The 55521-nt window shown below is 71.8% G+C and carries 54 protein-coding genes and 1 pseudogene (1 of these 55 running past the window's edge); 26 read left to right on the forward strand and 29 right to left on the reverse strand.

Annotation, left to right across the window (positions count from 1 at the left end):
* The first annotated feature begins 31 nt into the window (after positions 1-31).
* From AB0N82_RS02010 to AB0N82_RS02055, 10 genes are all read left to right on the forward strand, one after another.
* Positions 32-343, forward strand: coding sequence for a WXG100 family type VII secretion target (locus AB0N82_RS02010; protein WP_055831852.1), 312 nt, complete (start codon positions 32-34; stop codon positions 341-343).
* Positions 344-371: 28 nt separating this feature from the next.
* Entirely contained in the window at positions 372-659 is a 288-nt protein-coding gene (locus AB0N82_RS02015) for a WXG100 family type VII secretion target (protein WP_315993786.1), read from the forward strand.
* Between the two features lie 112 nt (positions 660-771).
* On the forward strand, positions 772-1170 hold the full coding sequence (locus AB0N82_RS02020; RefSeq protein WP_315993787.1) for a hypothetical protein: 399 nt from the start codon (positions 772-774) through the stop codon (positions 1168-1170).
* Positions 1167-2468, forward strand: a complete 1302-nt coding sequence (locus AB0N82_RS02025) for a S8 family serine peptidase (RefSeq protein WP_363387496.1) — start codon at positions 1167-1169, stop codon at positions 2466-2468. Before AB0N82_RS02020 ends, AB0N82_RS02025 begins: the two co-directional genes overlap by 4 nt.
* Entirely contained in the window at positions 2465-4000 is a 1536-nt protein-coding gene (locus tag AB0N82_RS02030) for a hypothetical protein (RefSeq protein ID WP_363387499.1), read from the forward strand. Before AB0N82_RS02025 ends, AB0N82_RS02030 begins: the two co-directional genes overlap by 4 nt.
* Positions 4001-4041: 41 nt before the next feature.
* Complete coding sequence (locus AB0N82_RS02035) at positions 4042-4359, forward strand: WXG100 family type VII secretion target (protein WP_076673392.1); 318 nt, start codon at positions 4042-4044, stop codon at positions 4357-4359.
* Between the two features lies 1 nt (position 4360).
* On the forward strand, positions 4361-4648 hold the full coding sequence (locus AB0N82_RS02040) for a WXG100 family type VII secretion target (protein ID WP_315993790.1): 288 nt from the start codon (positions 4361-4363) through the stop codon (positions 4646-4648).
* A 120-nt stretch (positions 4649-4768) separates the two neighbouring features.
* Positions 4769-6103, forward strand: a complete 1335-nt coding sequence (eccD, locus tag AB0N82_RS02045) for a type VII secretion integral membrane protein EccD (RefSeq protein WP_363387504.1) — start codon at positions 4769-4771, stop codon at positions 6101-6103.
* Positions 6104-6107: 4 nt separating this feature from the next.
* Entirely contained in the window at positions 6108-7445 is a 1338-nt protein-coding gene (eccB, locus tag AB0N82_RS02050; RefSeq protein WP_363387507.1) for a type VII secretion protein EccB, read from the forward strand.
* Positions 7442-8773 (forward strand): S8 family serine peptidase, encoded by a 1332-nt coding sequence (locus AB0N82_RS02055; protein ID WP_315993793.1) that lies wholly within the window; start codon positions 7442-7444, stop codon positions 8771-8773. Before eccB ends, AB0N82_RS02055 begins: the two co-directional genes overlap by 4 nt.
* A gap of 207 nt (positions 8774-8980) precedes the next feature.
* On the opposite strand, the gene AB0N82_RS02060 is transcribed toward AB0N82_RS02055, so the two are convergent.
* Together AB0N82_RS02060 and AB0N82_RS02065 are read right to left on the reverse strand one after the other, a co-directional pair.
* A complete protein-coding gene (locus AB0N82_RS02060) occupies positions 8981-10216 on the reverse strand; it encodes an FHA domain-containing protein (protein ID WP_363387511.1) in 1236 nt (411 codons plus the stop codon).
* 116 nt (positions 10217-10332) lie between these two features.
* Positions 10333-10527 (reverse strand): hypothetical protein, encoded by a 195-nt coding sequence (locus tag AB0N82_RS02065; protein WP_363387514.1) that lies wholly within the window; start codon positions 10525-10527, stop codon positions 10333-10335.
* 25 nt (positions 10528-10552) lie between these two features.
* Between AB0N82_RS02065 and AB0N82_RS02070 the strand changes: the two genes are divergently transcribed.
* The gene (locus AB0N82_RS02070) at positions 10553-11068 is read left to right on the forward strand and encodes a CGNR zinc finger domain-containing protein (protein ID WP_363387517.1); all 516 of its coding nucleotides are present in this window, start codon (positions 10553-10555) and stop codon (positions 11066-11068) included.
* A gap of 40 nt (positions 11069-11108) precedes the next feature.
* On the opposite strand, the gene AB0N82_RS02075 is transcribed toward AB0N82_RS02070, so the two are convergent.
* The 6 genes from AB0N82_RS02075 to AB0N82_RS02100 are packed head-to-tail and all read right to left on the reverse strand — an operon-like array spanning position 11109 to position 17395.
* On the reverse strand, positions 11109-12563 hold the full coding sequence (locus AB0N82_RS02075; RefSeq protein WP_363387520.1) for a cation acetate symporter: 1455 nt from the start codon (positions 12561-12563) through the stop codon (positions 11109-11111).
* Positions 12560-12952 carry a heavy metal transporter gene (locus AB0N82_RS02080; protein ID WP_363387523.1) on the reverse strand — a complete coding sequence of 131 codons (393 nt, stop codon included), beginning with the start codon at positions 12950-12952 and terminating at the stop codon, positions 12560-12562. The genes AB0N82_RS02075 and AB0N82_RS02080 overlap by 4 nt, the downstream gene beginning before the upstream one ends.
* A gap of 43 nt (positions 12953-12995) precedes the next feature.
* Positions 12996-13700 (reverse strand): LytTR family DNA-binding domain-containing protein, encoded by a 705-nt coding sequence (locus AB0N82_RS02085; RefSeq protein WP_363387526.1) that lies wholly within the window; start codon positions 13698-13700, stop codon positions 12996-12998.
* Entirely contained in the window at positions 13697-14869 is a 1173-nt protein-coding gene (locus AB0N82_RS02090) for a histidine kinase (RefSeq protein WP_315993800.1), read from the reverse strand. The genes AB0N82_RS02085 and AB0N82_RS02090 overlap by 4 nt, the downstream gene beginning before the upstream one ends.
* 13 nt (positions 14870-14882) lie before the next feature.
* Positions 14883-15119 carry a YbdD/YjiX family protein gene (locus tag AB0N82_RS02095; protein ID WP_315993801.1) on the reverse strand — a complete coding sequence of 79 codons (237 nt, stop codon included), beginning with the start codon at positions 15117-15119 and terminating at the stop codon, positions 14883-14885.
* An 11-nt stretch (positions 15120-15130) separates the two neighbouring features.
* Positions 15131-17395: a carbon starvation CstA family protein gene (locus tag AB0N82_RS02100; RefSeq protein ID WP_363387531.1), complete on the reverse strand. Its 2265-nt coding sequence runs from the start codon at positions 17393-17395 to the stop codon at positions 15131-15133.
* 189 nt (positions 17396-17584) lie between these two features.
* Here AB0N82_RS02100 and AB0N82_RS02105 point away from each other — a divergent pair, with 189 nt between their 5' ends.
* Both AB0N82_RS02105 and AB0N82_RS02110 read left to right on the forward strand, forming a co-directional pair.
* A complete protein-coding gene (locus AB0N82_RS02105) occupies positions 17585-17896 on the forward strand; it encodes a GNAT family N-acetyltransferase (protein ID WP_363387534.1) in 312 nt (103 codons plus the stop codon).
* Positions 17893-18915 (forward strand): pirin family protein, encoded by a 1023-nt coding sequence (locus AB0N82_RS02110; protein ID WP_363387537.1) that lies wholly within the window; start codon positions 17893-17895, stop codon positions 18913-18915. Before AB0N82_RS02105 ends, AB0N82_RS02110 begins: the two co-directional genes overlap by 4 nt.
* An 88-nt stretch (positions 18916-19003) precedes the next feature.
* On the opposite strand, the gene AB0N82_RS02115 is transcribed toward AB0N82_RS02110, so the two are convergent.
* The gene (locus AB0N82_RS02115) at positions 19004-20161 is read right to left on the reverse strand and encodes a M15 family metallopeptidase (protein ID WP_363387540.1); all 1158 of its coding nucleotides are present in this window, start codon (positions 20159-20161) and stop codon (positions 19004-19006) included.
* A 115-nt stretch (positions 20162-20276) separates the two neighbouring features.
* Between AB0N82_RS02115 and AB0N82_RS02120 the strand changes: the two genes are divergently transcribed.
* Complete coding sequence (locus AB0N82_RS02120; protein ID WP_363387543.1) at positions 20277-22250, forward strand: AAA family ATPase; 1974 nt, start codon at positions 20277-20279, stop codon at positions 22248-22250.
* 46 nt (positions 22251-22296) lie between these two features.
* Here the strand turns inward: AB0N82_RS02120 and AB0N82_RS02125 are convergent, their stop codons facing one another.
* Entirely contained in the window at positions 22297-22989 is a 693-nt protein-coding gene (locus tag AB0N82_RS02125) for a hypothetical protein (protein WP_315993807.1), read from the reverse strand.
* Between the two features lie 127 nt (positions 22990-23116).
* On the opposite strand from AB0N82_RS02125, the gene AB0N82_RS02130 reads away from it, so the two are divergent.
* Entirely contained in the window at positions 23117-24220 is a 1104-nt protein-coding gene (locus AB0N82_RS02130) for an Rv2578c family radical SAM protein (RefSeq protein ID WP_363387546.1), read from the forward strand.
* Between the two features lie 88 nt (positions 24221-24308).
* On the opposite strand, the gene AB0N82_RS02135 is transcribed toward AB0N82_RS02130, so the two are convergent.
* Complete coding sequence (locus AB0N82_RS02135) at positions 24309-26561, reverse strand: DEAD/DEAH box helicase (protein ID WP_363387549.1); 2253 nt, start codon at positions 26559-26561, stop codon at positions 24309-24311.
* 364 nt (positions 26562-26925) lie between these two features.
* Here AB0N82_RS02135 and AB0N82_RS02140 point away from each other — a divergent pair, with 364 nt between their 5' ends.
* From AB0N82_RS02140 to AB0N82_RS02150, 3 genes and pseudogenes are all read left to right on the forward strand, one after another.
* On the forward strand, positions 26926-27549 hold the full coding sequence (locus tag AB0N82_RS02140) for an antibiotic biosynthesis monooxygenase (RefSeq protein WP_315993810.1): 624 nt from the start codon (positions 26926-26928) through the stop codon (positions 27547-27549).
* Entirely contained in the window at positions 27546-28451 is a 906-nt protein-coding gene (locus AB0N82_RS02145; RefSeq protein ID WP_315993811.1) for an aldose 1-epimerase family protein, read from the forward strand. The genes AB0N82_RS02140 and AB0N82_RS02145 overlap by 4 nt, the downstream gene beginning before the upstream one ends.
* A 241-nt stretch (positions 28452-28692) precedes the next feature.
* Positions 28693-29316, forward strand: a pseudogene (locus tag AB0N82_RS02150) (DUF998 domain-containing protein); the annotation flags it as partial.
* Between the two features lie 592 nt (positions 29317-29908).
* Here the strand turns inward: AB0N82_RS02150 and AB0N82_RS02155 are convergent.
* From AB0N82_RS02155 to AB0N82_RS02175, 5 genes are all read right to left on the reverse strand, one after another.
* Complete coding sequence (locus AB0N82_RS02155) at positions 29909-33085, reverse strand: efflux RND transporter permease subunit (protein ID WP_315993812.1); 3177 nt, start codon at positions 33083-33085, stop codon at positions 29909-29911.
* 82 nt (positions 33086-33167) lie between these two features.
* A complete protein-coding gene (crcB, locus tag AB0N82_RS02160; protein WP_363387554.1) occupies positions 33168-33533 on the reverse strand; it encodes a fluoride efflux transporter CrcB in 366 nt (121 codons plus the stop codon).
* The gene (locus AB0N82_RS02165; protein ID WP_363389413.1) at positions 33530-33892 is read right to left on the reverse strand and encodes a CrcB family protein; all 363 of its coding nucleotides are present in this window, start codon (positions 33890-33892) and stop codon (positions 33530-33532) included. The genes crcB and AB0N82_RS02165 overlap by 4 nt, the downstream gene beginning before the upstream one ends.
* Before the next feature lie 169 nt (positions 33893-34061).
* Positions 34062-35027: a DNA topoisomerase IB gene (locus AB0N82_RS02170; protein ID WP_363387557.1), complete on the reverse strand. Its 966-nt coding sequence runs from the start codon at positions 35025-35027 to the stop codon at positions 34062-34064.
* 5 nt (positions 35028-35032) lie between these two features.
* Entirely contained in the window at positions 35033-35302 is a 270-nt protein-coding gene (locus tag AB0N82_RS02175; RefSeq protein ID WP_315993815.1) for a Rho termination factor N-terminal domain-containing protein, read from the reverse strand.
* A 237-nt stretch (positions 35303-35539) separates the two neighbouring features.
* Between AB0N82_RS02175 and AB0N82_RS02180 the strand changes: the two genes are divergently transcribed.
* The 3 genes from AB0N82_RS02180 (at position 35540) to AB0N82_RS02190 (ending at position 37518) form a co-directional block, all read left to right on the forward strand.
* Positions 35540-35704: a hypothetical protein gene (locus AB0N82_RS02180; RefSeq protein ID WP_298870623.1), complete on the forward strand. Its 165-nt coding sequence runs from the start codon at positions 35540-35542 to the stop codon at positions 35702-35704.
* Between the two features lie 363 nt (positions 35705-36067).
* Positions 36068-36913: a DUF4097 family beta strand repeat-containing protein gene (locus AB0N82_RS02185; protein ID WP_363387561.1), complete on the forward strand. Its 846-nt coding sequence runs from the start codon at positions 36068-36070 to the stop codon at positions 36911-36913.
* Complete coding sequence (locus tag AB0N82_RS02190) at positions 36913-37518, forward strand: PadR family transcriptional regulator (RefSeq protein WP_315993817.1); 606 nt, start codon at positions 36913-36915, stop codon at positions 37516-37518. The genes AB0N82_RS02185 and AB0N82_RS02190 overlap by 1 nt, the downstream gene beginning before the upstream one ends.
* A 4-nt stretch (positions 37519-37522) precedes the next feature.
* On the opposite strand, the gene AB0N82_RS02195 is transcribed toward AB0N82_RS02190, so the two are convergent.
* Complete coding sequence (locus tag AB0N82_RS02195) at positions 37523-38038, reverse strand: universal stress protein (protein ID WP_315993818.1); 516 nt, start codon at positions 38036-38038, stop codon at positions 37523-37525.
* 178 nt (positions 38039-38216) lie between these two features.
* On the opposite strand from AB0N82_RS02195, the gene AB0N82_RS02200 reads away from it, so the two are divergent.
* A complete protein-coding gene (locus AB0N82_RS02200; protein ID WP_116537293.1) occupies positions 38217-38399 on the forward strand; it encodes a DUF3073 family protein in 183 nt (60 codons plus the stop codon).
* 150 nt (positions 38400-38549) lie between these two features.
* Here the strand turns inward: AB0N82_RS02200 and AB0N82_RS02205 are convergent, their stop codons facing one another.
* Genes AB0N82_RS02205 through purM form a run of 3 tightly spaced genes read right to left on the reverse strand, consistent with a single transcriptional unit; the run spans position 38550 to position 42391 of the window.
* Positions 38550-39770 (reverse strand): MFS transporter, encoded by a 1221-nt coding sequence (locus AB0N82_RS02205; RefSeq protein WP_363387566.1) that lies wholly within the window; start codon positions 39768-39770, stop codon positions 38550-38552.
* Entirely contained in the window at positions 39767-41242 is a 1476-nt protein-coding gene (gene purF / locus AB0N82_RS02210) for an amidophosphoribosyltransferase (RefSeq protein WP_315993820.1), read from the reverse strand. The genes AB0N82_RS02205 and purF overlap by 4 nt, the downstream gene beginning before the upstream one ends.
* 6 nt (positions 41243-41248) lie before the next feature.
* Entirely contained in the window at positions 41249-42391 is a 1143-nt protein-coding gene (purM, locus tag AB0N82_RS02215) for a phosphoribosylformylglycinamidine cyclo-ligase (protein WP_363387569.1), read from the reverse strand.
* 92 nt (positions 42392-42483) lie between these two features.
* On the opposite strand from purM, the gene AB0N82_RS02220 reads away from it, so the two are divergent.
* Entirely contained in the window at positions 42484-43095 is a 612-nt protein-coding gene (locus AB0N82_RS02220) for a zinc-binding alcohol dehydrogenase (RefSeq protein ID WP_315993822.1), read from the forward strand.
* A 3-nt stretch (positions 43096-43098) separates the two neighbouring features.
* On the opposite strand, the gene AB0N82_RS02225 is transcribed toward AB0N82_RS02220, so the two are convergent.
* Both AB0N82_RS02225 and AB0N82_RS02230 read right to left on the reverse strand, forming a co-directional pair.
* Entirely contained in the window at positions 43099-43434 is a 336-nt protein-coding gene (locus AB0N82_RS02225) for a potassium transporter Trk (protein ID WP_363387572.1), read from the reverse strand.
* A 102-nt stretch (positions 43435-43536) separates the two neighbouring features.
* Entirely contained in the window at positions 43537-43893 is a 357-nt protein-coding gene (locus AB0N82_RS02230; protein ID WP_076673345.1) for a sterol carrier family protein, read from the reverse strand.
* A gap of 256 nt (positions 43894-44149) precedes the next feature.
* On the opposite strand from AB0N82_RS02230, the gene purD reads away from it, so the two are divergent.
* Positions 44150-45421, forward strand: coding sequence for a phosphoribosylamine--glycine ligase (gene purD / locus AB0N82_RS02235; protein ID WP_363387577.1), 1272 nt, complete (start codon positions 44150-44152; stop codon positions 45419-45421).
* A 125-nt stretch (positions 45422-45546) separates the two neighbouring features.
* On the opposite strand, the gene AB0N82_RS02240 is transcribed toward purD, so the two are convergent.
* The 6 genes from AB0N82_RS02240 to AB0N82_RS02265 form a co-directional block, all read right to left on the reverse strand.
* The gene (locus AB0N82_RS02240; protein WP_363387580.1) at positions 45547-46479 is read right to left on the reverse strand and encodes a sugar kinase; all 933 of its coding nucleotides are present in this window, start codon (positions 46477-46479) and stop codon (positions 45547-45549) included.
* On the reverse strand, positions 46476-47099 hold the full coding sequence (locus AB0N82_RS02245) for a bifunctional 4-hydroxy-2-oxoglutarate aldolase/2-dehydro-3-deoxy-phosphogluconate aldolase (protein WP_363387583.1): 624 nt from the start codon (positions 47097-47099) through the stop codon (positions 46476-46478). Before AB0N82_RS02245 ends, AB0N82_RS02240 begins: the two co-directional genes overlap by 4 nt.
* Positions 47089-48315: a D-mannonate dehydratase ManD gene (gene manD, locus AB0N82_RS02250; protein WP_315993827.1), complete on the reverse strand. Its 1227-nt coding sequence runs from the start codon at positions 48313-48315 to the stop codon at positions 47089-47091. The genes AB0N82_RS02245 and manD overlap by 11 nt, the downstream gene beginning before the upstream one ends.
* Before the next feature lie 88 nt (positions 48316-48403).
* Positions 48404-49804, reverse strand: a complete 1401-nt coding sequence (locus tag AB0N82_RS02255; protein WP_315993828.1) for an MFS transporter — start codon at positions 49802-49804, stop codon at positions 48404-48406.
* Between the two features lie 44 nt (positions 49805-49848).
* Positions 49849-50853 (reverse strand): L-idonate 5-dehydrogenase, encoded by a 1005-nt coding sequence (locus tag AB0N82_RS02260; protein ID WP_363387588.1) that lies wholly within the window; start codon positions 50851-50853, stop codon positions 49849-49851.
* A 76-nt stretch (positions 50854-50929) separates the two neighbouring features.
* On the reverse strand, positions 50930-52453 hold the full coding sequence (locus AB0N82_RS02265; protein ID WP_363387591.1) for a mannitol dehydrogenase family protein: 1524 nt from the start codon (positions 52451-52453) through the stop codon (positions 50930-50932).
* Positions 52454-52540: 87 nt separating this feature from the next.
* Here AB0N82_RS02265 and AB0N82_RS02270 point away from each other — a divergent pair, with 87 nt between their 5' ends.
* Entirely contained in the window at positions 52541-53503 is a 963-nt protein-coding gene (locus AB0N82_RS02270; protein WP_363387594.1) for a LacI family DNA-binding transcriptional regulator, read from the forward strand.
* 84 nt (positions 53504-53587) lie between these two features.
* A complete protein-coding gene (locus AB0N82_RS02275; RefSeq protein ID WP_363387597.1) occupies positions 53588-54178 on the forward strand; it encodes a class I SAM-dependent methyltransferase in 591 nt (196 codons plus the stop codon).
* A gap of 67 nt (positions 54179-54245) precedes the next feature.
* On the opposite strand, the gene AB0N82_RS02280 is transcribed toward AB0N82_RS02275, so the two are convergent.
* Positions 54246-55521, reverse strand: the 3' portion of a protein-coding gene (locus AB0N82_RS02280; RefSeq protein WP_363387600.1) for a DHA2 family efflux MFS transporter permease subunit. The gene runs 302 nt beyond the window's last position; 1276 of the gene's 1578 nt are visible here — the last part of the coding sequence; its start codon lies off the right edge, out of view — the gene reads right to left on this strand; the stop codon is at positions 54246-54248.

Raw genomic sequence — 55521 nt, forward strand, 5'->3', positions numbered from 1 at the left:
GCGCGCCCCGGAGGAACATCGAGGAGACAACGTGGCAGATCTCATCGCAGCCCAGGAGGGTGCGCTTCGTCGCGGGGCCGAGGCGGTCAACACCGCGAAGTCGGGCATCGACGAGCAGGTGCGCAAGGTCCGCACCGAACTCGACCAGGTGGCCGGCTTCTGGACGGGAGCTGCGGCCGGCTCGTACACGCAGCTCATGCAGCGCTGGAACGAGGAGACCACCAAGCTCAACAACGTGCTCGTCACGCTCGAAGACGCCCTTCGCGGCACCGAGCGCGACCAGGCGGCTTCGGAAGAGTCGCACCAGCAGACCATCGGCAACCTGGGCTCGCTGCTCGGCTGACCCGCTCGATACGAAAGAAGGAACTCTCATGCAGTCCATGTCCGTTCGTCCCGAGCAGGTCATCGCCCTCTCCGGTCAGATCCGCAACGGCGCCTCCGGCATCCGCACCCGTCTCGACGAGCTCGAGTCGCAGGTCAACGCCCTGCGCTCCTCCTGGGACGGTGAGGCGCAGACCGCCTACGACCAGGCGCAGGCCCAGTGGACGCAGTCCATCACCCGCCTGAACGAGCTGCTCCAGCAGATCGCCGGCAAGACCGACGAGATCGCCCAGGGCTACACCTCGACCGACAAGTCGGCCGCAGGCCGCTTCGCCTGAGCCACCCCGGACCGGCGGTCGCTGCGGCGGCCGCCGGTTCTCTGGGCTCGCGCGCTCGTCACGCGCGGATTCCCCCTTCGCATCCCGATCACAGAGAAACGAGTGATCCCCCATGGCCGACTCGATCTTCCTCAACCTCGACCTCGCCATCCAGCGCGTTCTGCAGCTGACGCAGGTGCCGGAGGAGATCCCCTCTTCGGGCACCATCGAGATCGTCGACGGCAACGGCACGGAGCCCGCGGCGGCAGCGTTGACACAGCGCGTGCGCCAGTGCGCGCAGGAAGTGGCCGCCGAGGTCGAGAAGCTGCGTCAGACCATCGCGGGAAGTGCCGACGCCCTCTCGCAGGCCGCGCAATCACTTCAGGAGACCGACACGTCGGGCTCGGCGATGGCGCAGAACGCGCTCTCGCTCGTCGAGTCGGCGTCGCAGCCCGAGTCGGCACCCGCTCAGCCGGCACCCACCGGCGGCGCGGCCGGCGTCCGTTCGGCTCTCGGCGGAGCACCCCAGTGACACGACGCCGCCTTCGAACCCTGCGCACGGCGGGTGGGGCGCTGGCGATCAGCGTCCTCGCCGTCGCGGGGGTCGCACCGACCGCCCAGGCCGCAGCCGGCGGCGACTACGACTGGTGGTACGACACGTATCAGGTGCAGGCCGCGCACGATGCCGGCATCACGGGGTCGGGCGTCAAGATCGCCGTCATCGACGCACAGATCGATCCGGGCCAGCCGATCTTCGAGGGCCGCAACCTCACCGTCAGCGACACCCAGCTCTGCGAGTCCCGCACCGAACCGGTGTCGGAGACGGCGACCGAACCCTCCATTCACGGCACCACGATGGCCGCCCTGCTCATCGGCAACGGCGCCGGCGCGAGCGGCATTCGCGGTATCGCCCCCGACGCCGACGTGACCTTCTACGGATACGGCACCCTCGACCTTCGGGAAGAGGACTATTGCCGCCCGAACACGGACGACGACGTCTCGATGTTCGGCTACGCGGTGAAGAAGGCCGTGGACGACGGCGCCGAGATCATCACGACGTCGGTTCAGAGGAGAGCGTACGAGAACGACGCACCGGCCATCGCTTACGCCCTCGCGCGCGGGGCGACGATCGTCGTGGGCACACCCAACGCGGACACTGCGGTAGACAGCGGTACGGACGTGGCGAGCTTCAACGGTGTCGTCGCCGCCACCGCCATCGACCGTGAGGGCGCCGTGCAGACCGACGGGGCCGGCAAGCCCTTCGTCGTGCCCAAGACCGATGTCGTCGCTGCGGGCGTCAATCTGCCGACCGTCGGGGTCGACGGCGACTGGAACTCGTCGCGCGCAGCCGTGGGTTCGTCGTTCGCCGCGCCCATGGTGGCGGGCATGCTCGCCCTCGCCGCGCAGAAATACCCCGACGCCACCGGCGATCAGCTCGTGCACTCTTTGATCGCGACCACGAACGCTACGCAGCACGAACCGGCCCGCACCGAAGACGGCTACGGGTACGGGGCCGCGTGGCTCCCGACCCTGCTGAGCGTCGATCCGACCACCTTCCCCGACGAGTCGCCCCTCATGAGCAAGCCCGTGGGTGCACCGACGCAGGAGCAGATCGACACGGCCAAGACCGATGGCTTCGTCCCGGTGACCGTACCCCGCAGCGCGGACCAGTACGAAGACGCCGCACCACCGTCATCCGGTTTCGATATCGCATCACTCGTCATCTGGGCCGTCATCGGCATCGGCATCCTCCTCGTGGTGGCCGCCGTCGTGATCGTGCTCATCGTCATCACCCGACGCCGCAAGGCCGGAAAGGGGAACACGCCGTGACAGGTACGTGGGAGCAGCGCCTTCAGAACCTCGCGGAGGGTGGCGTTCCGTGGGACATGCCCACCCGTTTCGAGCTCGCCAATGCCCTCGAATCTCTGAGGCAGGTCCTCGATGCGGCGTCGAAGGACACCGGCATCGACGGAGATGCCGGAAACGCGGCGCGTGAGAGGTTCGCGACGTCAGCCGCCGAGATCGGCGAGCACATCACGTATCTGCGTGAGCACGTCAACGGTCGTCTGATCGACGCGAATGAGGTGCGTCGCCGGGCGCGGGACTCGGCGGCGTCATTGCCACCGGGCGAGATGAACGGCAACCAGGAAGCGATGGTCCGCGGGGCGGCCGCCGGCGCGTCGATCGTGTTCGGGCCGGTCGCGTTCCTGGCCGGCGAAGGAGCCAGCCGCGCGATCAACGGTTACATGGCATCGCAGCGCGAGGAGGCCGCACGCACCGCGGTCGAGACGCACTCCGGTGAGATGGATGCCGTGAAGCTGGACCCGCCGCCGACCTTCTCGTCGGTGGTGATCTCGGGTACCGCCCTCCCGCCGACCAAGACAGAGGTACCGGAAGGCGGGTACGGATCGCAGCAACGGAGTTTCGAGTCGTACCCCGACTGGAACGTGTCCGGCGGTGGCCCGGGCGGCGGAAACGGCGGCGGCGAGATCGCTCTGCCTCCCGGCGGCGGCGGCGGTGGCGGTGGCGGCGGCATCCAGCCTCCCCCGAGCGAGTACGGGCCGTTCCCGAACTCTCCCGGCCAGACGCCGGGAGGGCAGCCGCCGATCGACATCGGCAACGTCCCGCCCGACCCCACCCCGGACGGCCCCATCAGCGGCAGCCCCACCCTCCCGGGTGGGATCCCGACGGCGCCCGGCGGCGGCGGCGGGCTCGTCGGCTCCCCCGGCGGCCCCGGGGCGGGGCTCGGATCGGGTCTCGGCGCGGGCGTGATCGCCGGTGGCGGAGGAGCGCTCGCGCTCGGACGCATCGGTGGCGGCGCGGGTGCTCCCGGCGTACCCGGCGGCCGTCTCTTCGGCGGCCCCGCGGGCGGATCGGTCGGCGCGGGTGGCGCCGGCGGTGCGCGTTCCGGCGGTCTGCTCGGACGCCCCGGCGCCGGCGGCGGTCTGGGAACACGTGGCGTCGGCGGGCTCGGCGCGGCGGGAACGGGCTCGGCGAACTCCACCGCGCGCGGCGCGGGTGCACGAGCCAGCGGCCTCGGTGCTGCGGGCACGCGCGCCGGTGGCATCGGTGGGGCGGGCGGCTCGACCACAGGCGCGTCCGGCGGGCGCGCGGGCGCGGCGAACGGTCGCCCGGGCACCGGCGCGGCCGGTGCCGGTCGGTCCGGTGCCGCCGCAGCATCCGGCCGCACCGCGGGTGCCGGTACGCGCGGGGTGGGCGGTATGGGCGGCCCCGGCTCGCGCTCCGAGCGCAAGAAGGACGAGGCACGCGGTCTCGCCGGTCCGATCGCTCCGCGCATGGAGGACGACGAAGAGATCGGTCCCCGGTCCGAGAACGCCCAGGCCGGCGGCCGCGACGAGTGACCCTCGCCGCCCGATGACCCTCACCGACAGGAAAGAAGACGATGTCTGATCGCATCTCCGCCCAAGAGGGCGCGCTCGTCCGTGGCGCCGAAGTGGTGATGGGCGCGCACGCCGACATCAGCGACAGCGCCCGCCGCGTGCTCGCCGAGCTCGACGAACTCGCCGCCAACTGGTCGGGCGACGCGGCGAGCTCCTACAACGCGCTCGTGAACGAGTGGACGGCCGGGGCCACCCGCCTGAACGACGTGCTCGTGACCCTCAGCGCCGCCCTGCGGGCGACCGCGAGCGACCAGGAGGCGGTCGAGGAGCAGCACCGCACCACCATCCAGGGCCTCGGCTCGCTGCTCGGAGGAGAGTGACATGGGCGATCTCCGCGTCACCCCCGAAGCACTGCACGCCGCCGCCGCGCGGCTGCGTTCCGAGAGCGCCCGCATCGACGCCGCCCTCGGCGGACTGGATGCCGAGGTCGCCCGCCTGCGCGGGGGGTGGGAGGGCACCGCGCAGGTGGCCTACAACAACGCCCAGCAGCAGTGGAGCGCCACGCTCGAGCAGATGCGCGACGCCCTGTCGCGCATCTCGAACGCCACCGACTCGATCGCCGACGACTACGTCTCGGCCGACCGGGCCTCGGCCGCGCGTTTCCAGTGAGCGCTGAGCGCCGGGCGGTGAACGATCACCGCTCGGCGCTCGATCGACGCCGTGATCGACGGCGATAGGCTTTCGAAGTCTGACCGCAGGGGGCTTCGGTCCGGAAAGAGGGGGCCGCGGATGGCTGACGTCATGAACGCGACACGAGCGCTGCTGCGACTGTCGGTGCAGAGCGAGGGGCGGCGGCTCGACATCGCGATCCCCGCCCAGGTACCCGTGATCGAGTTCCTGCCCGGGTTCGCCCGCTCGCTCGGCGTTCTCGACGCCTCGATGACGTCCGCGGGGTACGCCCTGCAGCGCGCCGACGGGTCCACCGTCGATCCCTCGCTCGGTGCATCGGCGCAGGGCATCGTCGACGGCGAAGTGCTCACGCTCGTCCGCGGCGGTCTCGTCGCGCAGCCGCGCGTCTACGACGACATCGTCGAGGCGGTCATCGACGCCACCGCCCAGCAGAACCGTCCGTGGACCACGCGCGACAACGCCCGCACCGCGCTGGCGGTCAGCCTGGCCCTCCTCGGCGTGTGCGCCGTCCTGCTGCTGGCGGCCGGACGCGCCCTGCCCTTCGGGGCGCTCGTGGCCGGCGGAGGCGCCGCCGTGCTGCTCGTCGTCTCGGCCGTGGTCGCCCGGCTCGGTCAGCGCGAGGCGGGCCAGGGGCTCGGGATGGCGGCATCCGTCTTCGCCGCCGTCGCGGGGTTCCTCGCGATCCCCGCCTCGTTCGACATGTGGGGCTGGCCGCTCGCCGCCGCCGGCGGAGGGGCGTTCGTGATCGCCGGGGTCGCTCTGGCGCTCACCCGCGACCGCGCCGAGTTGCAGCTCACCCCGCTCGTCGCCGGAGGTGCGCTCGGGGTCACCGGCACACTCGCCGCGTTCTTCCCGGCCGCGACGGTGTGGACGCTCATGGTCGGGATCGTCGCGACGCTCGCCGGCGCCCTCCCGTGGCTCGCGATGAGCACGACCCGCCTGCGCGTGGCCTCCCCGCAGAACGACGTCGAGATCTTCGCCGATCCGCAGCCGATCGACGCCGACGACATCGCCGCCCGTGTCGCGCAGGGCAAGCGCATCCTCATCGCGCTGCGCCTGGCTCTCGCGGTGGCGATCATCGTGGCCACGCCCCTCGTCGCGGCGCAGAACGCCACCGGCGCACTCGTGTGCGCCCTCGCCTTCGCCGGCATGATGTTCCCCTCGCGGCAGACCTACGCGCGTTCGGGTGTGCTGACGGTCATGGCCACCGGCATCCTGGGGCTCGTCGTCGCCGGCGTCGTGGCCTCGCTCGCCCAGCCGGGTCTGCGCGTCGGCATCCTCGTCGTCCTGCTCGTCGCGACGGTCAGCGTCGTGACGATCACCCTGCTCGCGCCGAAGACCCGCCTGCGCCTCATCCGCGTGGCCGACACCGCGGAGCTGCTCGTGCTCGCGGCGCTGCTGCCGCTCGCGGTGATCTCGTCCGGGCTGGCCTGACGCGATGGCCACCAAGGGCGATCTCATCGAGGCGCAGAACTTCTCGCGCCGCCGCCTTCTCACCGCCTTCGTCAGCGGCGCCCCGGGCGGCAAGGAACTGCAGCCGACCGCTCCCCTGCGTGCCGTCATCGCCGCGATCGCGCTGACGGTCATCGTCGTCCTCGTCGGGGTCTTCTACGGACTCATCCGGCCGGGCCTGCCCACCGGGTGGGAGAACGGCAAGCTCGTGCTGGTCTCCGACACCGGCGCGCGCTTCGTGACCGTCGACGGCACCCTTCACCCCGTCATCAACACCGCCAGCGCGCGTCTGCTGCTGCCGGCGAACGAGTACGGCGTGATCTCGACCGACCAGGCCACCCTCGCGGGCACCCCCGTCGGCGACACCCTCGGCATCACGGGCGCACCCGACGACCTTCCGCCGGCATCCGGCCTCGTCAACACGGGGTGGAGCGCCTGCGTGTCCGACGACGCGGCGCTGGACGTGCGCGTCTCGACCTCCACCGGCCCCACTCCCGCACCTGATCGGGCCGTGGTCGTCTCAGTCGACGGCATCCTCCACGTGATCCAGGGCGAGCGGAGCTTCGCCGTGTCGAGTGAGGACCCCGACGCCGTGCTGCGCGCCGCGGGGATCTCGGCGCTCGACCCCGTCACCGTTCCGGCGTCGTGGCTCGACCTGTTCACCGCGGGCACGGCGCTCACCCCGATCACCCTGAAGAACTACGGCGAGAGCGTCTCGGGAACCTCGCTGCGCGTCGGTCAGGTGGTCCGCCAGGCGGGCGCCCCCGAGGACGAGCGCTTCCTCGTGCAGACCGGAGGGGTGCTCGAGACCCTGTCTCCGCTCGCGTGGCAGCTGTACCAGCTCGGCAGTGGCAGCGCGCTGAAGGGCGAGGTCACGGAAGTGACCGGAAGCGAGATCCGCGGTCTCGCGACGGCCTCGAAGGGCATCGGCGACCAGTGGCCGTCGACGGGCTTCGAGACGGTCCCGAGCGGTCAGCGTCCCTGCGCCGTGCTCGAGGGCGCCGAGGGCGCCGAGAGCCAGGCGGTCTCGACCCTGGCCACGCAGCCGACCTCGACCGCCGTCTCGCCAGGCGTGCGGGTCGACCCGAGCCACGGCGCGCTCGTCCGCGCCGGCGGGCGCGGCGACCAGAACACCAGCGTGCTGACCCTGGTGGATGCCACGGGCACCGCCTACCCGCTCCCGAATGCGAACGACGAGACCATCGCCCGCCTGGGCTACTCGTCCGACGACATCGGTTCGATCCCCGACGGCTGGACGGCCCTGATGGCGACGGGTCCGTCGTTGAGCGAGAGCGCGGCGCAGCGCACCCCGGAGGCGAAGTGATCCGTCGCGCCGGGGCCGCGCGTCTCGGCGCGGTCGCGCTCGTCGCGGGCCTCCTGGCGGCCGCGGTGCCCATGACCGCCCACGCCGCGCCGCTCGCGCCGCGTCCGGTGCTCTCGGCCTCGGAGGACACGTGCCTCGCCTCGACGCGCGTTCCCGACACACCCCCCGCCCTGGGCGAACTGCAGAGCGCGGCCGCGTGGGAGATCACCAAGGGCGCGGGGGTGGTGGTCGCCGTCGTCGACTCCGGCGTGGCGCCCAACCCGCACCTCGACGCCTCCGTGCTCCCCGGGATCAACCTCGTGCCCGACGGCACGGACTCCACCGCCCGCACCGACGTCTACGGCCACGGCACGGTGATCGCCGGCCAGATCGCGGCACAGGTCATCTCCAAGTCGGGGGTCCAGGGTCTCGCCCCGGATGCCAAGATCCTCCCCATCCGCGTCTTCGCCGGCACGTCGGACCAGCTGAAGGACGCGGGGTTCGGTCCCAACACCGCGCGCATGGCCGACGGCATCCGGATCGCCGCGGACCTCGGCGCGCAGATCATCAATGTCTCGATGAGCACGACCGCCGAGGACGGCGGTCTCTCCTCCGCCGTCGCCTACGCGCGCGAGAAGGGGAGCCTCGTCGTGGCGAGCGCCGGCAACCGCGACTCGGAGGCCGCGGTCGAGGAGGACGACAAGGACGGCGTGCGCTACCCGGCCGGCTTCCCCGGCGCGATCGGCGTCGCCGCGACCAATACGTCGGGCGCGGTGACCAGTGCGAGCATCCGCGGATCGCACGTCAAGCTCTCGGCGCCCGGCCAGGCGATCGCCTCGTCGTGGCCGCAGGGCGGCGACTGCGTGGTGGCCGGCGACGCCCCCGCGACCAGCTACGCGGCCGCATACGTCTCGGCCGCCGCCGCGCTCGTCGCGTCCGCGCATCCCGACGAGACGCCCGACCAGTGGGCGTACCGCCTCGAGGTGACCGCCGTGCGCGGGCAGCCCGACGCGCGGTCCAACACCTCGGGATGGGGCGTGGTGCAGCCCTACGACGCCCTCGTGCTCGTCCCGGGATCGGGCCTGCGCGGACCCTCGAACCCCTTCGTGCGGTCGTCCGCCTCACCCGACCCGACGGCGACGCCCGCCCCGGTGAGCATTACGGTGGGCCCGGGTCCGGATGCCGCGGCCATCACGATGGCGACCGGCATCGGTGCGGGGGCGCTGGTGCTGCTGGGCGCGATCGGCGCGATGGCGGTCTTCGTCAGTCGTCGCCGCGATGACACGGGCGCGCGCCGTCCGGCGCCGACCGGGCGCGGACTCTACGGCGACGACACCGCCACGGACTGAGGACGACGGCGCGATCGCGCCAGCGGGTGACGGCGCGATCGCGTCAGCGGGCGACGGCGCGATCGCACAGCGGCGCAGACACGCGACGGCGCGGTCGCGCAGCGGCGCGCACGCGACGGCTCGGCCGCACAGCGGCGCGCACGCGACGGCTCGGCCGCGCGCCTCCGCAAACGCGAGCATCGACCCGCGGCCGTTGTCGCGCCGGGTTCAGCCCGCCGCCGGTCGCACTTCGAGACCGGCGTCGCCGAGACGGAAGCGGGTCGGCACCGGAGCCGTGGCGCCGCCCGACAGCCGCTCGACGCGTCCGTCATCGTGGACGAGCGTCACGCCGTTCGTCGAGTCGAGGTCGGTGATCGTCCAGCCGGTGACGGTCCAGTCGAGGCGGGCGTGCTCCTTCGACATCGTGCGACTGTCGTCGTGCACGGCCACGTACTGCACCGACTCATCGGCGTTCGAGGGTTTGCGTCCCAGCACCACCGTGCGACCCGTGAGGGCCACCGCTGCACCGTCGGGGAGCGCGACGGTCCACTCCCCCCGCCGGCGCGAACGCGGACGGGCGGTCTGCGTCGACTCGTCGACGGGAGCGGCGACGTCAGTGCGTCCGGCCGAGCGTTCGGCCGTGGAATCCGTGGTCTCCGACACGCGGTCGCCGGTCGAGTGGCCGAGGTGCGCGTCGACCGCCTCCGCCTGAGCTGCGGTGGAGGCGTCCGATGGCGTCGACCCGGCATCCGGAGTCCGCGTCACGGGAGCGGCGGTGACCGGCGCGGCGGGTGCAGGCGCCGCGGTCGCCGGAGCCGCTGTCGCTGCCACCTCGCCGTCGAGGGCCGTCGACGCGGTCTGCTCGACGTCGGCCGCCGGCCCGTCCGCACCGATCTCGCGGGGCCCCGGCAGCACGGGGAGCGCGTACGGCTCATCGTGCTCAGGGGCGGTGCGTCGCGCTCCGGCTCCGGCGGCGGGAGGCATCGGAGGCGCCGTGGTCGCTGCGGCGGTCGGCATGCCCGGCACCGCCGCGATGGGCCCGTCGGCCTCGTCGGCACGGGCCGACTCGGCAACGGTGATCTGCGCGGGAGCCGACGCCTCGGCATCCGCCGTCTGCGGGGTCCGCGCGAGGAGCATGGCCCACGCGGGCGGCAGGACCACCGCGAGCGCCGTCGCTCCGGCCCCGCGACCGCTGCCCTCGCCGATCCGGTTCGCCGCGGTCGCTTTGAGCACGAGCCCGTAGACGTTCACGAACGGCACGATCAGCAGCACGGCACGCACCGGGTCGAGCCGGCCCAGACGGAAGACCTCCGCCTCGTTCACGAGCGGCACCCAGGCACGCCACGGCTCGCCGCCGTGCGCGGCGATCACGCGCGACAGGCCGATCGCGTACCAGACGTGCAGCACGAGCGCGATCGCCAGCACCGCTCCCGCGATCGTGGCGATCAGGGTCAGGGCATCCATGCGTCCTCCGTCGACGGTCTTCATCGACGCTACCGTGCGGACGGCGCCGACGGGTGGCGCCGCACAGCGCCGCGGGACGTCCGACGCCGCGACGGCGCACGCCGGCCCCGTGCGCCTCACACGACGACACGCGAGACGGCGGCGGGCGGCGCCGCCATCGCCGCATCGGCATCCACGCGCCACGCGCCGCACCCCGCGCAGCGCACGTAGCGCACGCGACCGACGCTCGTGGCGTGCACCGACGCGGTGACCCAGCCGTGTTCATGGACGGATGCCGCAGCGGCGGCCGATCGGGTTCGGGAGGCGGTCATGGACCCAGCGTGATGTAATGCCCTTATGCACCTCAACCCTTACGGGGAGTACGCGGTCCTGCTCGCCGCTTCGCTCGCGAACGACTGGCCGGACGACCGCGCGGGGATCGAGGAGCGGACGATCGAGAGGGGGATGACGATGCGCTTCCCCGTGGTATCCGACGACCATGCGCAGACGCGGGTGGTCATCGACGACTGGCTGCGCGTCGTGGACGAGTCCGACCCGGCGGCCCGCGCCGCGATGTTGAACGCGCAGATGGCGGCCGTCGCGGCCTTCCCGCGCCTGACCGACCACGACGGCGAGGGGTGGCACCTGCACTACCGCGACAGCGACGAGGCGCTCCCGCGCGTGCTCGCGGCCGTCATCTCGGTCGGCACCTCACTGCACCTGGTCACCCGCGGAATGGACCGCCTCGGTCGGTGCGCCTCGGAGCCCTGCGATCGGGTCGTCGTCGATGTCACGCGGAACGGCCGTCAGCGCTACTGCTCGGTGCGCTGCGCGAACCGCGCCGCCGTCCGGCGCCACCGCGCCCGCGGCTGAGGAGCGCCGCGGTCCCGACCCGCGGCATCCGCCCTGGGCCTCACGCATCGGGCGTGTGCAACCGGGCGAGGTAGCGCTCCACGCGCACCGGCACGCCCCCGCGGTCGCTCAGCGACACGCCGACGATGACCGCGGTGGTGAGCGGGATCGCCCACGCCGCGGGCTGCGCGAACACCACCGCCCACCCGCCCGCGCCGCGGAGCATCCCGCCCGCCACCAGAGCCGCGCCGCACGACACGGCCCCCACGATCATGCCCGCGACCGCCCCGCGCGCGGTCAGACGCGACCACCACACCCCGAGCAGCAGCACCGGCGACAACGTCGACGCCGCGAAGACGAACACGAGACCGACGCTCGCGACCAGGCCGGCCGGCTCGGTCAGCAGCGCGACGGCGAGCGGCACCAGGGTGCACAGCACCGCCGACAGACGGAACGACCTCACCCCGCCGCCGAAGAGATCCTGGCTCACCACCCCGGCGAGCGAGACGACGATCCCCGACGAGGTCGCCAGGAACGCCGCGAACGCGCCCGCGACGAGCAGGGCCGTGAGCAGCTCCCCGACGAGCCCCGGGAACAGGCGCGAGGGCAGGGCGAGCACGACCGTGTCCGCCAGCCCGGGGAGCGCGAGATCGGGGGCGACGACGCGAGCGATGAGCCCCATGGTCGACGACACCGCGTAGAACGCCCCGATGAGCACGATGACGACCACCGTCGTGCGCCGCGCCGACGCCCCGTCGGGGCTGGTGTAGAACCGCACGAGCACATGCGGCAGGCCGATCGTGCCCAACAGCAGGGCCAGCAGCAGCGACGCGGTGGCGTACACGTCGAGCGCCCCCGGTCCACTCTCGACGGGGAAGACCTGCACCGGGTCGATGTCGCGGCCGCCGCCCGACAGGGCCGCGAGCAGGAACACCGCGGGTACGAGCAGCGCCGTGAGTTTGAGCCAGTACTGAAACGCCTGCACCGCGGTGATCGCCCGCATCCCTCCCGCGGCGACGATCGCCGCCACCAGCACCGCGACGACGACCCCGCCGGTCCACGGGGGGACGTCGGCCACGACGCCCAGCGCGAGCGCCGCCCCATGCAGCTGCGGCACGATGTAGAGCCACCCGATCACGAGGACGACGATGCTGGTGACCCGTCTGACGGTGCGGGACTCCAGGCGCGCCTCGACGAAGTCGGGGATCGTGTAGGCGCCGCTGCGGCGGAGGGGAGCCGCGACGAACAGCAGCACCAGCAGATAACCGGCGGCGTAGCCGATGGGGAACCAGAAGCCCTCCGCCCCCGAGAGCAGCACGAGCCCCGCGAGTCCCAGGAACGTGCCCGCCGACAGGTACTCGCCGCTGATGGCCGACGCGTTCCACACGCTCCCGACGCTGCGCGAGGCGACGAAGAAGTCGCTGCGGGTGCGCGAGGTGCGGATTCCGGCGAACCCGAGGACCGCGGTGATCACGACGAGCAGACCGACCGCCGTCAGATCGAACACCGGGTTCATCCGGCCTCCCCGGGGTCGGCGAGCTGCCGATAACGCCGTTCGTTGCGCGCTGCGGCTCGCGCATAGATGACGGCGAACACCAGGATCAGCGGATAGAAGCCGTAGGCGTGCAGCAGCCACGACAGGGGGACCGCCCACAGCACCGGGTCTCCGAGCGCGGGCAGGGCCGCGATGACCCCCGTCAGCGCCGCGGCCATCACCACGAACGACGTCGCGCACGCGAGAGCGAGGCGGAGCTGCGCGCGCACGAGACCGCGCGAGAACACCGCGTCGGCCTCGTCGGCCACGCGCCCCGGGAGCGCGAACCCGCGCGTGAGCGGCCGGGCGACACGACCGGCGGTGGATGCCGTGACCCGCACGCGCGGCAACGGACGGGGGTCGGGACTCATGGCATCCGCCGTTCCCGTCGCTCCTCCGCGACCGGTTGCGCCCTCATCGCCGCATCGCCTCCCGCACGGCCGCGACGAGGCGGCGGCTGACGGGGAGCTCGATGTCGCCCAGCAGGACCGTCGGGGCCGTTCCCGACAGACGTACCTCCCGCACCGCGTCGCGATGGACGAGGTACGACCGGTGCACGCGCACGAAACCCGCGTCGGCCCAGCGGTCGGCGAGCTCCGAGAGGGTCACGCGCACCAGGTGATCGCCGGTCGGGGTGTACAGCCGCGAGTAATCGCCGTTGGCCTGCACCCAGCGCACCTCGGCCCGTCGCACCCACCGCGTCGCAGAGCCCACCGTGACGGGGATCGTCTCGTCGTCCGCCGCATCGGCGCCCACCCCGGTCGCGAGGGCTCGCCCGAGCGCGCGGGACAGCCGTTCCACGCGGACGGGCTTGAGCACGTAATCCACCGCTTCGAGGTCGAAGGCCCGCACCGCTCCGGAGTCGTCGGCTGTGACGAACACCACCGCCGGGCGCACGCGCAGCCCCGCGAGGGCTCGCGCGAGGTCGAATCCGGAGATCCCGGGCATGTGGATGTCGAGGAAGGCCACCGCCACTCCTCCCCGCTCGAGCACCTGCAGCGCCTCCGCGCCGCCGCTCGCCGTGTGCACCACGTCGACGCGGGGGTCGGCTGACAGCAGCGCCGCGAGCTCGCGCAGCGCCGGAGCCTCGTCGTCGGCGACGAGCACCTCGACGCTCACGCGTGCGCCGTCTCGTGCAGCGGCTGCGATTTGGGCACGCGCAGACGCACCGAGGTGCCCGAGCCGACGTTCGTCTCGACCACGAGGCCGCCCGCGGGCCCGTACAGCTGGCGCAGACGCGCGTCGACGTTGCGCAGCCCCACGTGCGTCGACGGCGCGTCGAGGTCGAGCAGCGCCGCCAGCTCGTGCGGATCCATCCCCACCCCGTCGTCGTCGACGATCACCTCGGTGTGCGTGCCGTCGTCGATCGAGGTCACGGTGAGCACTCCTCCGCCCTCACCGGGTTCGAGCCCGTGCCGAACGGCGTTCTCGACGAGGGGCTGCACGGAGAGGAACGGGATGACGGTCGCCAGGGTCTCGGGGGCGATGCGCAGCCGCACGGTGAGCCGCTCGCCGAAGCGCGCCCGTTCCAGTTCCAGGTAGGAGTGGATGCTGCGCAGTTCCTCCGACAGCGTCGTGAACTCCCCCTGCCGACGGAACGAGTACCGCGTGAAGTCGGCGAACTCGAGCACGAGATCGCGCGCCCGCGGCGGGTCGGTCGAGATGAACGACGCGATCGCGGTCAGGGCGTTGTAGATGAAGTGCGGGCTGATCTGCGCGCGCAGCGCCCGCAGTTCCGCCTCGGCCAACGCCGCCCGCGACGCATCGAGGCCGGCGAGCTCGATCTGGGCCGCGCACCAGTCGGCGACGTCACCGGTCGCGCGCACGAGCGGGCCTCGCGCCTGGTCGGCGAACGCGACGACCGCTCCCCACACCCGTCCGTCGACGACGATGGGCGCGCCCACCGCCGACCCGCCCTCCTCGGAGAACACCTGCCGACGTCCCGTGTCGTACACCCGTGCGGCGATGCGGCGCGCGGAGGTCGCCAGCGCCTCGGATCCGTCGAGCGCCACCCGGTCGGCCCCCGATTCGACGATCGCCACGGCATCCGCTCCGAGCAGCGCGCGCAGGTGCGTGGCCGCACGCTCGGCGTCGGGCTCGTCGCGGCCGCCGCGCAGCGCCGCCGCGGCGGCTGCAGCGACGTGCAGGGTGCGGTGCGTGGCGCGGTCGACGTCGCTGCCGAGATCGCGTGAGCCGCGCGCGAAGCGCCGGGCCGACACGAGGGCCAGGGTCAGGACCGCGCCGACCACGACACCCACGGCGCCCGCGAGCAACGGTGCGTCGAGCATCCTGGCAGCCTACTCAGCAGCAGCGGGCGCCGGGGTTGCGGTCCTGCTCGTCGGATCGCTGACGCCAGAACTGCCTCTCCGTGAGCGGCTGCGCCTGAGGGTGGTGCGCTCGGAGGTGACGCACGTAGACGTCGTAGGCGCGATCGCCCATGAGGGTCGTCACGTACCACCGGATGCCACGGCCCACCCGCGCGAAGCGGGTGCCCATGCTCTCGCGGGGGCCGGGGGCCGTGGCATCCGTGCGGTCCATGATCGACGGCCTCAGTGGTGCGACGACGCGGTCGGACGGTCGGGGTGGTCGGCCGGGAGGGCCTCCCACTGCTTCTCGATGGCGCGCTCCTCCTTCGTGGCGAGGAAGCCCGCCGCGGCGAAGCGGCGCGACGGAACCGGCGCGTCTTCGAGGTTCTCCCCTCCCCCGGCGCGCAGAGCCTTCGCCGTCACGATCACGGCCATGACGATCACGACGATCGCGAGCGTGACGAAGATCACCGACAGCACGCCCTGCACGAAGGTGTTGCGGACGACGGCCTCCATGGCGGCGACGCTCTTGGCGGTGCCGAACTCGGTCTTGCCCTCGGCCAGCGCCCCGCGGAACGCGAAGTGGTTGGCCCAGTACCCGACCGCCGGGACCGGCGAGAAGATCTTGTACATGGATGCCGTGATCGTCACGACCGCGGCGAACGCCAGCGGCACGGCCACGATCCACAACCAGCGGAAGTACGAGCGCCCGCGCTTGGCGACGATCGCGAGCACCACGGCGAGCGCGATCGCGGCGAGCAACTGGTTGGCGATGCCGAACAGCGGGAAGAACGTGTTGATGCCGCCGAGCGGATCGGTCACGCCGAGGATGAGGATCGAGCCCCAGCCCGCGACCATGATCGCGGTGCAGATCCAGGCTCCGGGCCGCCACGAGAGGTCCTTGAACTTCGGGATGACGGTGCCGATCGAGTCCTGGAGCATGAAGCGGGCCACGCGGGTTCCGGCATCCACCGCCGTGAGGATGAACAGCGCCTCGAACATGATGGCGAAGTGGTACCAGAACGCCATCATCGCCTGACCGCCGAGGGCCTGCTGCATGATGTGCGCGAGGCCGAGCGCGAGGGTCGGGGCGCCGCCCGTGCGCGAGACGATCGAGGTCTCGCCCACCGCTGCGGCGGTGGAGGTGAGCATGTCGGGCGTGAGGTTCACCCCGGCCAGGCCCAGTCCGTTCACGAAGGCGACGGCGCCCTCGACGGTGCCGAGGGTGGCGGCAGGCGAGGAGTTCATGGCGAAGTAGATGCCGCGGTCGATCGAGAGGGCGGCGACGAGCGCCATGATCGCGACGAACGACTCCATGAGCATTCCGCCGTAGCCGATGAAGCGCGTCTGGCGCTCCTTCTCGACGAGCTTCGGGGTCGTTCCCGAAGCGATGAGGGCGTGGAAACCGCTCAGCGCGCCGCAGGCGATCGTGACGAAGAGGAAAGGGAAGATCGGGCCGCTGAACACCGGGCCCGTCTGGCCACCGGCGAACTCGCTGAACGCGGGGACCGAGATCTCGGGGCGCACGAGCACGATGGCGCCGGCGAGCATCACGATCACGCCGACCTTCATGAAGGTGGAGAGGTAGTCGCGGGGAGCGAGCAGCAGCCAGACCGGCAGCACCGCGGCGACGAAGCCGTAGATGATGATGCCCCACGCGATGACGGAGCGGTCGAGGTGGAAGGCCGCGTAGCCCCACTCGGTCGAGGCCACCCAGCCGCCGGCGACGATCGCCCCGATGAGGAGCACGAAGCCGATGATCGAGATCTCGGTGATGCGGCCCGGGCGGATGTAGCGCAGGTACAGGCCCATGAACAGCGCGATCGGGATCGTCATCGACACGCTGAACACGCCCCACGGGCTCTCGCCGAGGGCGTTCACGACGACGAGGGCGAGGATCGCGACGATGATCAGCATGATGAGCAGGCTCGCGAGGATCGCGGCGGTCCCGCCGATCTTCCCGAGCTCGTCGCGGGCCATCTGGCCGATCGTGCGGCCGCCCCGGCGCATCGAGAAGAACAGCACGAGGTAGTCCTGCACCGCACCGGCGAGGATCACGCCGACGATGATCCAGATCGTGCCCGGGAGATAGCCCATCTGGGCCGCGAGCACGGGGCCGACGAGGGGACCGGCGCCCGCGATGGCGGCGAAGTGGTGGCCGTAGAGCACGCGACGGTCGGTGGGGACGAAGTCCTTGCCGTCGGCCTTCCGCTCGGCGGGGGTCGCGCGGCGGTCGTCGGGGCGCGTGATGTAGCGCTCGATGACCTTCGAGTAGAAGCGGTAGCCGATGAGGTACGTGCAGACGGCGGCGAACACGAACCAGATCGCATTGACGGTCTCCCCGCGCACGATCGCGAGCATCGTCCAGCCGAGGCCGCCCAGCAGGGCGATCCCGATCCACAGGGCGATCTTCGCCGGGGTCCACCGGCTCTCGAGCTTGGCGGGCGGGACCGCGACGGGCGGAAGATTCGGGTCGGTGACGACGTCGTCGTCGACGGATGCGCTCATGATGCCTCCTGTTCGCGGCGCTGCGGACTCGCCGACACTAAGCGGATGCCGTGCCCCGCCGCCCGCGGCATCCGTCGATCGTGCGGTGAGCGGCGCGAACGGTGCGACGAGCGGCGCGGCGTGTCCAGGGATGGCGGAACATCCATGCCAGCGCATACGTTGCTGTGAGCACCGACGACAGGAGACCCCATGGCCGACGAACTGACCGTGACCCGCAACGACGAGGCGCACCGCTACGAGATCCACGTCGGAGACGAGCTCGGGGGGTTCCTGGAGTTCGAGCCCGCCGGTGACCGCGTCGAACTCCCCCACACCGAGATCGACCCGGCCTTCAAGGGGAAGGGTCTCGGCACGAAGCTCGCCGGCGAGGCACTGTCCGACCTCGCGCGCCGCGGCGACACCGTCATCCCCTCGTGCCCGTTCGTCGCGCACTACCTCGGCGAGCACGACGTCGACGGCCTCTCGGTCGAGTGGCCCGAGGGCGCCGACGAGGCGTCGTGACCCGCCTCGACGTCGCCCCGCCCGAGGCGGAGGGCCCGGTCGAGTGCGACGGGCCGCGCGCGCTCGTGGTCGAGGCGCGCGAGGTGCCGCTGGGCGGCGTGCGCGGCATGGAGGTGCATCGCACCCTCCCGCACCGCTCGCTGCCGATGGTCGGCGCGTGGTGCTTCCTCGACCGATTCGGTCCGCAGCAGACCTTGATGCGCGTCGAACCGCACCCCCACATCGGCCTGCAGACGGTCACCTGGCCGATCGTGGGCGAGGTGCGGCACCGGGATGCCGTGGGCAGCGACGTCGTCGTGCGGCCCGGCGCCCTGAACCTCATGACCAGCGGCGCGGGCATCGCGCACTCGGAGTACTCGGTGGGCGAGGGACCGATCCCTCTCGACGCGCTGCAGCTGTGGGTGGCCCTGCCCGAGTCGCGTCGGCACGGCGCCCCCGCCTTCGAGCGCCACGAAGACCTGCCCGTGCTCGACCTGGGCGACGGATCCGACGCGGTCGTCGTGATGGGCGAACTGGGCGGAGTCTCGTCGCCGGCGACCGTGCACACGCCGATCGTCGGCGCGGAGCTGCGCCTGGCCGCCGGTGCCACCGTGCGGATTCCCCTGGACCCCACGTGGGAGTACGCCGTCTCCGGCATGGTCGGCGCCGCCGAAGCGACGACGGGGGTGGATGCCGTCGACGCCGACGCCTCGAGACGACCGGCGCCCGCGATCGAGCCCGGGTCGACGGCATCCGTCGATCACACGCGGCTGGTCTACCTCGGCACCGGACGCGACCACCTGGAGCTGCGCAGCGACGAGGGCGCCCGGGTCTTCCTGCTGGGCGGGGAGCCCTTCGAGGCCGACATCGTGATGTGGTGGAACTTCGTCGGCCGCTCGCACGACGAGATCGCCGAGGCACGCGAGGCGTGGGAGGCCCGCTCTTCCCGGTTCGGCGAGGTCGTCGACCACGGACCCGAGCGCATCCCCGCGCCGCCCCTGCCCGGGGTGCGCCTCACCGCGCGACGACGCCGGGTCTGACGGCCCGCTCGACGGAGGCCGTGCGCAGGGGGCGGGACGGCGGAGCCGCGTGCATCTTCGCAGCGTCGGGACGCCGCTTGCCCGACGCTCAGTACGTCGGCGCCGCCGGGAGCCCGAAGAACTCCTCGAGGGTGGTGTATCCGCCGTCGTGGTACGCCTGGGCGAGCTCCGGCCCGATGAAACGCAGGTGCCAGGCCTCGGGCTCGTAGCCGCTGACATCCTCGCGTCCCTCGGCATAGCGCGTGATGAAGCCGAACTCCCAGGCATGCTCCCGCACCCAGGCGCCCTGCGCCGACGCCGCCACGTCGTCGAGCGTCGCGCAAGAGCCGTTGCACGGCACGATGTCGACGGCCTTTCCGGTCTGGTGCTCGCTGAACCCCGGGCGTGCGCTCTCGCGATCGGCCTCGGCCACGCCGCCCACGGCGACGCGACCGGCATACGTGGACTGCTGCGTGGAGTAGGAGCGGAAGGCGCTCAGATAGCCGATCTCACCCACCCCCGCGTCGGAGGCCGCGCGGACCATCGCGCTGAGGGCTTCGGCGGGAGCGGCGCGCAGGGCCGATTGCTCCAGAGCGCGCACGTTCGACGGCATGACGAGGTCGCCCGGGTAGTAGTCGAGCGGATCGAGCGGGCGCTGCTTGTTGACGACGAGCCACTCACGATCCGGGTCGCTGAGCGAGACGCAGGGGGCGAGTCCGGATGCCACCGCGGAGCGGAACGCCGCCCCACCGCCCGCAGCGGCGATCGCGGCGGTGTCGTCGCCCTGCGAGAGGGCAGTGGTGAAGGCCGGGTCGTCGCACGGGGTGGCGGTCGCGGCGACGGCGGCGACCTGCGGAACCGGCAGCCCGTCGTCGGGGACGGCGGGGGGACCGGCGACCGCAGCCGACACGACGGAGGCGTCCGCCGCGGCCGAGCCCTCGGCATCCGCGCTGCGCCCGAGCGTCGCGGCCCCCACCACCACGGCACCCACCAGCACCGCGACCGCCGCCCCGGCGACGAGCGCGAGGCGCCGCCGGCGCCGGAGCGGCAGGGCGGCGAAGAGGTCGGGGAGCCGACCTCTCGTCGCGCCCCGCGGCGTCGCGGCCGGTTCGTCGGGCCGCGCCGGGAGCGCGAGGGCACCGGTCGCCGCTTCCCGCAACTGGCGTCGGGTGATGGGTGCCGGGGCCACCGATACAGCCGCCGTCGCGAGTCGCTCGGCCTCCGCGCGCGCGGCGCGGCGGGGAGAGAGCTCGGGATCGGGGGACATCACTGCGTCCATTGTCTCCCGGACGCCCGCTGCGGTCGACCCGTGGCAGGCCGGAGGTTGCCCGACCCGCGTCGGCCCGGCAGTCTGGGGACACCGTGAGCCGACCGGGGGGACCATGCTCGACGACGACGACCGCGCACTCATGCGCGCCATGAGCCGCTACTTCGAGACCGTGAACCGCGTCGTCGCCGACGACAGAGCAGGTGAGCGCACCCCGCTCGGCGAGGAGCTGAGCGCTCATCTCGGCGTGGACGTCACCACACTCCCGGTCACCACCGAGACCCTGTCGGCGCACCGCTACGTCGACGCCGACATCGCCCTGGATGAGCTCACCGAACGCGGCGGCGGACGCCTCATCGGCGTGACCGGGGGCGAGCAGCGGTTGCACGCGTCGGCATCCGAGCTGTTCGCGGGCCCCTACTCGCACTTCGCTCCCGGACCGGTGTCGTACGAGTCGCGCGACGTGAGCGCCACCGCCCAGCGGCGGGTCGTCTCGTTCGGCGTGCGGCTGCTCGCCTTCGACGGTCACCCGCTCGCGATCGTGCAGCGCTCGGCGAACCCGCGGTCGATGCCGTCGCAGCCCCAGCTCGAAGTGATCGGCGCGGACCCGGATGCCACGGCGGCGGCGCTCGCGGAGATCCGACGACTGATGATCGAGCGCAGCGTGCTGCGCGGCCACGTGCTGTCGTTCGTGCCGACCGAGTACGGGCACGAGGCCGGGGCCACCTTCCTGCCCCGCCCCGAGGTCGGCGCCGACGACATCGTGCTCGGCGAGGGGGTTCTGCAGCGGATCGTCGATCACGTCGTGGGTATCGGCGACCACCGCGAGGCCCTGCGCTCCGCCGGACAGCACCTCAAGCGCGGCGTCCTGCTCTACGGTCCTCCCGGCACCGGCAAGACGCTCACGGTGCGCCACCTGCTCGCCCGCACGCCGGAGACGACGGCCGTCGTGCTCACCGGATCGAGCATCCGCTTCATCACTGCGGCGGCCGAGATCGCGCGCACCTTCGCCCCCGCCCTCGTCGTGCTCGAAGACATCGACCTGGTGGCGGCCGATCGCGGCTTCTCTCCCGAGCCCGTGCTCTTCGACGTGCTCGACGCCCTGGACGGGTTGGAACCGGATGCCGACATCGCCTTCGTCATGACCACCAATCACGTGCAGATCCTCGAGGAGGCTCTCGCCGCCCGACCGGGTCGCGTCGACCTCGGCGTCGAGATCCCGCTCCCCGACGACGCCGACCGACGCCGACTGTTCCGTCGCTACGCCCAGGGCCTGCCGCTGTCGGCGGAGGCGATCGAGGCCGCAGCCGACCGCGCGCAGGGCACGACGGGCTCGTTCGCGAAGGAGCTGCTGCGCGGCACCGTCCTCCGCGCCGCCGTCCGGGGCGAGGAGGCACCGACCGATGACGACCTGACGGCGGCCCTCGACGAACTCCTCGACTCGGGAGCCGCTCTGACGCGCGTGCTCCTGGGGGCACGGCCCGAAACCCCTTCGCCGTCCCCCTCTGCCTACATCGCCACCGAGACCCCCTTCGTTCCGCGCGCCGGCGGCCCCTCGATGCAGGTGTCGCCCTCGGGGGAGATCGGCTACCACGACGAGACCGACGGCCACTGGGTCGCCCTCGACACCGTCGGCGACGACACGGTCGGTTCGATCGCGTTCGACCAGGATGTCGAAGACCCGCTCGTCGACACCTCGGAGCCGACCCACGAGCTGAGCTTCCCGATGACCGTCTGGCACACCGTCTACGCCGAGCTCGGCAACACCGGCTCCGTCGAACGCGTCGGCGGCGACCCGGTCATCGCGGCCCGCACGGAACGGCTTCAGGCTGCCGGCAGCGCGGCGGCCGCGCGGCATCCCGGCCCCCTCGCTCCCAGCGGGTGGCCGCTCGACGACGCAGAGCTGCCGGTGTCGCTGGCGGATGGGGACGAGGAGTTCTTGGTGGAGATCCTCGCGGGCGGGCAGCGCGTGACGCGCGGGATCCTGGCGGAGCCCGACCTGCCCGACCATGTACGACGCGAACAAGAGGAGTCCTTCACGGCGGGCGCAGAGGCCCTGCGGTTCATCGCGGGCCGTCTGCCCGACTGAGGTGGTCGCGACCGCTCGTCCCGCCGCGACACTGGCGCGCCGCGCGTCAGGCGATGCCGCTGGATGCGACCTCGGCCGCCGCGAAGAGGGCGACCACGATGCTCAGCACTCCCGCGACCAACAGGAGCGAGGGGTGCGCGAGCCCGATGACGACGCGCCGGGTGTGCGGCAGCTCGGTGAGGAACTCGTCGGGGATCCGATGGCGCTCGGGTACGCCCGCCCACCCGCGCAGGCGCGCGATGTAACCGACGCAGCGGAAGACGAGCACGGCCCAGAGCATCGCGACGATGAACGGCACGACCGCACCGAAGATCTCGAAGGCCTCGACCCACGCTTTCTCGGGATCGGCCCCGGTGTCCTCGGCCAGCTGCACCGCGACCGCCGCGCCGAGGACGACGGAGCCGACCCACAGGATCAGCGCGCCGAGGACCGCGAAGAACCGCGCGAAGAAGTGACCGAGGATGGACTCCTCGTACGCGAGATGCGTGCGCGGCGTCTGCGCGAGCACCAGCAGCGTCGCGCCGAGCGACGGCAGGGCGCCGAGCAGCGAGAGGACGACGCCGGCGGTCTCGTCTTCCACCCAGATCTCGCAGACCACGAGCAGCACCACCGCGACGCCGAGCCAGATCCATCCCGACAGGGTGGGATGCCGCACCACGAAGGAGGGATGCAGCGACTCCACCCGGCGTGCGGACCCGTTCACGAGCGTGTGCCCCCACACGTGCCGGTCCGCATCCATGTCCGCCCCCTGTCCACCCGCGCGGGGCGGGCTTCGCAGCCACAGTAGCGGTTCGTGGTTCGTGCATGCGGACGCATGTGGAGAGGTCGGCCTTGCTTCTGGGTAGAACATGTGTTCGACTGTCCGCATGAGGTGGCAGGGTCAGCAGTTGGGCGTCGACGACACGGCGGCGCTGCCCGGCATGGAGCGCATCGACGGTCTCGTCCGGTCGGTCACGACCCCCGAGTTCGCGGGGATGACGTTCCACGAGGTGCTGTGCAAGACCGCCCTGAACCGCGTGCCCGGCGCGTCGGCCATGCCGTTCGACTGGACGGTGAATCTGTACCGCGGCTGCAGCCATGCGTGCTCGTACTGCTTCGCCCGCAAGACGCACGAGTATCTCGACCTCGACTCCGGCGCCGATTTCGACTCGCAGATCGTGGTGAAGGTCAACGTCGCGGACGTTCTGCGGACCGAGCTGCAGCGCGGATCCTGGGCGCGCGAACCGGTCATGCTCGGCACGAACACCGACCCCTATCAGCGGGCCGAGGGGCGTTACCGCCTGATGCCCGACATCGTCGGTGCCCTCACCGACACCGGAACACCCTTCTCGATCCTCACGAAGGGCACGCTTCTGCGGCGCGACCTGCCGCTGCTGGCGGACGCCGCCCAGCAGGTGAAGGTGTCGCTCGCGATGTCGATCGCCGTCTTCGACGACGCTCTTCAGCACTCGATCGAGCCGGGGACCCCCAGCGCCGAGGCGCGCCTCGAGACGGTGCGCGCCGCGACGGCGGCGGGATTCCGCGTGACGGTGTTCCTCATGCCGATCCTCCCCCACCTCACCGACTCGATCCCGGCGCTCGACGACGCCCTCGCCCGCCTGCGTGCGGCCGGCGCCGCAAGGGTGGTCTACGGCGCACTGCACCTGCGCCCGGGCGCCAAGCAGTGGTTCTTCGAGTGGCTCGAACGCGAGCACCCGCACCTCGTGTCGTCCTACCGCGGCCTCTATCCCGGCGTCTCGGTCACCGCACCCAAGGCGTACCGCACGTGGCTCGGCAAGCGCCTCCGCCCACTGTTGCGCCTGCACCGACTCGACGGGTGGGACGAAGACGACCACCCACGTGGTCGCCCACAACCGGGACTCGCGGCCCGCACCCCGGCCACCAGCAGCCTGGGGCCGGTTCGCGCGACCCGGGGCCCGGCATCCCCTCGCCCCCGGGTCGCGCCGGCGAGCGAGCCGAGGCTGTTCTGACGGCGAAGGCCGGGACGTCGCGGCCACCGACGGCAACGGGAAAGCCCCCGCCGCGCGAACGCGAACGGGGGCTTACCGGTGTGACGGATTACGACGTGACGTCGGAGAGCTGACGACCCGAGATCTCCTCGAGCACGTCGTCGCCCAGCTGCGTCGGCTCGAACGGCGCCTCGATCTCCGCACGGTCGAGCAGCTCGGTCATCCGGCGCTGACGCTGACGCGTGATGAGCGTCACCACCGTGCCGCTGCGACCGGCGCGGCCGGTGCGGCCCGAGCGGTGCAGGTACGTCTTGTACTCGTCGGGGGCATCGGCCTGGATGACCAGATCGATGTCGTCGACGTGGATGCCGCGAGCGGCGACGTCGGTGGCCACGAGCACGTTGACGCGACCCGAGGTGAGCTTCTCGAGGTTGCGCGTGCGCTTCTGCTGGTTCAGGTCGCCGTGCAGCGCGACGGCGGCGATACCGGCGTCGTCGAACTGCTCGGCGAGCATCTCGGCGTAGGCCCGGGTGCGGGCGAAGACGAGCGTCTTGCCCTCGCGATCGACGAGCGAGTCGAGGATCTGCGCCTTGTCGCGGTGCTCGATCACGAGCACGCGGTGCTCGATCGTGCTCGAGTCCTGGTCTTCACCGGCGACCTCGTAGACGGCCGGCTCGACGAGGAACTCGTCGACCAGGGCCGCGACCTCGCGGTCGAGCGTGGCCGAGAACAGCAGCTTCTGGCTGCCCTTCGCGGTGGCGCGCAGAATGCGCTGCACGGGCTCGAGGAAGCCGAGCTCGCACATGTGATCGGCCTCGTCGAGCACGGCGACCTGCACCTGCGAGAGATCGAGCTTGCCCTGGTTGAGCAGGTCTTCGATGCGACCCGGGGTGCCGATGATGATGTCGACGCCCTTCTTCAGCGCACCGACCTGACGCGCCTGAGGGACGCCGCCGTAGATCTGCGTGGTGAAGAGCCCCACGCTGCGGGCGATGACCTGCACCGTGCGGTCGATCTGCAGGGCGAGCTCGCGGGTCGGCGCGAGGATGAGCGCCTTCGGCGCGCGACCGAACTCACGACGCTGACCGGCCTGGGCGCGCAGGATGCTCTCGACGAGCGGCGCGCCGAAGGCGATGGTCTTGCCCGAGCCGGTGCGGCCACGGGCCAGAACGTCGCGTCCCTCGAGGATCGGCGCCACGGTCGCGGCCTGGATCGGGAACGGCTTGTCGGCACCGAGGCCCGCGAGAGCGCGGACGATGTTGTCGCCGAGACCCAGCTCGGCGAAGCCGGCGCCGGTCACGGTCGCGGCATCCACCGCTTCGGCCTGCAGTCGCTCGTGCACGACGTCGACGCGCTGCTCGTGCTCGGCCGAGCGCTTCGGGCTGGCGTTCCAATCCGAGCGGCTCGGGCCGTCGGCGCGACGCGGACGCTCGTCGAACGAACGGGCGGGGCGGTCGCCGAAGTCGCGACGGGGGCGCTCGTCACGGTCGAACGACCGCGCGGGACGATCGTTGCGGTCGAAGGAACGCGCCGGACGCTCACCGGCGTCACGACGGGGACGGTCGTCCCGGTCGAACGAACGCGCCGGGCGATCGTTGCGGTCGAACGAACGCGCGGGACGGTCGTCGAAGGAACGCGCCGGACGGTCGTTCCGGTCGAAGGACCGGGCGGGACGGTCGTTCCGGTCGAACGACCGCGCGGGACGATCGTTCCGGTCGAACGAACGCGCGGGACGGTCGTTGCGATCGAAGGACCGCGCCGGACGGTCGTCACGGTCGAACGAACGCGCGGGACGCTCGTTCCGATCGAAGGAACGGGCCGGGCGCTCACCCGCGTCACGACGCGGACGCTCGTCACGATCGAACGAACGCGCCGGACGGTCATTGCGATCGAACGAACGCGCCGGACGGTCGTTCCGGTCGAAGGAACGGGCCGGGCGCTCACCCGCGTCACGACGCGGACGCTCGTCACCATCGAACGAACGCGCCGGGCGCTCGTTCCGGTCGAAGGACCGGGCGGGACGCTCGTTCCGATCGAAGGACCGGGCAGGGCGGTCGTTCCGGTCGAACGAACGCGCGGGACGGTCGTCGAACGAACGGGCGGGACGGTCGTCGCGAGCGGACTGGCGGATGCCACGGGCCTCGTCGCGGCCGGCACGATCCGATGCGCTCCACCGGCGCTTGTCGGGGGCGGCCTCGGTCTCGGCGCGGTAGCCGCGGTGGTTGGGGCTCTTGCTGCCGGGCTTGACGGGGCCCTCGGCACCGGGACGACGCTTGCGGTCCTGGAACGAGGTCTTGGCGCCGTAGCGCGGCTCGAAGTTCTTCGCGGCGCGACCGCCGGCGGGCTTCTTGTTCTTGGGCATGGGGGACTTCCTGGGTTCTGTTCGCGCGAAACAGCGACACCGCTCGTGGCGGTGAGATACCCGGACTGTCGTCGGCCGGGGGCCATTCACTGATGATGGTCGAGGCCGCGATCGCGTCCTGTCCATCGGCCCCTTGGACTCACAAACCCATCCGCGCATCACACGCGGTGTCCAGAGCCGACCGCCCCACGTTACAGCCCGCGCCTGGGAATGGCATCCACGCCCCGGGTCGCCGCGTGCGACGAGAACAGGGGATGCCACCGGAACAGGCCGATTCGGCGGAGAGCCCCCTGTTCTCGCGACATCGCCTGTTCTCGTCACGGCCGGTGCCGACGGAAGCGCCGACAGGACCGAAGATGGACGCATGGCAGACACCGACGCCCACCCCATCACGGTGGCGATCGAGCGGCGCATCGACCCGACGCGCACCGCCGAAGCGACCTCCTGGATGCAGGCCGGCACCGACCTCGCGACCGCGTTCCCGGGCTTCCTCGGCTCGGGCTGGGTGCGCGCGGGCGAGGACAGCGACCTCTGGTACATGCTGTACCGCTTCCGCGACATCACCACGCTCGAGCAGTGGGAGACCTCCTCGCAGCGTGAATGGTGGCTCGACTCCGGGCGCCCGTTCGCGCGCGAGGAGCGCACCGAGCGGCGCACCGGCATCGAGGGGTGGTTCGACGCCGCGTTCGGCTCGGTCCTCGCCCCGACGGATGCCACGACCTCCCCCGTGCAGCAGCCGGTGCCCCCCGCTCCCCCTCGGTGGAAGCAGGCCGTGACGATCTGGGTCGGATTCTTCCCCACGAACCTCCTCGCGTCGTGGTTGCTGGGCTTCGTCCCGGGGTTCGCCGAGATCCCCCTGCCCCTGCGCGTGCTCGCCACCACCCTCATGCTCACCCCCGTCATGACCTACGCCGTCTTGCCGTGGGTCACCCGGCTGCTCCGTCCGTGGTTGCAGCGTCCGCCCCGCTCCCGAAAGGCCTCGTCATGACCGCTGATCCCACCGGCCGGCGCTTCCACCTGCGCGGCGCGCACTCCTCCGCCGAGATCGCCCAGGTCGGCGCCGCTCTGCGCGCGCTCACCGTCGACGGCGTCGACCTCGTGCCCCGCTACCCCGATGACGTGCCGACGCCCGCGGCATCCGGGGTGGTCCTCGTCCCGTGGCCGAACCGCATCCGCGACGGCCGGTACTCCTTCGACGGCGCCGACCTGCAGCTGGCGATCAGCGAGCCGAAGTTCGGCAACGCGAGCCACGGCCTGCTGCGCTTCGGCGCGTACGAGCCGATCGAGCAGTCCGACGAACGACTCGTGCTCGGAGCCGACGTCGTCCCGCAGACCGGCTATCCGTTCCACCTGCGCACCCGTGTGACCTTCTCCCTCCGGAACGACGGACTCCACGTCGCCCACGACATCGAGAACGTCGGAGCGACGGCCGCTCCCGTCGCGCTGGGCGTGCACCCCTACCTGCAGATCGGCGGGGTTCCCACCGCCGACCTCGTGGTCCGTTCGACCGGCACGACGACGCTCGTCCTCGACGACCGCAACATCCCCGTCGACGAGGTCCCCGTGGGCGCGGGCACCGATTTGCGCGCGGGCGTGCGCCTGGGCGACGCCGCTCTCGACAACGGCTATCGAGGCCTGGACAGGGATGCCGAGGGCCTCGCGCACCACACCCTGACCGCCCCCGACGGGGCTCGCGTCGAGCTCTGGCAGGACGAGGGGTTCCGCTGGGCGCAGGTGTTCACGACCGACCGCTACCCCGGCCACTCCCTCGCCGTCGCGATCGAGCCGATGACGGCGCCCGCGAACGCTTTCGCCACGGGGGACGATCTCGAACGGCTCGAACCGGGAGACATTCTCCACCGGGAATGGGGAGTTCGCTTCTCGGCATAGGTGTCCTTGTCCCCCATTTGGGGGACATGAAATCTCGCATATGACCTGGGGAAAGCTGGGACAACCCCGTACCTATTTGGGCGACGCGAACGATACCATTCGTCGTGACGGATTTCCGTCAAGGCCGGGGGCGGCAAAGGGTCAAGGTTCGCCCCGGTTCATACCCGAATGAGCCGACGGGGGCCGAGGGTCTCGCGATGTGGGGGGATCCTCGTTCCGTCACGAGGAAAGATCCCCCATCATGAGCAGCGCGCTCCGCTCCGCCGTCCCCTTCTCCCTGTCGACGTCGCACCTGACCGGCCTCACCCGCCGTCTGCGCTCTCTCCCGTCGCTGCACGTCGGGGCCGCCGCACTGACCGTGCTCGTGACGGGCCTGCTGCTGGCGATCGCGACGACGAGCGACCCGCTGTGGTGGCAGCTGCATTTCAGCCAGCTGGGAATCTTCGGCGACCTCTCGAGCGCGTTCTTCAACACCACGCTCAAGGTCAGCGGGGTCATCGTCGTGGTCTTCGCGTTCTGCGTGCGCCGCGACGTCCGTCGGCTCGGCCGGGGACCGGTGCGCCGAGGGGCTGCGACCGTGGCATTCATCTGCCTGAATGTCGTCGGCGTCAATCTCGCTCTCGTCGGCTGCATTCCGCTGAACACCGACAAAGACCTCCACGATCGCGTCGCGGGCTCGATGGTCCTCGGTTTCCTCGCCCTCCTGATCAGCGCGCCGATCATGTTCAACCGCCTCGGCAAGCGGATGGCGGTGAGCACCGTGATCGCCACCGTGTGGCTGGTCGTCTCGATCGCCCTCTTCGTCTCGGCGACGATCAATCTCGCTCTGTTCGAGACCATCTCGTGCACCGCGATGTTCGCCTGGTCGGGAATGTTCACGCATGTACTGGCCGGCGCCGCCTCACGGGCCGTGACTCCCGCGCACGCGGACTCCTCGCGCTCCGGCGCCCACCTCGCGGGTCGCCGCGCGCGCAGCCGCCGTCTGGCCGGCTCCCTCGGCGTCGTCTCCTCGACGACCGCCGCCGCGTCCGTGTCGCGCACCCGCTCCCCGCGCGTCAGCGGCCCGGGTCGTACCGCTCGTCGCATGAGCGTCCTCGCCCTCCTCGCCGGCCGCCCCGCCTCATCGCTCGCGGCCCGCGCCGAAGGACGCATCGACCGCGGCTCGTCGATGCGCTCGGTCGGCGCAGACCGGCTCCGCTCCGCTGCGGCGTCCTCGGCACGCGGCCCTCGCGCGGGAGCGACCACGACCGACCCCCACTCGACGCGGTCGCTCGCAACCGCCACTCGGGCGAACGCCCGCGACGACGCCGCGACGACCTCGGCTCCCCTCGAGGCGCGGGGCCCCGCGGCATCCGCCGCCCGCCCCGCGATCGTCGCTCAGGCGGGCGGGTGCGGACCGCGCCGCGGACGCACCGCCGTGACGAGCGGAGCGAGCCCCGCCGCGGGCCCGCGCGCCGTCAGTGCTTCTCGCGCAGCTCGCGTCGGCTCAGCGGGTGCCCGTCGTCCGCGATCGGCGCAGCGCCCACCGACGGCGACGACGCCTCGTCGCGCGCGGCACGCCGCGCCCGTCGACGTTCGCTCGCTCCTTCGATGAGGTTGTAGAGGGTCGGCAGTACGAGCAGCGTCAGGAACGTCGACGACACGAGGCCGCCGATCACGACGACCGCGAGCGGCTGCGAGATGAACCCACCGTGGCCCGTGATGCCGAGGGCCATCGGCACCAGGGCGAAGATGGCGGCGAGCGCCGTCATGAGGATCGGCCGGAGACGTCGCGCCCCACCGACGATCGTGGCGTCGTGGACGCTCAGCCCGCGCGCACGGTACTGGTTGACGAGGTCGATCAGCACGATGGCATTCGTCACGACGATGCCCACGAGCATGAGCGCCCCGATCATCCCGGCGACGCCGAGCGGCACGCCCGTCACCAGCAGCAGCAGGATGGCGCCGGTGGCGGCGAACGGGACCGACACGAGCAGTTCGAGGGGCTGGCGCAGCGACTTGAACGTCGCGACCATCACGACGTACACGATGAGGATCGCCGCGAGCAGCGCGAGACCGAGCTGACCGAAGGCGTCCTGCTGGTCGGTGACGGCCCCGCCGACCTTCGCGGTGGCTCCCTCGGGCAGCTGCACGTCGGCGAGGGCCGCGTTCACGCTCGCGGAGGAGCTGCCGAGGTCGTCGGTCGTGGGGGTGACCGTCACGGATGCCGTGCGGAGTCCCCGCGCGGTGGTGATCGAGGGCGGAGTCTGGCTCTGCTCGACGGTGGCGATCTCGTCGAGGCGCACGGCGCCCCGGGCGCTGGGGATCTCGAGGGCGCGTAGATCGTCGATGGTCTGGGGCGGGTTGGCCGTCGCGAGGTAGACCGTCACGCCCCGACCGTCGAGCTCGACCGTTCCCGCCTGGCGCGGCTGCTGGGCGCCCGACACGAGGGCGCCGACGGTCTGCTCCGAGAGGCCGCGCTCGGCGGCCGCGTCGCGGTCGACGCGCACCGACACGAACGGCAGCGAGGCCGACAGGCTGCTGGTGACCTGGCCGATGCCGTCGCGTCCGTCGAGACCGGCGACGACCGCGTCGTTCGCCTGCTGCAGCGTCGTCGCGTCGGGCGCGGTCACGTCGACCGTGATGTCGGTCGAGCCGAACCCGCTCCCCTGCGCGGAGACCTCGATCTCACCGGCATCCGTCAGCTTCTCGAGTTCGGTGCGCACGCGCTCGCGCAGCTCCACCTGGTCGGTACCCGACTGCGAGGTGATCGAGTAGGTGATGCCCGAACCGCCTCCCGAGAAGGCGTCGCGCAGCGCCGAACCACTGGAGCCGATCGAGGTCTGCACCGTCTGCACGCCCTCGGTGTCGAGCAGCACCGCCTCGACCTTCTGCGCCGCCGCGTCCTCGGCATCCAGGCTCGGGGCGGATCCGATCTTCTGCGTCACGGTGAAGGTGTTCTGGCCGGAGTCGCCCAGGAAGTCCGTCTTGAGGAGCGGCACCGAGGCGAGCGTGCCACCGAGCACCAGCACGGCAAGGCCCAGGGTCACCCACGAGTGCTTCAGCGTCCAGCTGAGCACGGGAACGTAGGCCTTCTGCAGACGCGAGGGGGGCGCGTCGGCCGCTTCGGGGTCGATGGCGTTGCCCTCGGCATCCCGCACGACCTTCCCCGGCTTGAGGAACCACGACGCCAGCACGGGCACGATCGTCAGCGAGACCAGCAGCGACGCCGCCATCGCGATCGTCACCGTGAGCGAGAACGGGCGGAACAGCTCCCCCGTGACGTCGCCGACGAACGCGATCGGCAGGAACACCGCGACGGAGGTGATCGTGGATGCCGTGATGGCGGCCGCGACCTCGCGCACGGCCCGGATGATGGTGGGGATCTTCTCCGCGTCGCCGACGTAGTGCCGCTTGATGTTCTCGATGACGACGATGGAGTCGTCGACGACGCGGCCGATGGCGATCGTGAGGGCGCCGAGCGTGAGGATGTTCAGCGAGTAGCCGAAGGCCTGGAGCCCGACGAAGGTGATGAGCACACTCGTGGGGATCGAGATCGCGGTGACGAGCGTCGAGCGCACCGACATGAGGAAGATCAGGATCACGACGACCGCGAAGACGAGACCGAGGAGCCCCTCCTGCGCGAGCGCCTCGATCGACTGCGTCACGAACGGCGCCTGGTCGAAGACCACGGTGAAGGTCGCGCCCTGGCCGAGCTGCGACTCGAGACCCGGCAGGGCGGCGAGCACGCCGCGCGAGACGTCGACCGTATTGGCCGCGGGGAGCTTGGTGACGGCGATGGTCAGCGCGGGCTGGCCGTCGACGCGCGAGAGGGTGGTCACGGGGTCCGTCTGCAGCTCGACGGACGCCACGTCGCCGATGGTCGTCTGCCCCGCCTGGAACTGCGCGGCATCCGTCGGCACGAGCGGAAGGGCGGCGATCTCGTCGACGCTGGTGAGCTTGGTGCCCGTCTGGACGGTGAGCGTCTGATCGCCCTCGGTCAGCGAGCCGCCGGGGAAGAGCACGCCGTTCGCGTCGAGGGCGTCGGTGATCGCCTGCTGGCTGAAGCCGCGGTCGCCGAGCTTCGTCGTGTCGGGGGTGATGGTGACGCGCTGGCCGGTGCCGCCGACGATCTGGGCGCCGTTGACGCCGTCGACGTCTTCGAGATCGGGGATGACGCTGCTCTGCAGGATCGACTGCGTGGCTTGCGCGTCGGTGAAGCCGGTGACCGCGAGCTGGATCACGGGGAAGTCGTCGATGCTGGCGGAAGCGACCGTGGTGTCGGCCGACTCGGGCAGCTGATCGTTGATGCGCGCGATCGCGGCCAGGATCTTCTGCTGCGCCGCGGCGAGATCGGTGCCGTAGGTGAACGACGCCGACACGATCGAGGAGTTCGTCGTGCTGGTCGCGGTGGTGGACTCGAGACCCTCGACCCCGCGGATCGCGTTCTCGACGGGCGTCGACACGTCGGCCTCGACCACCTCGGGGGAGGCGCCCGGGTACGTCGTGACGATCGCGAGCTGGGGGAACTCGATCGAGGGGATGAGCTCCTGCTTGAGGCTCGTCAGCGCGAGGCCGCCGAAGATCGCCGCGACGATCGTGACGAGGGCGATGAGGGCACGGTTCTTCAGGCTCAGAACGGCCAGGTACGACACGAAGGACCCTCCGGGATCACGATTCGATACAGGGGTGTATCGAGAGGCCAGTATCCCATGCCCCTCCGCGGCCCGGCGCGGCTCAGAGCAGCGAACCCACCGTGAGGCCGAGGGCGGCGGCGAGCACCGACCCGACGAACGACAGCAGGGCGTACGACACCGCGGCCCGCGTACGCCCCTCTTCGGCGAGCAGGGCGGTGGTCACCGCGACCGCACTGAAGGTCGTGTACCCCCCGAGCAGCCCCGTGCCGAGGATCCAGCGCCACGCCTCGTCCGCCGGGAGCGGACTCAGGATGCCGAGCGCCAGCGCCCCGGTCACATTGACGACCAGGATGCCCCACGGGAACCGCTCGCCCGTGCGGCGGCGGATCGTGACGTCGAGCAGGTATCGCAGCGCCGCGCCGACGCCGCCGGCGAAGGCGACCGCGACGAAGACCAGGGGCGTCATCGTGCGCGCCCCCCGCGCCCGAGCAGCACGCCGCCCCAGGCGGCCGCGGTGCCGACGAGCACCGTCGCCACTCCCCACCACAGCAGCGCGAGGTCGGCCGACTCCACGGCGAGCGCACTGTAGGTGGTGAACCCGCCCAGCACCCCCGTGCCGATGAAGAGCTGCACGCGCTGCGCGCGCGAGGACTCCGGCATCCGGGCCCGCCATCCGAACAGGATGCCGATCGCGAACGCCCCCACGACGTTGATGATCGGCACGAGGGCGGAACCCAGGTCGTCGCCGAGACCGAGGGTGAGTCCCGCGCGCACGGCCGTGCCGATGGCACCGCCCACCGCGACGAGGACCGCGTCACGCCACATGCTCACCGCGCCACCCTACGCCGCCGCCGCGTTCCCCCGGCGCCCGCCGGCGTTCGCTCACGTCCGGCCCGCTCACCGTCGTCGAGCGCCCACGGTACCCGGCCGATCCTCCGCGGCGTCCGGGTGTCCCGGAGACGCTCGACGACCGGTGCGGGCACGCGTGCCGCCGTCACTCCCCGAGGATCAGGCGTCTGATCGCGGCATCCTTCGATCCGCCCAACTCCATCGTGCGGCCCTTGCGGTACAGCGAGAAGACGCGCGGATCGATGTAGCTCGACCGCGCCACGGCGGGGGTGTTGCCGAGCGCCTCCGCCGTCGCGCGGACAGCGGCGACCTCGGCCTTCTTGCGTTCGTTCTTGCCGCCGACGGCTCCCACCTTCGCGAGCGATTCGGCGGCCATGATCGTGCCGCGGAGCGTGCGGAAGTCCTTCGCGCTGAAGGGTCCTCCGGTGAGGGAGCGCACGTACGCGTTGACGTCGCCCGGCGTGAGGGGAACGCGTCGCCGTCCGCGCTTGTAGCTCAGCAGCGCCGCTCGCGGTCGCCCCAGCGCGAGTTCTTCGATGAGGGATGCCAGTTCGGCGTCGTGCACGCGCAGATCGGCGCGCTTGCCGCTCTTCGCCGGGAACGACAGCCGGACGAGATCACCCTCGACCGTGGCGTCCCTGCGCTGGAGGGTGGTGAGCCCTCGGCTACCGTTCGTGACGAAATAGCGCGCGTTGCCGACGCGGGGCGCGACCAGGTCGAGCAGGCGGAACGACACCGCCAGCACGCGCTCCCGGTCGATCTCGCTCCGTCGCAGCGACTGCGTCACGCGAGCGCGAGCGCGCGGGAGGGCTTGAGCGAGTTGCAGGGCACGGGAGAACTTGCCCTTGTCCTGACGCTTCGACCAGTCGGCGTGATACGTGTACTGGCGCCGCCCGGCCTCGTCGGTGCCGACCGCCTGGATGTGGGCGTTGGGCTCTCGCGCGATCCACACCTCGCGCCACGCGGGCGGGATGACGAGACCGCGCGCGCGCTCGGCGTCGCGGTCGGGCACGGCCGCCCCGGTGTGATCGACGAAGCGGAACCCCGACCCCGAGCGCACCCGGCGATACCCCGGATCCTCGTAGGGCCGGACGCGGATCAGTCGCGCCATGCGCGTCAGTGCGAGCGGAGCATGTCGATCAGCTCCGCCTTCTTCTTGCCGGAGTAGCCGGTGATGCCGAGTTCCTTCGCGCGCTTCTTCAGCTCGTCGACGGTGCGGTCCTCGTAGTTCTCGGCGTGGCCGCCCTTTTCACCGATGCTGTCGCGTCCCTGCGCGGCGGCGGCGTTCGAGATGCGGGCCGCCTTCTCCTTCGAGTCGCCCTGCGCGCGCAACTCCTCGTACAGTTCGGGGTCCTTCAGGCTGTTGGATCCTCGCCCCTGGGGCATGGCCGTCTCCTTCCGTCGAGGATCCGACGCTACGGGCGCGCCCGTCGCGGCGTCCGCGGGGTTGACAACCACGCGGCTACCAGCCGGTTTCGCGCAGCGTCAACCCCACCGACAGCGCCCCTCACCGGTGGCACGTTGGATACCGATCATCCGGTGCGTGCGGCGTTCGCGCGGAGCGCAGCGGATCGACCTACTCGCCAGGTCCCGCGCCATCGCGCGGGGAAGAAGGAGCCCCCCATGAACATCTTCCTCATCATCATCATCGTCGCCGCGATCGTCATCGCCATCTTCAGCGGACTGGGCCAGGCGGCCAACTTCCTGCTGTGGATCGCCATCATCGTCGGCCTCATCGCCCTCATCGTGCTGCTGTTCCGTCTCATCAGCGGACGCAAGCCCGTCTGACCTCATCGAGGAGCGACGCGTTTCGGGTGCGCGTCGCCCTCGACTCCCGGCGGGTCTTCCCGCCCCGGATGCCACGTCCTCACCGAGGGCGTGGCATCCGTCGTTTCCGGGGGTCCCAATCCCCTCGACAGGCTCAGGGAACTCCGGAGCGGCGCGGAGCGAATGGCGAGGCCCAGTGCCACGCCCACACAAAGGTGGCTGAGCCCGTCGAAGCCACCGGACGTCACCATCTGCACCGAGAGGTGGCTGAGCGCGTCGAAACCACCGGACGCCGCCACCGGCCACGCGGCAGGGGTTGACTCGAACGCGATATATCGCGATACTCGACTTAACGCGATATATCGCGAGTGAGGAGACCAGACCATGGAGAAATGGATCGTCCATCCGGGCGAGACGCGCGTCATCGACGTCGCGGCCCTGCGCGAACTGAAGATCGGCCTCGTCGGCGGGCAGGTCGACGTGATCGCCCATGACGAGACCGACGCCCGCATCGAGGTGCACGGCGTCACCGTCAAAGACCTCCGCATCGAGATGGTCGACGGCCGTCTCGAGATCGACCACCCCCAGCTGCGGTGGGACAACTTCCTCGAGGTCTTCCGTAATTTCGGTGCCGGCGGCCCCAAGGCCGAGATCAGCGTCGCCGTGCCGCGCACCGTCGCCCTCACGCTCGGCGTCGTCAGCGCGAGCGCCCTGGTCGCGGGCCTGCGCAGCGACGTGCGCCTGAACACCGTCTCGGGCGACATCATCGTCGACGGCATCGAGGGCGACGTCGACCTGAACGCCGTCTCCGGTGACCTGCAGGTGCGCGAGCTCGACGGCGCGCTCAGCGCCAACAGCGTCTCGGGCGACGTCGCCGCCACCGGCCGCATCACGAAGGCCTCGATCGACACCGTCTCGGGGGCGATGCTCGTCGACTCCAGCGGTCACACCCAGTCCATCTCGCTCAACTCCGTCAGCGGCACCGCGACCATCCGGCTCGATCGGTCGCTCCCGGCGAACTACGTCTCGCGCTCGGTGAGCGGCCGCGTGCAGATCGACGGCATCGTGCGCTCGGGCAAGGGCCCCACCACCTATTCGGGATCGACCGGCACCCTCGCGGGGAGCTTCGTCGACGTCCGGGCCAACACCGTCTCAGGCGAGATCACGGTGCTACGCCGCGGCATCTCGGGCCTGCGCCCCGAGGAGCTCGCCGGAGAGGAGGAGTGGTGATGAGCCCCGTCTTCTCCCACGGCGATCTGCGCCTGTACATCCTCAGCCTGCTCGACGAGGCCCCCCGCCACGGTTACGACCTCATGCAGGCCCTGTCCGAGCGCACGGGCGGCACCTACTCCCCCTCCGCCGGCACGATCTACCCGCGCCTGTCGAAGCTCGAGGAAGAGGGGCTGGTGACCAAGACCGTCGACGGCCGCAAGACCGTCTACGAGATCACCGATGCCGGACGCGCCGAGGTCGCCGAGCGCTCCGGCGACCTGGAGGGCATCCAGGCCGGACTCGCCGACAGCGTCCGGCTCATCGCCGACGAGGTGCGCGGAAGCGTCCGCGACGCGATGCGCAGCCTGCGCGCCGACCTCGCCGCCGCCTCCCGCGAGGAACGCGAACAGGCGCAGACGACTCCCGCCGACGACGCCCGCTCGCGCAGCCGTGAGCAGCTGTCGCGCGCCGACGCGGCGATCACGGAGTTCCGCGGACGCGTGCGCTCGGAGCTCCGCGCGCACGTCGCCCGGGGCGGCGAGCTCTCGGCATCCGGGGTCGACGGGATCGAAGAGGCGCTGCAACGGGCGTCGGACGCCGTCGCGCACGCCCTGCGGAGCTAGGGCGTCACTCCCACGGCAGCTGATCGTCGGCGCCGGCCGGCTCGCCCACGGGGACGACGAGCACCGGTCGGCGCTGACGATGCGTGAGCCGAGCCGCGACGGATCCGGTGAGGAACTCCCGCAGCGACTCGCCCAGCCCGCGCTTGCGCGTGCCGACGACGAGGAGAGAGGCCTCGAGCTGGTCGGCGAGATGGATCAGCGCGAGCGCGGGGTCACCGATCTCCTGCTGCACGCTCCAGCTCACGTCATCGCCCGCCAGGGCCTCGGTGGCCGCGCGGCGCACCTCCTCGAGCGCCGCCTTCGACGCCGCACCCGCCACATCGACCGTGGAGGAGTGCACATAGCCGTCGGGGTCTTCGAACGCGACGAACCGGGTCGTGTCGACGTGCACGACCACGAGGGGCGCTCCCGCGAGCGCCGCGTAGCGGGCCGCCTCCCGCACGACCCGCGGCGACTGCCCGGGAACCACTCCGGCGATCACCGCTCCCGCGGCGCCGTGCGAACGGGACTGTTCGGTCATGCCTGCTCCTCTCGCCACACCGGCGCCGAGCCGCCCGCCACCCGCGCCCTCTCGGGCCGGACGGCTGGGCCGGAATGCGCCGTGATATCCTGGCTGTTACTCTTACCGGCTCGGTCCGGAACCGCAATACGCAGGGCCCGCAATGCGGCCCTCGACGTCGATCGTGAGGGGGTCTCGCATGGGGCGTGGCCGTCAGAAGGCGAAGAACACCAAGATCGCCCGTGAGCTGAAGTACGACACCTACTCGGTGAACTACTCGGCGCTCGAGCGCGAGCTCGGCGCACCCGCGGCGGGTGAAGACGCGTACGTCGACAAGTGGGCCGACCAGTACTCCGACGAATACGAAGACGAGAAGGCCTGACGCCTTCCGCTCGTTTCGTTCACGCGCCGACGCCTCAGCATCGGGTGAGCGACAACGCGATTCGCCGACCCTCGACGCTGAACGGCGGTGACGACATCGTCACCGCCGTTCGCACGTGCACCTCTCGATGACCACGCCCGGTGGCGTCCGTCACCAGGTGCGCCCGGTGCGGCGCTCCCACGCGTCCTCGATGCTCTCGCGCCGCGCGACGACGATGCCCGCCGGCACGGCGCACGCGACCGCCAGCCCGAGCAGCACGAGGGCCGCGGTCCACCCGCCGGTGATCTCGTGGGTCAGGCCGATCGCGAGCGGCATCAGCGCCGCCAGGCCGTAGCCGACGCTCTGCACGAGACCGCTCAGGGCGACCGCCGTCTCGTGCGCACGCGTGCGCAGCCCGAAGAGCACGAGCACCATCGGGAAGAGCAGGGGCGGGATGCCGATCAGCACCACCCACAGCACGGTCGCCGCCGTCGGGGCGAGAAGCAGGCCGCCCGCCCCGAGCAGACCCGAGATCACGGCCGCCGCGTAGAACGGCGTCGTCCGACCGATGCGCTGAACGAGCAGGGGAACGACGAGCGACACCGGCAACCCCATGAAGGCGAACAGCGCCAGCAGACCGCCGGCCGTGGCGGCATCCACCCCCGCCACATCGATCAGCAGGGGCGGGAGCCAGGCGAACAGGCCGTAGGCGATCGAGGAGTTCACCGCGAACGTGACGACGAGCGCCCACGTCTGCGGCACGCGCACCACGCGCGACAGCACCGAGGTGCGGGGCTCTTCCACCATGTCGGCGCGGGAGGCCCGCGCCCGCAGGCTCATCGCGATCCAGGGCACCACGGCCGCGAGCGCCACGACGGCCCAGACGGCGAAGGATCCGCGCCACCCGACAGCGTCGGCCAGCGGGACCGCGACCAGCGGTGGCGTGAAGGTCGCGACCGCCATCGTGGTCGTGTACACGGTGGTCATCAGGCCGATGCGCTCGGGGAAGTACTTCTTCACGACCGCGGGGATCAGCACGTTGGCCACGCCGACCGCCGCGAACACCCCCGCCGTGGCGGCGAGGAGCGTCCACGCGTCGACCACGGCCGCCCGGAGGCCGAGCATGACCGCCGCGACGACGGCGGCGATGAGCACGCTGCGCTCGAGACCGAGGCGGCGCTCGATGGCGGGCGCGACCATGCCAGCGAGCGCGAACGCCACGGGAGGGGCCATGCCGATGAGACCGACCACCGCGGCCGGGAGCGCGAAGTCGCGGCCGATGATCAGCAGCAGTGGCGACAACGACGCGACGGCGATGCGCAGCGTCAACGCGAGCAGCACGATGGCCGAAGCGGCCAGTGCGAGCGTTCCCGCCGCTCTCGCCGGGGTCAAGACTCCTGACTGCCCTCGACCCAGGCGAGGTACTCCTCCGACACGGTGCCCGTGACGTAGCGCCCGTCGAAGCAGCTCATGTCGAGGTCGACCAGGTCGGTGCCCTCCATGATGGCGGCCTTCAGGTCCTCGACCTCCTGGTACACCAGGTAGTCGCAGCCGAGCTCCTCGGCGATCTCCGGGATCGTGCGCCCGTGCGCGACGAGCTCGTGACGCGAGGGCATGTTGATGCCGTAGACGTGGGGGTAGCGCACGGGAGGTGCGGCCGAGGCGAACGTGACGCTCTTGGCCCCGGCATCCCGAGCCATCTGGATGATCTCGCGGCTGGTGGTACCGCGCACGATCGAGTCGTCGACGAGGAGGACGTTCTTGCCCTGGAACTCCGTCGACATCGCGTTGAGCTTCTGGCGCACGCTCTTCTTGCGCACCGCCTGCCCGGGCATGATGAACGTGCGGCCGACGTAGCGGTTCTTGTAGAAGCCCTCGCGGTACTCGATCCCGAGCTTTCGGGCCACCTGCATCGCCGCCGGACGCGCCGAATCGGGGATGGGCATGACCACATCGATGGCGCCCGCGGGAGTGTACTTGGCGACCGTGTCGGCGAGCCGCTCCCCCATGCGCAGGCGGGTCTCGTACACCGAGACGCCGTTCATGACCGAGTCGGGGCGCGCGAGGTAGACGTACTCGAACGAGCACGGCGCGAGCATCGTCTTCTCGGCGCACTGCTGGGCGTGCAGGGTGCCGTCGAGGGTGATGAAGACCGCCTCACCCGGCTCGACGTCGCGGACGACCTCGAAGCCGCCGTTCTCGAGCACGAGGGATTCGGATGCCACGATCCATTCGTCGCGCGGCTCACCGCCGGGCACCTGCGCCGCGGGACGCTTGCCGAGGATGAGCGGACGGATGCCGAACGGGTCGCGGAACGCGAGCAGCCCGTAGCCGGCGATGAGCGCGATCGAGGCGTAGGAGCCCTCGACGCGCTCGTGCACGCGACCGACCGCGCGGAAGACCTGCGCGGGGTCGAGGTCGGGTCCGGTGATCTCGGACTGCAGCTCGGAGCCGAGGATGTTGACGAGCAGCTCCGTGTCGCTGCTGGTGTTGAGGTGACGACGGTCCTTGTGGAAGAGCTCGGTCGTCAGCTCGCGCGTGTTCGTCAGGTTGCCGTTGTGCACGAGCACGATGCCGTAGGGGGCGTTGACGTAGAAGGGCTGCGCCTCTTCTTCGTTGGATGCCGTGCCCTTGGTCGCGTAGCGCACGTGCCCGAGGCCGATGTCGCCGAGGAGGGCGCGCATGTCGCGCGTGCGGAACGCTTCGCGCACCTGGCCGCGGGCCTTGTGGATGTGGAACACGCCGCTGGACTCGGCCGTGGCCATGCCCGTGGAGTCCTGTCCCCGGTGCTGGAGGAGGAGGAGCGCGTCGTAGATCTCCTGGTTGACCGGGCCCTGCCCGGCCATGCCGACGATGCCGCACATGGGGTGTTACTTCGCTCCGTTCGCCGGGTGACCGGCATCCGCGTAGGTTCCGACGAGACGGACGGCGCCGCCGTCGACGCCCTTCGCGCCCTGTTCGTAGTCGCCCTCGGGGCGCTGGTCGTCGCGGACGACGCCGACCTGCCAGGTGGCGATGCCGTCGGCCGTGAGCGCCGCGGTCGCGGCATCCGCGATCTCGGGCGCCACGACGGCGAGGAAGCCGATGCCGAGGTTCCAGGTGCCCTCGGTCGCGGTGAGGTCGAGTCCGCCGATGTCGGCGAGCACGCGGAACACCGGCGACGGGCTCCACGTCGAGCGATCCACGTCGACCCACGTGTTCTGCGGCAGCACGCGCGCGAGGTTCGCGGCGATGCCGCCGCCGGTGACGTGGCTGAGCGAGTGGATGCCGGAGCCGACCGCCGCGTCGTCGAGCAGACGCAGCAGCGGCGAGGTGTACAGGCGCGTGGGCTCGAGGAGCGCTTCGCCCCACGTCGCGCCGAGGTCGGCCGATGCGGAGCCGTACGCGATGCCGGCGCCGGTGATGATGTGGCGCACGAGCGAGTAGCCGTTGGAGTGTAGACCGCTGGACGCGAGGGCCAGCACGACGTCGCCGTTCTTCACGCGGTCGGCGCCCAGCACGCGGTCGGCCTCCACGACACCGGTCGCCGCTCCGGCGACGTCGTAGTCGTCGACGCCCAGCAGGCCCGGGTGCTCCGCGGTCTCGCCGCCGACGAGCGCGGTGCCCGTCATGGCGCAGCCGCGCGCGATGCCCGCGACGATGTCGGCGATGCGCTGCGGCACGACCTTGCCGCACGCGATGTAGTCGGTCATGAACAGCGGACGCGCACCGACCACGACGATGTCGTCGACGACCATGCCGACGAGGTCTTCGCCGATCGTGTCGTGCTTGTCGATCGCCTGCGCGATCGCGACCTTGGTACCGACGCCGTCGGTGCTGGTCGCGAGCAGCGGCTTGGCGTAGTCGCGCAGCGCGGAGGCGTCGAAGAGACCGGCGAAGCCGCCCACGCCCCCGAGCACCTCGGGGCCGTGCGTGCGACGCACAGCGGACTTCATCAGTTCGACGGCGAGATCTCCGGCGGCGGTATCGACGCCTGCGGCGGAGTACGGGTTTTCGTGGGGAGCGGAGGCCACCGCAACAGACTACCCGGGGTGACACGCGCGGGTGTTCCGGGCTCGACGCAAGGCCCGCCCCACCCGCCGCCGCGCCTCCCTACAATGGCGCCATGACGGGCGGCCAGCCGGAATGGGTGATCCGCGAAGACGCGGCTCAGCCGGTGCTCGTCGCGCTCTATCTGCGACAGGCGCTCGGCATCCGCTCTCCGGAGGAGCTGCCCGCACTCCGACGCGTTCCCTCGCCGATGATCGACGAGCGGACGGATGCCGCCCAGCAGCAGCTCGAGCGCGAGTGGCGGAGCTATTGGGCGCTGACGGTGGAACCGCAGGCGCACCCCTCGCCGGTGCCGCTCGAACTGGTCGATGGTTTCGACACCCTCGTCGCCCTGCCGGTGGAGGGCGCCGATGTGCTGCGCAGGGCCATCGCCCGGCACGCGGACGACGCCGTCGACTTCGCCCGACTCGCCCACGATCGCTACGCACGGGAATCCGCGGCTCGCCCCGGGGTGTCGTATCGCGCGTACGCGAGCGCGATCGCGGCGCACGAGCGCGTCGTCGGCCGCCGGGCGCACTCGTTCGAGCTGAACGTGCAGGTGCTGCCGCTGGCTCAGCGGGGCGTGTGGTGGATCGGTTCGCTCACCGTCGCGGTGACCGACGGTCTGCGCAGCGACGTGGTCGCGTTCGACACCGCGATCCACCCGATCATCGCCGAACTGGCGTGAGGGTCAGACCTCGAACTGCTCGTGGTCGACGGTCACCTGGCGGGTGCGTGCGCCGAGGGCGCGCTCGAAGACGAGGGCGACGATCGCGGCGACCGCCACTCCCGCCACGACGCAGATGAGCGCCGTGAAGCCGAAGACCTGCATCTCGGAGTACACGACCTGCGTGTAGGGGCTCACGTCGCTGCCGTCGATGGCGACCGTGAGGATGAGGGCGACGAGGATGCCGAGGAAGGCACCCGCGGCCAGGAAGACGCCGTACTTGGGGGCGCGGCGCACCGTGACGGTCTCGATGTCGTCGCGGACGTACACCGGTCGTTCGGGAGCGGGTTGGTCGGACATAGGCACATTCTCCCACCGCTGCGCCGCGAGCGGGTCGGGTTCTTCGGCGTCGAGGCACCGGCGGCGGGCCGGACGGAGAGGGCAGGGATGGAGGCCGAGGGCCTACGGCCGCAGGGGAAGCAGCGCGCTCAGGTCGGCGCGCACCCCGGATGCCACGATGCGGCCGGCGGTGACGGCATCCGTCCAGTGCTCCTCGCCGGTGGCGACGGCGATCCAGGTCGCGGCATCGGTCTCGACGACGTTGGGCGGAGTGCCGCGGGTGTGGCGCGGGCCCTCGATCACCTGCACGGCGCCGAAGGGCGGTACGCGCATCTCGACGGAGTTGCCCGGCGCCTTCTCCGCCAGCAGCTGCAGCAGGTAGCGCACCGCGGTGGCGGTCGCCGGGCGGGGAGCGTCTCCGGCGGCCACGGCGGCGAGCGCGGCGCGTCCGTCTCCGGTCTCGATACGGCGGGGAGGCATGGCATCCACGCTACTCGGGGACGACGGGGGCGGGCCATGGGCGACGCCACGGGCGGAGCGGCGGGACGGCCCAAGGGGCGGGCAGGGGCGCTGCGATCGGGGCGCGGCGGTTCCGGCGCGGCTCCCCGCATGACGTCGGCGATCTGCGCGAACTCAGCTCCCCCGCGCCCTTGCCGACCGAGGTCGCGCGCATCACGCAGTCTGCGCCCGCGAACCCTCGCCGGAGCCGACGCCCGCCGCTCGGTAGGCTGGCCGCGTGAGAATCCTGGTCCTCGGTTCGGGCGCGCGCGAGCACGCCATCATCCTCGCCCTGCGCTCCGAAGAGGCTTCGCACGCGATCTTCGCCGCGCCGGGCAACGCCGGCATCGCGCGCGAAGCGCACCTGGTCGGCCTCGACCCCCTCGACCCCACCGCGGTGCTGACCTTCGCGAAGGACGAGGCCATCGACCTCGTCGTCGTCGGACCCGAGGCCCCGCTCGTCGCGGGCGTGGCGGATCCGCTGCGCGCACACGGCATCCCGGTCTTCGGTCCGGGCAGGGCCGCAGCGCAGCTCGAGGGATCCAAGACCTACGCCAAGCGCATCATGGATGCCGCGGGCGTGCCCACCGGACGCTCGGCGCGCGCGCACGACCTCGCCTCCGTCGAGGCCGCCCTCGACGCGTACGGGGCGCCTTACGTGGTCAAGGCCGACGGCCTCGCCGCGGGCAAGGGCGTGATCGTGACGAGTGACCGCGCCGCCGCGATCGCCCACGCCGAGACGTACCTGCCCACCGGTGCCGTGCTCATCGAGGAGTTCCTCTCCGGGCCCGAGGTCTCGCTCTTCTTCCTCAGCGACGGCGATCACGTCGCCCCCCTCAGCCCCGCGCAGGACTTCAAGCGCCTGCGCGACGGCGATGAGGGCCCGAACACCGGCGGCATGGGCGCGTATTCGCCGCTGCCCTGGTTGTCGGACCGCTTCGGCGACGAGGACTCCTTCGTCGACCACGTCACGCGCGTGATCGCCGAGCCCGTGATCCGGCAGATGGATGCCGAGGGCACCCCGTTCATCGGGCTCCTCTACGCCGGACTCATCCTCACCGAGCAGGGCGTCAAGGTCATCGAGTTCAACGCCCGCTTCGGCGACCCCGAGACGCAGGTCGTGCTGCCGCGCCTTGTCGACCCGCTGTCGCGGCTGCTGCTGGCCGCGGCATCCGGCACGCTCGAGGACGAGCCCCGCCCGGCGTTCGCCGAGGCCACCGCCGTCACCGTCGTGCTCGCGAGCGAGGGCTACCCCGAAGCGCCGATCACCGGCCGCGTGCTGACCGGGATCGACGAGGCCGAGGAAGTCGACGGCGTGCACGTCGCGCACGCGGCCACGGCCGACCGCGACGGCGAACTGATCGCGACGGGCGGACGCGTGCTCTCCGTCGTCGCGACCGGCACGACCTTCTCCGAGGCGCGCGAGGCCGCCTACGCGGGGCTCGAGCGCATCGGCCTGGAGGGCGGGCAGTTCCGCACCGACATCGCGGCGAGGGTCGCTCAGGACTGACAGCGGGCGACGAGGCCACGCCTCCGCCGCCTCGATCGCATCCCGACACGACCGCATCCCCGGCGCCCCGCACCCGCCGCGCACCGATCGGCCGCGGACCGCTCAGTGCGGCGCGACTGTCACGCTCAGCGCCGCACCGGATCCCCACCGCCGACGAGGAAGCGCTCGAGGTCGCGCCGCGTCGGGGCCGCCTCCCAGTCGCCGGGCACGAGACAGGCCATCGCCCCGCAGGCATTGCCCCGGACGAGGGCGTCCGCGCCCGACCGCTCCTCGAGCCAGGCGCTGAGATAGCCGGCCACGAAGGCGTCTCCCGCGCCGACGGTGTCGAGCGGCTCGATCACGAAGCCCGGAGCCTCGGTCACGCCGTCGGGAGTGAAGACGGCGGCCCCCTCGGGGCCGCGCTTGACGACCACCTGTGCGACCCCTTCCGCGAGGAGCGAGGCGGTGGCATCCGGCCCCAGCAGCTCGAGCTCCTCGACGCCGCCGAAGACGAGGGTCGCGTGCTCCGCGATCTCGCGCAGCAGCGGCCCCGCGATCTCGGGGGCGGCGAGCGCCGAACGGTAGTTGATGTCGAAGCTCACCGGCACGCCCGCGTCGCGGGCCCGCTCGACGACCGCGAGCACGGTGGCGCGGGCGGTGTCGGACAGCAACGGCGTGATGCCCGTCACGTGCAGCAGCGCCGCCTCTTCGACCCACCCGTCGGGCACATCGGCGGCACTCACGCGGGACCCCGCCGAGCCACGGCGGTAGTAGTGCACGGCGGTGGATGCCGCGGACGGACGCTCCTTGATCATCAGGCCCGTGGGGGCTCCGGCATCGACGAGAGCGTGGACGTCGACGCCCTCCCCGCGCAGCTCGCGCGCGATCCGCTCGCCCAGGGGGTCGTCACCGACCCGACCGAGCCACGACGCATCGACGCCGAGGCGCCGCAGCCCGACCGCGACGTTGCTCTCGGCCCCACCGATGCCGAGTGCGAGCCCCGACGCGTGCCGGAGCGAGCCGATCTCGGTCGTGCGGGCGAGCGCCATGGTCTCGCCGAGGGTGACGACGCGCGTCACGACGCGCACACCTCCACGAACCGCCTCGCCCGGTCGCGGAGCGCGCCGAGGTCGCCGCCTCGGAACGCATCGCCGAGGAGCGGGCCGCCGACGCTGACGGCCACGGCGCCCGCGGCGAGCCACGCGGCCGCGGAGTCGGCATCCACTCCCCCGGAGGGGACGACGGCGATGTCGGGGAACGGTCCGCGCAGGTCCTTCAGGTACCCCGGGCCGACCTGTCCGGCCGGGAAGACCTTCACCGCCGAGGCGCCCGCCGACCACGAGGCGAACAGCTCGGTGGGAGTGAGACCACCCGGGACGATCGCCATGCCGGCGGCGACCGCGCGCTCGACGAGGGCGGTCGAGGTGATGGGGGTGACGACGTAGTCGGCGCCGACGGCGATCGCGCGCTCGAGCTGATCGAGGTTCGTGACCGTGCCGATGCCGAGGTCGCCGTCGAACGACGAGCGCAGGTCGGCGAAGGCGTCGAAGGTGCCCGGCGTCGTGAGCGTCAGCTCGACGCTCTGCACGCCCGCCTCGGCGAGAGCGGCGAGCACCGGCGCGTAATCCGACGCGGCGGACGCCCGGGCGACGACGACGAGCTTCGAGGCGACGGTGCGGGAGGGGAGCTCACCAGTCATGGACGGTCCCGTCGAGGAGGCGGTTCACGGGCAGGTACGCCTTCGTGTACTCGAACGCGCCGGCGGCCTCTTCGTCGAGCTCGACGCCAAGACCGGGCTGGTCGCCGGGGTGCAGGAAGCCCTTGTCGAAGGTGAACGAGGTCTGGAACACCTCGAGCGTCTGCTCGTTGTGCGGCATGTACTCCTGGATGCCGAAGTTGTGGATCGCCAGATCCAGGTGCAGGGCAGCGGCCATTCCGACCGGCGAGATGTCGGTGGGGCCGTGGATGCCGGAGCGGATGCCGTAGATCGCGGCGAAGTCGAGGAGCTTCTTCATCGCGGTGATGCCGCCGGTGTGGGTCACGGCCGAGCGCACGTAGTCGATCAGGCGCTCGGTGATCAGCGTCTGGTAGTCGTACACGGTGTTGAAGACCTCGCCGATCGCGAGCGGGGTCGTCGAGTGCTGACGGATGAGGCGCAGCGCCGTCTGGTCCTCGCCGGGGGTGGCGTCCTCGAGCCAGAAGAGGTCGTAGGGCTCGACGTCCTTCGCGAAGCGGGCGGCCTCGATCGGCGACATGCGGTGGTGACCGTCGTGGAGGAGGCGCAGGTCGGTGCCGAACTCCTCGCGGATCTTCGCGAACACCCCGGGCATGTGGTTGAGGTACTGGCGGGTGTCCCAGGTCTCCTCGGCGGGGCGGTCGCCTGAGCGCTTGGCCGGCTCGTAGTCGTAGCGCACGCCCGGGCCCGCGGCCGAGACGCCGTAGATCTGGCCGAGGCCGGGGACGCCCGTCTGCACACGCACGGCGGTGAAGCCGAGTTCGCGGTAGCCGGTGATCGCGTTCGAAAGCGCGGCGAAGTCGGTGCCCGAGGCGTGGGCGTAGACGCGCACGCCGTCGCGGCTCGCGCCTCCGAGCAGCTGGTAGAGCGGCATCCCGGCCTTCTTGGCCTTGATGTCCCACAGCGCCATGTCGACCGCGGCGATCGCGGCCATGGTCACGGGTCCGCGGCGCCAGTACGCGCCGCGGTAGAGGTACTGCCAGGTGTCCTCGATGCGGTCCTCGTCGCGGCCGATGAGCATCGAGGCGAGGTGGTCGGAGAGGTACGACGCCACCGACAGCTCGCGGCCGTTGAGGGTGGCATCCCCCCATCCGACGACGCCGTCGCTGGTGGTGACCTTCAGGGTGACGAAGTTGCGGCCGGGGCTGGTGACGATGACGTCGACGGATTCGATGCTCATGCGGGGTCTTTCTCGAGGAGGGAAGAGGGATGCCGGGCGGGCTCGCCGTCACGAGCCCGCCCGGGGTGCGGGGCGTCGCGCCCCGCGGTCACATCGCGGCGCGCGGGTCGGTCAGGTCGCGACCGGTCCACTCGGGGGCGACGATCGCGGCGACCAGGGCCGAGGCGGTGAAGACCCCCATGAGCACCATGATCGGGACGATGCTGCCCGTGGCGGCGGCCACCCACGCGGCGGCGACGACGGGGCCGATACCGGTGGCGATGATGGCGGCGATCTCGCGGACGACGGCGGTGAGGGTGTAGCGGTTGCGGGCGCCGAAGATCTCGGGGATCGAGATGTTCTCCATGGACGCCAGACCCAGCACCGAGATGTTGTGGATCAGCGCGTAGCCGACGAAGATCGCACCCACTTCGCGCGAGTTGATCAGCAGCAGGGTCGGGACGATCAGCAGCAGCGACAGCGCGGACATGACGATGTACATGCGGCGGCGGCCGAACCTGTCGCCGAGGAAGCCGACCACGGGGATGGTGACGAAGCCGATCAGCGACGAGACGATGACGATCTCGGGGCCGACCTCCTTCGAGATGGCGAGGGTGATCGTGATGAATGAGATCAGGTAGGTCTGCACGATGCCGGAGTTGCCGGCCTGGCCGAAGCGGAGGAAGAACGACACGAGCACGGCCTTGAGGGGCTTCTTCTGCAGCGACTCGAGCGTGCGGATGTCGTTGGTCTCGGTGGCGACCTTCTGCAGCTCGGCGCGCGAGAGCGCCTTGCCGTCGACGACATCGGTGCGCTCCTCGAAGACCGGGCTCTCCTTGAGGTTGAAGCGCACCCAGAGGGCGAAGAGCATGATGATCGCGCTGCCGATGAAGGGGATGCGCCACCCCCACGCGATGACGTCGCTCTCCATCATCACGGCGAGCAGGATCGCCCAGATGCCCGAGGCGAACAGCGTGCCGCAGTTCGTGCCCAGGGCGACCAGCGAGGCCACGACGCCGCGACGGTTGTCGGGGGCGTACTCGGCGAGCATGACGCCCGCGCCCGAGATCTCGGCACCCGCGCCGAAGCCCTGGGCCAGGCGGAGGATGACGAGGAGGATCGGGGCGAGGATGCCGACCTGCTCGTACGTGGGTAGCACGCCGATCAGCGTCGTCGCGGCCCCCATGAGCAGGATCGTGTAGAACAGCACCTGCTTGCGACCGATCTTGTCGCCGATGCGGGCGAAGAAGAACGCGCCGACCGGGCGGGCCACGTAGCCCACGCCGTAGGTGGCCATCGCCAGCACGACCGCCATCGCGGCGTCGCCCCCGGCGAAGAAGATCTGGCTGAAGACCAGGGCGGCGGCCAGCGAGTAGAGCTGGAAGTCCATGAACTCCAGCGCGGTGCCGAGCCAGCCCGAGACGGCCGCGCGGGCGAGGTCGCCCACGGACCGCTTGGCGACGGGCGTCGACGACGACGCGTCGACGCCGGGGGCGGAAGAGCTGCTCATCGGATTACTCCTTCGTAGTGATGATGATCGTTCGGTGAAGCGGGTCAGAGGGAGAGGAGGACCTTGGCGGAGGCCGAGGAGTCGCGCGCCGTGGCGAACGCGGCCACCGCGTCGGTCGCGGGGAGGACGTGCGAGACGACCGCGTCGAGCGCATCGGTGGAGGCCAGCAGGGCGATCGCGTCGTCGATCTCGGTCGAGAAGCGGAACGCGCCGCGCAGAGTGACCTCCTTCGCGAGCATCGGGGCGAGGTTCACCCCGATCTCGGCGTCGGGGAGCATGCCGACCTGCACGACGGTGCCGGCGCGGCGGGTCGCGCGAACGGCCTGCGTGAGGGCGACGCCGACTCCCGAGCACTCGAAGACGACGTCGAACGACTCGGGGGCGATCGCGTCGGTGCCCACGAGGAAGGTCTCGGTCGCGCCGAGAGCGCGCGCCCGATCCAGAGGCTCGGGCCGGACATCGCCGGCGCCCACGATCGCGGCGCCCGCGTTCACGGCCGCGGCGACGACGAGCAGGCCGATGGGCCCGGCGCCGATGACGAGAGCGCGCTTACCGGTCAGATCTCCCGTGAGGCCCACGGCGTGGATGGCGACGGCGAGGGGCTCGGCGAGCGCGGCGCGCTCGAGGGACAGCCCCGGGGGGAGGACGCGGATCATGTGCTCCTCGACGAGGAGCATCTCGGCGGCCCCGCCCTGGCGGTGCGGGAACCCCGCGGCGCTGCCGAGGTAGTCGCCGCCCGCGCGCAGGTGCGGGCGGTCCTCGAGGCCGGTGACCTCCGGCCCGAACCGTGCAGGGTGCACGGTGACCGGGGTCCCCGGCGCGAGGCGCCCGGAGGGGTCGAGGTCGACCTCGGCGGAGAGCTCGTGGCCCGGGGTGAGGGGCTCGCGCACGGCGTACTCGCCGTTCTTGCCGTGGAAGTAGTAGTGCAGGTCCGACCCGCAGATGCCGACGTAGCGCACCCGCAGGCGCACTTCACCCTCGCCCGGCTCGGGCGTCGGGCGGTCTTCCCAGCGGATGTCTTCCGCGCCGTGGATCGCGAGGAGCTTCATCGCGTCTCTTTCCTGTCGTCTCGCGCTTCGGGAGCGCCGGGGTGGTGGGGCGCTCGGGGAGCACCGGGGGTGGGGGTCAGGTCGCGGGGTGCGCCAGGCTGCCGGCCGCCGCGAGGCTGTCGGCGATCGCGCTCTCGACGCCGCGCCGCACGATGGTGTCGACGAGGTCGCCGACCCGGTCGACGAAGGCCGTCCGATGGGCGACGTCGTCGCCGAACAGCCGCAGGTCGACGACGGCGCGGTGCGCGAGGTCGCGCCCGTCGCGCGTCGGGACCGCGGTGAGCCGTTCGCGCGCGGGGTCGGTCATCGCCTCGGCGTGCGGGCCGGGGTCGAAGCCGGCCGGCGGGGCGACGCAGGCGAGGTAGGCGGCGACCGTGAGCGCGATGAGGTGCGGGAACTCCCCGCGGTCGAGGGCGTGGGCGATCGGCCCCGGGATGCGCTGCCCGAGCTTCACCGATCCGTCGGAGCCCACCTGACTCGTGCGGTGCCCCAGCGCGCTGTTCCCCCACCGGGCGAACAGGTCGCGCTCGTACTGCTCGATGTCCACCCCGGCCGGAGCGGTGACCGAGGGCTCGTATTCGCCGCGCAGGACCGCCGCGGCGGCGGCTTCGATGTCGGCCAGGGCGATGGCATCCGGGATCGTCGGAACCCCCCGCAGAGCGCCGAGGTAGGCGATGAGCGAGTGCGTGCCGTTGAGCAGGCGCACCTTGAGCTGCTCGTACGCGCCGACCTCGTCGGTGAACACGGCGCCTCCGGCCTCCCAAGCGGGCCGACCGCCGGCGAAGCGGTCCTCGATGGCCCACATGGTGAAAGGCTCGGCCGGGACGGGGACCTCGTCGCGCACACCGAGCAGTCCGGCGACGCGGTCGGTCAGCTCGGCGGTGGTCGAGGGGACGATGCGGTCGACCATGCTCGAGGGGAACGTCACGGCACGGTCGAGGTAGGTCAGGACGTCGCTGCCCTCGGCATCCGGGAGCTCCTGGAGGAACTCGCGGACGAGCTTCTCTGTGTGCGAGCCGTTCGAGAGCAGGTTGTCGCAGCTCAGGATCGAGAGGGGCGCCCCGCCGGCGGAGGCCCGCGCCTGCAGGCCTCGGGCGAGCTGGCCGATGGTGGACATGGGTGCGCCGCCGCGGAGGTCGGCCTGCACGCGCGGATCGGTCACGTCGAGGTGCTGCGTCGAGGGCGAGAAGCTGTAGCCGTTCTCGGTCACCGTCAGCGTCACGATCCGGATGCGGGGGTCGGAGAGGTCGGCGACCACTCGGGCCGGATCGGCGGCGGCGACGTACGAATCGGTGTGGACGCCGGGGATGTCGAGTGTCGTCGCCTCGGGCGAGACCGTGGCGACGGCGTAGAGGTGGTCCTGGGCGTGCAGCGCGTCGACGACCCGGCGCGAGCGGGAGGCCACGCCGACGATGCCCCAGTCCCCGCCCTCGGCGCGGAGGGCCGCAGCGGTGTAGACCGCCTGGTGGGCCCGGTGGAAGCTGCCGAGACCGAGATGCAGGATGCCGGCGGCTTTCGGGGCGGGAGAAGAGGCGACGGACGTCCGCGCGCCGCGGTGCAGGCTCGCGGTCGGTCCCAAGGGATCGTCGATGATCGGCATACAAGTAGTGTGCGTTGTTTGTACAAACTTGTCAACCGTTTTCATAGAACATGCACGATGATGGGAGGACTGCACGAAGGAGCACGGATGGCGGCGAATCTCACCGAGGTGGCGCGGCACGCGGGCGTCTCGATCGCCACGGCCTCCCGCGCGTTCGGCGAACCCGACCGCCTCGCCCCCGCGACGCTCGAGCGGGTGCGCGTCGCCGCCGCCGAGCTGGGCTACGCGGCCCCCCAGGCTCCGGTGGGGACGCGCACGATCGCGGTCGTGGTCCCGGATGCCGCGAACCCGGTCTACGCGACCCTCCTGAAGGCCATCCAGGGCCAGGCGTGGCACGGGCGCCATCGCATCGTGCTCTACGACGCCGACGAAGATCTGCGCCGCGAGCGGGAGTCCATCGAGCTCGCGATGAAGGCCGACGGCCTCGTGCTGTGCTCCCCGCGCCTGCCCGAGGAGGAGGTGCTCTCACTGATCGGCGAGACGCCCCATGTCGTGATCAACCGACTGATCCCCGGCGCCTCGTGCGTGATCATGGACGCCGACCGCGGCCCGAGCCAGGCCGTCGAGCACCTCGCCGCCCTCGGACACGCGCACATCGCCTACGCCTCGGGCCCCCACGGCTCCTGGGCCGACGACCAGCGCGCGAACACCGTCGCGCGCGCCTGCGAGCGCTTCGGCATCCGCCTCACCCGCCTGAGTAATCACGCCGCGTCGATCCAGGGTGGGCGAGCGAACGCCGCCGCGGCCATCGCGAGCGGGGCCACCGCCGTGATCGCCTACAACGATCTCGTCGCGCTCGGCCTGGAGGCCGGCATGGGCGAGCTCGGCCGGGTATGCCCCGACGACGTGAGCATCGTCGGGATCGACGACATCGATCTCGCCGGTGCCGTCACCCCCAGCCTCACCACCGTCCGCATGCCGATCGGCCGGTCCGGCGCCCTCGCCGTCGACCTGCTGCTGCAGTCGATGAGCGGCACCACCCCCGACGCTGCGGCGGTCCTGCCCTCGGAGCTGATCGTCCGCGGGTCGACCGCGCCGCCGCCCGCCTGACGGCGAGGCGTTCCGACGGGGTAACAGGCCTCCCGCGTGCTCGGTGGCCGACCCGATCCCCGCCCTGCATCGTACCCTCGACGGATGAGCGCGATCGCGTACGAGGCCCGAGCCGACGAATACATCACCGCGCTCGGATCGATGGATGCCGTGCACCCGGTCGACCGCGCGATCGTCGACGCGTGGGCCGGGGGGCTCTCGGGCCCGGTCCTCGATGCGGGCTGCGGCCCCGGCCACTGGACGCGACACCTGGCCGACCGCGGCGTGGATGCGCGTGGGGTCGACCTCGCGCCGCGATTCGTGGAGCACGCACGGTCGGCGCATGCCGGTGTCCGATTCGATGTCGGTTCGATCGACGGACTCGACGCGGCGGACGGCGCCTTCGGCGGCATGCTCTCGTGGTTCTCGACCATCCACCACGAGCCCGAGGAGATCTCGACGCCGTTGCGGGAGTTCGCGCGCGTGACCCGCCCGGGTGGTGGTCTGCTCGTCGGCTTCTTCGTCGGGACGTCGCGGGAGCCCTTCGACCACGCCGTCACGCGCGCCTGGCGGTGGCCGGCCGGCGAGCTGGCTCGTCGAGTGGATGCCGTCGGCTTCGACGTGATCGAGACGCACACGCGTGAGGCACGGGGCGAGCGCGCGGTCGGAGCGCTGCGCTGCGAGCGGCGCGCGTGAGGTCGCCGCGCCGACGAACGACGGACGCCGCCACCCGCACGGGGTGACGGCGTCCGACATCCGGGTCCTACTCCCCCGCGGAGGCGGGGGCGGCCTGCGCCGTCTGCTGCGCGGAGCCCGCGTCGCGCGGAGCACCGTGCGGGCGGATCATCGTGGGACGGCGCATGAACAGCACCGCGACGAGGCCGACGGCGATCACGACGATCGGCAGCAGGAGCGACTGACCCATCGCCTGCGAGAATCCGCCGACCACCTGCTCCGGGAGCGGTCCCGATCCGAAGCTGGCCCCGGCATCCGCTGCCCCCGGCAGGTTGGCCTCGAGGCGGGCCTGCATGAAGGCGGCGATGGATGCCGAGCCGATGACCGAGCCGACGGTGCGAGTGGTGTTGTAGATGCCGGCACCCGCACCCGCCTGCCGCGGCGGCAGGTTGCGCGTCGCGGTGGTCGCCAGCGGGCCCCACATCCCGGCGTTGCCGATGCCCATGAACGCCGCGGGGATGAGGAAGGCCCAGATCGGGGCGTCGTTCAGGATGAGCGCCGTGTACAGTCCCAGCGATCCGCCGACCAGCAGCAGACCGGGCACGAGCAGGAAGCGCGGGTCGGTGCGATCGAGCAGCTTGCCGGCGAAGGGGGCCAGCACGCCCGAGAGGATCGCGAGCGGCACCAGCAGCAGCGCCGATTCGGTGGGCGTGAGACCCCGGGCCAGCTGCAGGTAGAACATCTGCGGCAGCGCCATGCTCGTCACCGTGAAACCGACGGCGGCGATGGCCAGGTTGGCGATCGAGAAGTTGCGGTCCCGGAACAGATCGAGCGGCACGAGGGGCTCGCCCGTGCTGCGCGCCTGGGTCCAGATGAACACCGCCATGACGGCGACGCCGGCGATGACCATGCCCCAGATCCAGGCCGCCCACGCGTAGTGCTCGCCCTCCTGCAGCCCGAACACGATGAGGAAGAGCCCGACGGCGCTCAGGACGACACCGAGGATGTCGAACTTGTGCGCGGTGCGCGGGAGCTGCGGGACCAGGATCACGGCGGCGATGAAGCCGATGACGCCGACGGGGATGTTGATGAAGAAGATCCACTCCCAGCCAAGGCCGTCGACCAGCAGGCCCCCGGCGAGGGGACCGACGAGCGTCGCCACACCGGCGGTGGCTCCCCACAGACCCATGGCCGCACCGCGATTCTGGGGCGGGAAGGTGCGGGTGATGACCGCCATCGTCTGCGGCGTCATGAGGGCGGCGCCCAGGCCCTGCACGGCGCGGGCGACGATCAGCACCTCGAGAGTGGGGGCGAGACCGCACGCGAGCGAAGCGAGGGTGAAGATCGCGAGGCCCGCGAGGTAG

The sequence above is a fragment of the Microbacterium sp. NPDC089186 genome (assembly GCF_040685115.1).
Lineage (GTDB): Bacteria > Actinomycetota > Actinomycetes > Actinomycetales > Microbacteriaceae > Microbacterium > Microbacterium galbum.

Excerpts from the sequence above, each read along its gene's own strand:
- AB0N82_RS02015 (WP_315993786.1), top strand. The coding sequence starts at position 372 with ATGCAGTCCATGTCCGTTCGTCCCGAGCAGGTCATCGCCCTCTCCGGT.
- AB0N82_RS02020 (WP_315993787.1), top strand. The coding sequence starts at position 772 with ATGGCCGACTCGATCTTCCTCAACCTCGACCTCGCCATCCAGCGCGTT.
- AB0N82_RS02035 (WP_076673392.1), top strand. The coding sequence starts at position 4,042 with ATGTCTGATCGCATCTCCGCCCAAGAGGGCGCGCTCGTCCGTGGCGCC.
- AB0N82_RS02040 (WP_315993790.1), top strand. The coding sequence starts at position 4,361 with ATGGGCGATCTCCGCGTCACCCCCGAAGCACTGCACGCCGCCGCCGCG.
- eccD (WP_363387504.1), top strand. The coding sequence starts at position 4,769 with ATGGCTGACGTCATGAACGCGACACGAGCGCTGCTGCGACTGTCGGTG.
- eccB (WP_363387507.1), top strand. The coding sequence starts at position 6,108 with ATGGCCACCAAGGGCGATCTCATCGAGGCGCAGAACTTCTCGCGCCGC.
- AB0N82_RS02060 (WP_363387511.1), bottom strand. The coding sequence starts at position 10,216 with ATGGATGCCCTGACCCTGATCGCCACGATCGCGGGAGCGGTGCTGGCG.
- AB0N82_RS02065 (WP_363387514.1), bottom strand. The coding sequence starts at position 10,527 with ATGACCGCCTCCCGAACCCGATCGGCCGCCGCTGCGGCATCCGTCCAT.
- AB0N82_RS02070 (WP_363387517.1), top strand. The coding sequence starts at position 10,553 with ATGCACCTCAACCCTTACGGGGAGTACGCGGTCCTGCTCGCCGCTTCG.
- AB0N82_RS02075 (WP_363387520.1), bottom strand. The coding sequence starts at position 12,563 with ATGAACCCGGTGTTCGATCTGACGGCGGTCGGTCTGCTCGTCGTGATC.
- AB0N82_RS02080 (WP_363387523.1), bottom strand. The coding sequence starts at position 12,952 with ATGAGTCCCGACCCCCGTCCGTTGCCGCGCGTGCGGGTCACGGCATCC.
- AB0N82_RS02090 (WP_315993800.1), bottom strand. The coding sequence starts at position 14,869 with ATGCTCGACGCACCGTTGCTCGCGGGCGCCGTGGGTGTCGTGGTCGGC.
- AB0N82_RS02095 (WP_315993801.1), bottom strand. The coding sequence starts at position 15,119 with ATGGACCGCACGGATGCCACGGCCCCCGGCCCCCGCGAGAGCATGGGC.
- AB0N82_RS02100 (WP_363387531.1), bottom strand. The coding sequence starts at position 17,395 with ATGAGCGCATCCGTCGACGACGACGTCGTCACCGACCCGAATCTTCCG.
- AB0N82_RS02105 (WP_363387534.1), top strand. The coding sequence starts at position 17,585 with ATGGCCGACGAACTGACCGTGACCCGCAACGACGAGGCGCACCGCTAC.
- AB0N82_RS02115 (WP_363387540.1), bottom strand. The coding sequence starts at position 20,161 with ATGTCCCCCGATCCCGAGCTCTCTCCCCGCCGCGCCGCGCGCGCGGAG.
- AB0N82_RS02120 (WP_363387543.1), top strand. The coding sequence starts at position 20,277 with ATGCTCGACGACGACGACCGCGCACTCATGCGCGCCATGAGCCGCTAC.
- AB0N82_RS02125 (WP_315993807.1), bottom strand. The coding sequence starts at position 22,989 with ATGGATGCGGACCGGCACGTGTGGGGGCACACGCTCGTGAACGGGTCC.
- AB0N82_RS02130 (WP_363387546.1), top strand. The coding sequence starts at position 23,117 with ATGAGGTGGCAGGGTCAGCAGTTGGGCGTCGACGACACGGCGGCGCTG.
- AB0N82_RS02135 (WP_363387549.1), bottom strand. The coding sequence starts at position 26,561 with ATGCCCAAGAACAAGAAGCCCGCCGGCGGTCGCGCCGCGAAGAACTTC.
- AB0N82_RS02140 (WP_315993810.1), top strand. The coding sequence starts at position 26,926 with ATGGCAGACACCGACGCCCACCCCATCACGGTGGCGATCGAGCGGCGC.
- AB0N82_RS02145 (WP_315993811.1), top strand. The coding sequence starts at position 27,546 with ATGACCGCTGATCCCACCGGCCGGCGCTTCCACCTGCGCGGCGCGCAC.
- crcB (WP_363387554.1), bottom strand. The coding sequence starts at position 33,533 with ATGACGCCCCTGGTCTTCGTCGCGGTCGCCTTCGCCGGCGGCGTCGGC.
- AB0N82_RS02165 (WP_363389413.1), bottom strand. The coding sequence starts at position 33,892 with ATGTGGCGTGACGCGGTCCTCGTCGCGGTGGGCGGTGCCATCGGCACG.
- AB0N82_RS02170 (WP_363387557.1), bottom strand. The coding sequence starts at position 35,027 with ATGGCGCGACTGATCCGCGTCCGGCCCTACGAGGATCCGGGGTATCGC.
- AB0N82_RS02175 (WP_315993815.1), bottom strand. The coding sequence starts at position 35,302 with ATGCCCCAGGGGCGAGGATCCAACAGCCTGAAGGACCCCGAACTGTAC.
- AB0N82_RS02180 (WP_298870623.1), top strand. The coding sequence starts at position 35,540 with ATGAACATCTTCCTCATCATCATCATCGTCGCCGCGATCGTCATCGCC.
- AB0N82_RS02185 (WP_363387561.1), top strand. The coding sequence starts at position 36,068 with ATGGAGAAATGGATCGTCCATCCGGGCGAGACGCGCGTCATCGACGTC.
- AB0N82_RS02190 (WP_315993817.1), top strand. The coding sequence starts at position 36,913 with ATGAGCCCCGTCTTCTCCCACGGCGATCTGCGCCTGTACATCCTCAGC.
- AB0N82_RS02195 (WP_315993818.1), bottom strand. The coding sequence starts at position 38,038 with ATGACCGAACAGTCCCGTTCGCACGGCGCCGCGGGAGCGGTGATCGCC.
- AB0N82_RS02200 (WP_116537293.1), top strand. The coding sequence starts at position 38,217 with ATGGGGCGTGGCCGTCAGAAGGCGAAGAACACCAAGATCGCCCGTGAG.
- purF (WP_315993820.1), bottom strand. The coding sequence starts at position 41,242 with ATGTGCGGCATCGTCGGCATGGCCGGGCAGGGCCCGGTCAACCAGGAG.
- AB0N82_RS02220 (WP_315993822.1), top strand. The coding sequence starts at position 42,484 with ATGACGGGCGGCCAGCCGGAATGGGTGATCCGCGAAGACGCGGCTCAG.
- AB0N82_RS02225 (WP_363387572.1), bottom strand. The coding sequence starts at position 43,434 with ATGTCCGACCAACCCGCTCCCGAACGACCGGTGTACGTCCGCGACGAC.
- AB0N82_RS02230 (WP_076673345.1), bottom strand. The coding sequence starts at position 43,893 with ATGCCTCCCCGCCGTATCGAGACCGGAGACGGACGCGCCGCGCTCGCC.
- AB0N82_RS02245 (WP_363387583.1), bottom strand. The coding sequence starts at position 47,099 with ATGACTGGTGAGCTCCCCTCCCGCACCGTCGCCTCGAAGCTCGTCGTC.
- manD (WP_315993827.1), bottom strand. The coding sequence starts at position 48,315 with ATGAGCATCGAATCCGTCGACGTCATCGTCACCAGCCCCGGCCGCAAC.
- AB0N82_RS02255 (WP_315993828.1), bottom strand. The coding sequence starts at position 49,804 with ATGAGCAGCTCTTCCGCCCCCGGCGTCGACGCGTCGTCGTCGACGCCC.
- AB0N82_RS02260 (WP_363387588.1), bottom strand. The coding sequence starts at position 50,853 with ATGAAGCTCCTCGCGATCCACGGCGCGGAAGACATCCGCTGGGAAGAC.
- AB0N82_RS02265 (WP_363387591.1), bottom strand. The coding sequence starts at position 52,453 with ATGCCGATCATCGACGATCCCTTGGGACCGACCGCGAGCCTGCACCGC.
- AB0N82_RS02270 (WP_363387594.1), top strand. The coding sequence starts at position 52,541 with ATGGCGGCGAATCTCACCGAGGTGGCGCGGCACGCGGGCGTCTCGATC.
- AB0N82_RS02275 (WP_363387597.1), top strand. The coding sequence starts at position 53,588 with ATGAGCGCGATCGCGTACGAGGCCCGAGCCGACGAATACATCACCGCG.